The sequence below is a fragment of the Novosphingobium sp. BL-S-33 genome (assembly GCF_056857025.1).
This window is the reverse complement of the sequence record NZ_CM166474.1, coordinates 760,001-815,403: the sequence shown is the minus strand read 5'-3', so window position 1 is coordinate 815,403 and position 55,403 is coordinate 760,001. Positions and strand designations below refer to the sequence as shown.

Genomic DNA, 55,403 nt, shown 5'->3' with positions numbered 1-55,403 from the left:
GGCGCGGGCCTGAAGCAGGGCGGGCAAGTGCCGCTCGGCAGCCGCCAGCAGCAGCTTGCGGTCGGTCAGGCGCGCACCGGGATCGACCTGGAAGCCGAAACCGCGCAGCGAGCCGATGTGCTCGCCCTCCACCAGCACTTCCTCGTCTTCGAGACGGACCGAGAGCAGTCCGGCGTCGGGACCGAGTTTCTTCATGAGCACGGCAGTCCTGCGATTGATGAAACGTTCGGTAAGCTTGCCATGAAGCGCGTCGGAAAGCCGCGCTTCGACCGCCCGTGCGCGCGCCGCCATTTCATCGCGGGCGAGCACCCAGTCGGGGCGCTGGGCGATATAGGCCCATGAACGGATTGCGGCAATCCGGCCTTGCAGGGTGTCGATATCACCGCCGGTGCGGTCCAGCTGGGCGATCTGCTGCGCCATGTAGTCCGCACCCAGTTCGCCCTGCTTCAGGTCCTGCCAGAGCCGGGCAATGAAGCGTGCATGGGTTTCCGAGCCTTGCTGGCGGAAGTCCGGCAGGCGGCAGACTTCCCAGAATCGGGCGATCTGCGCGCGTCCGTTCACGGTGCCGGCGATGTCCGGGTCTTCGGCAAGCCGCTTCAGCACCGCAAGGTCGATGGCCTCGGGCGCGGGGGCCAGTTCGGGGCGTTCTGGCGGGGCCTCCAGATCGGCAATCAGTGTGGCGATACTGTCGAAGCGGGGTTCGGGATCGCGCCAGAACAGCTTGGTCAGCGGCGGGAAGCGATGCTCCTCGATCGCATAGACTTCTTCCGGCTCGAATTCGGAATCGTGCCCGCCCGATCCGGTCAGGGTGCCGAAAGTGCCGTCCCGCTGGTGGCGGCCCGCGCGTCCCGCGATCTGCGCCATCTCTGCGGTGGTGAGGCGGCGATGGCGGCGGCCGTCGAACTTGGAGAGTCCGGCGAAGGCGACATGCTCGATATCGAGATTGAGGCCCATGCCGATGGCATCGGTGGCGACGAGGTAATCGACTTCGCCCGACTGGTAGAGCGCGACCTGGGCATTGCGCGTCTGCGGGCTCAGCGCCCCCATGACCACGGCGGCGCCCCCACGGAAACGGCGCAGCATTTCGGCAATCGCGTAGACCTGCTCGGCCGAAAAGGCGACGATGGCGCTGCGCGGGGGAATCCGGCTGAGCTTCTTCGCGCCCGAATGGCTGAGCGTGGAAAAGCGCGGGCGGGAGACCACCTCGACGCCCGGCACCAGCGCTTTCACCAGCGGTTCGATCGTTGCAGAGCCGAGGATCATCGTCTCCTCGCGGCCGCGTGCGTGGAGCAGGCGGTCGGTGAAGACATGGCCGCGCTCGCGGTCGGCGGCGAGTTGCGCCTCGTCAATGGCGACGAAAGCGAGGCTGCGGTCGGTGACCGGCATGGCCTCCGCCGTGCACAGCAGGTAGCGGGCGTTTTTCGGCTCGATCCGCTCTTCGCCGGTGATCAGGGCGACGTTGTTCTCGCCCTTGATCTTGCAGACGCGGTCATAGACCTCGCGCGCAAGCAGGCGCAGCGGGAAACCGATGGCGCCGCTGGAATGGGCACAAAGCCGCTCGATGGCGAGGTGGGTTTTGCCGGTGTTCGTCGGGCCGAGCACCGCCTTTACCCCGCTGGGAGCGTCGTATCGCGACGAGGCATGCGGCGCGTAAGGCATTACTCTTCCGATTTGGCATCCCGGCCACGCACCCGCAAGGGCCGGTCCGCTGAAAATCGCGGCAGTAATCCACAACGTTAGGTAGCAATTAACCTTGAACGGGCAGGACTCGTGCGCACGGCCCCCGTTCGGGCCACGACTGGAGACTCGGGTCTGCCGCCGTTCGGAGCACTTCCGATGGCCGGCGGGGGTGGAAGAGGGACGGGCATCTGTTCAAGGATCTTGGACAAGGCGGGGGCATCGAAGCCGGCAACAGCGCGCAAGCCGCGGCGCTGTCGCATGCGCAAATGCTTGCCCCCGAGTCCGCGCCCGCACCGGTCGAGCCGTCCCTTCCCCACAGGCCGCGCCTGTCCGACCGGCTCTCCCGCTGGAAATGCGGAATCGAGCACTGGTGCGAGCGTGTGGAGATCGCCCCTGACCTTGCCTGCGATATCGGCAGCCGGCGGTGGCTGCGGGGTATGGCGACCATGCTTGGCCTGTCGGTGGCGGCTTTCGCCTTCTGGCCTGATTTTTCCGAGGTGGAGGCTGCCACGTCGATGCCGCTCGCCGCGCGTGAGCGAGACGAATTTCGCAGCCAGTCGATTGCCCCTCTGGCATTGGGCGCCGACTCCGGTCGCCATATGGGCGCGAGTCGGTTGGTTCGCCCGCTTGCCAGCGTGCCCGAGCGCCCGAGCGTGGATCTTGTGGCGACACTGGGGCAGGGCGACAGCTTCGCGCGGATGCTCGAACGGATCGGCGTGGGCGACGATGACGCCGCGCGGATCGGCGCGTTGGTCGGGCAGGCGGTGCCGCTTGGCGAGATCGCGCCCGGAACCCAGTTCGACGTGACGCTGGGTAACCGGCCTGCGCCGGGAGCGCCGCGCGCGCTGACCGCCATGGATTTTCGCGCGCGATTCGACCTCGATCTTGCGATTCAGCGCGGCGGCGGCGGGCTTTCGCTGGTGCGCCGCCCGATTCATGTCGACGAGACTCCGCTGCGCATTCGCGGCACCGTGGGGTCCAGCCTCTATCGCTCGGCACGCAATGCCGGGGCGCCGGTGGCCGCGATTCAGGCCTATCTTCAGGCGGTCGACAAATATCTCAGCCTCGAGAGCGACATCCGCCCGAACGACGAGTTCGATATCGTTGTGGCCTACAAGCGCTCGGCCAAGGGCGAGCGGGAGATCGGCAATCTGCTCTACGCGGGGCTCGAACACGAGGGCAGGGCGCGCCTCCAGCTTCTGCGCTGGGGCCAGGACGGCGACATGGTTGCCGCCTCCGGCCTTGCCGATTCCAGCGGCAGCAGCACGCCTGCAGGCATGCCGGTGGCCGGGCACATGACTTCGCCCTACGGCATGCGCCGCCACCCGATCCTCGGCTATGTGCGGATGCACGCCGGTATCGACTTCGGCGCCGCCTATGGCTCGCCGATTTATGCCGTGGCTGACGGCACGGTGACATTCTCGGGCCGCCACGGCGGCCACGGCAATTACGTGCGCATCGAGCATGCGGGCGGCCTTGGCACCGGTTACGGCCACATGAGCCGGATCGCCATCTCCGCCGGCAGCCATGTTCGTGCCGGGCAGGTGATCGGCTATGTCGGGTCCTCGGGGCTCTCGACTGGTCCGCATCTTCACTTCGAAGCCTATCGCGGCGGACAGACGATCAACCCCGCCGGGCTGCGCTTCACGTCAAGGCCGCAGATCGACGGCCGGGAAAAGAACGCCTTCGATGCGCGGATGAAGGCGCTGCTCAATGTTCAGCCCGGCGACGCGCTGGGCGCGATCGCTCCGGCAACCAATTCGCCGATCGGCGCGCAGCGTGAAATCGATCGGCTGGAGCCGAAAAACACCGTGAACTGACGGCGCCGCTGCATCGGCTGCGCGGCGCGCAAGCGGGCTTGCTGTCTTGGACAGTCCGTCCGATTGAACAGGCACGGCTTTTCCGGCAATCACCGCTGCCATGACTGGATCCTATCCCCACACCCGCCTGCGCCGCACGCGCGCCACGGCTTGGAGCCGTGCCATGCACCGCGAGACGGTGCTGACTCCCGCCGATCTTATCTGGCCGGTCTTCGTGACCGAAGGCACGGGTGTCGAGCAGCCGATTTCCTCGCTGCCGGGCGTCTCGCGCTGGTCGGTGGACCTGCTTGTCCAGCGGGCCCGGGAAGCGGCCGATCTGGGCATTCCCTGCATCGCGCTGTTCCCCGATACCCAGCCCGAGCGCCGCAGCGCCGACGGCGCCGAGGCGCTTAATCCCGACAACCTGATGTGCCGCGCCTTGCGCGCAATCCGTGATGAACTCGGCGATTCCATCGGCCTGCTCACCGATGTCGCGCTCGATCCCTATACCAGCCACGGGCAGGACGGCCTGCTGGACGACAAGGGCTACGTGCTCAATGACGAGACGCTGGAAGTGCTGGTCGGCCAGTCGCTGAATCAGGCGGCGGCGGGCGCCGATATCATCGCGCCTTCGGACATGATGGACGGCCGTATCGGCGCGATCCGCGACGCGCTGGAGGACGAAGGCCACATCAACGTCCAAATCATGAGCTATGCCGCCAAGTATGCTTCGGCCTTCTACGGCCCGTTCCGCGATGCGGTGAACACGCGCGGCCTGCTCAAGGGGGACAAGAAGACCTACCAGATGGACCCGGCCAACGCCGAGGAAGCGCTGCGTGAGGTGGAGATGGACCTGGCCGAGGGCGCGGACAGCGTCATGGTCAAGCCGGGACTGCCATACCTCGACATCGTGCGCCGGGTGAAGGAGACCTTCGAGGTTCCGGTCTTCGCCTATCAGGTCTCGGGCGAATACGCGATGATCGAGGCGGCGGTGGCGGCCGGTGCTGCGGAGCGGGACGCGATGGTGCTGGAAACGCTGCTCGCCTTTAAGCGCGCGGGCTGCTCGGGCGTGTTGACCTACCATGCCGTCCACGCAGCGCGTCTCTTGCAGAAATGATGTGATGACGGACTTTCTGCTGGAGACCGACCGGCTGGTATTGCGCGGCTGGACAGATGAAGATGCCGCACCGTTCCTGGCCATGTGCAGCGATCCGGCCGTGATGGAATTCCTCGGCCCGCTCGCCAGCGCCGCCCAAGTGGAGGAGATCATCGCGCGGCAGCAGGGTTTTCAGCGCGACCATGGGCATTGCTTTTGGGCCATCGAACGCAAGTCCGATGGGCAATTCCTCGGCTTCTGCGGCCTGAAGCCGGGGCCGGTCGGCACTCCGCTGGAAGGCCGTGTGGAGATAGGTTGGCGACTGGCGCGCGAGGCCTGGGGGCAGGGCTATGCGCGTGAATCGGCCTTGGCCAGCCTCGACAGGGGCTTCACCGTGTTCGGGGCGGATGCGATCCTGGCGATGACGGTGTTGGGCAACAGCCGGTCATGGGGATTGATGGAGCGATTGGGCATGACTCGCCGCCACGATCAGGATTTCGATCATCCCGCGCTTGCGCCTGACGATCCCTTGCGCCGGCACATCGTCTATTCGATCACGCAGGCGGAATGGGCCGCGCAGCCGCGCTGACATCCGGGGGAGAGGAATGACCATGAATCGCACCGACATCACCGTGGCGGCCTTCAACGGCAAGGCGCCGCGAATTCACTCCAGCGCCTTCATCGCCCCCGGCTGCCGGATCATCGGCGATGTCGAGATCGGGCCGGATGTCAGCATCTGGTACAACTGCGTGATCCGCGCCGACGTGAACCGCGTCGTCATCGGCGCGCGCACCAATGTGCAGGACGGCACGGTGATTCACTGCGACAGTCCCAAGCCTTCGCGGCCCGAGGGCTATGCGACGCTGATCGGCGAGGACGTGCTGATCGGGCATATGGCGATGGTCCATGGCTCGACGCTGGAAGATCGCGCTTTCGTGGGCCTCGGCGCCATTGTCATGGATGGCAGCTATATCGAGTCCGACGGCATGCTGGCGGCCGGGGCTCAGCTTACCGGCAAGCGCATCGGTGCGCGGCAGCTGTGGATGGGCCGCCCGGCGAAATATCTGCGCGATCTCGATGATGAGACCATCGCGGCCAATCAGGCGGGCGTGAAAGGCTACGTCATCAATGGCCGTCTGCATGCCGAGGCGCTGGGCCTGAAAGGCTGATGGCGAAGCACAGGGCTGCGCTTCCGCATGTCGAAGCGATCCGCGCGCTGGTGGATAGCGAACATCGACTGGCGGTGCGGGTCACGCCGGGGGCGAAGGGGGAAGCGCTGGAGATTGCCGAAGGGCGTCTCCACGCGAAAGTGCGCGCCAAGCCCGAAGACGGCAAGGCTAACGAGGCTGTGCGCAGGCTTCTCGCCGCGGCGCTGGGTCTGGCGCCCTCACGAATCGAATTGTTGCGCGGCGCAACTTCGCGCGAGAAGCAGTTTCACGTGGATCTTTGATGTCCGCCCTGGAACGGGAGGCGAAGCGCTGACGGAGGGAGCTTGCGTCCTTAAGTGTGGCTTTGATCCTTCGACAAGCTCAGGATGAGCGGGGTTGCTCAAGATGAGCGGGATCACTCGGGAGAGTGGGGTGCTGGGGATGAGCAAGGTCACACAGGATAAGTGAGGCGGTTGCCGCCCGCTCCGGAGCGGGTATTCAGCCCGGCCTTGCCATACCGCGCGCCATGCGAGTCAGCGCGTCGGTCATGGCCTGCGCCACGTTGGCAGGTTCCGGTGCCACATCGGCCACCGCGCGGGCCATCGCCTCGGCCCATTGCATGGCGGTCGCGCGATCGATCGGGAAATCCTTGTGTAGGCTCATCATGCATTTGCCCGGATTGGCTTCGAACCAGTCGCGCGGCCCCCCGGCCCAACCGGCCAGAAAGCGCGGCAGACTCTCGCGCATCGGACCAAGATCCTCGGCATGCATTGCCCGCAGTTCGGCGTAAGCCGGATCCCGCTCCATCAGGTCATAGAAGCGATTGGCGATCGCCGCGAACACGGGCGCGCCGCCGAGCAGGTCGTGCGGTGTTGCGGCGGGGGAGGAATTGCCGGTGGTCACGAATAGAATCTCTCAGACACGCAGATGGGGATGCTGATGGAATAGCCCATCGGTTCCACGTGGAACTTGATTCCGATCAATCGCGGATCATGGCCTGCAGCGTTGCGATGCGGTCGGCCTCGTGCGCGGGCTTGTCGGCGCGGATGCGGTGGATGCGGGGGAAGCGCATGGCAAGGCCGGACTTGTGGCGCTTGCTTGCGTGGACGGAATCGAAAGCCACTTCGAGCACCAACGACTTGTCGGTTTCGCGCACCGGGCCGAAGCGGTTGACCGTGTGATTGCGGACATGGCGGTCCAGCCACTTCAGTTCCTCGTCGGTGAAGCCGAAATAGGCCTTTCCCACCGGCAAGAGTTCCGCGCCTGAATCCGGATCGCCGTCCCAGCACCCGAACGTATAGTCCGAATAGAACGAACTGCGCTTGCCGCTGCCGCGCTGGGCATACATCAGCACGCAGTCGATCAGCAGCGGATCGCGCTTCCACTTGTACCAGAGCCCGGTCTTGCGCCCGGCGACATAGGGGCTGTCACGCCGCTTCAGCATGACGCCTTCGATGGCATCCTCTCGCGCGCGTTCGCGGATCGCGGCGAGTTCCGCGAAATCGACTGCCGGAATCACTGCGCTGAGATCGAAACGCTCCGGATCGAGCCGGGCAATCAGTTCCTCCAGCCGTGCGCGGCGGTCGTTCCAGGGCTGGGGGCGCAGATCCTCGCCCTCCAGAATCAGAACGTCGTAGAGCCGGACGAAGGCGGGATAGTCCGCCAGCATCTTCTTCGACACCGTCTTGCGCCCGAGCCGCTGCTGCAAGGCATTGAAGCTTGCCGCTCCGCCTTCCTCACGTCCCTGATGGGCGCCGCGCACCAGCAATTCGCCATCGAGCACGGCATCAATGTGAAGCGCTTCGGCGATTTCGGGGAAGCTTCCGGAGATATCGTCGCCCGACCGCGAATAGACTCGCGTTTCGCCGTTTACGTGAACGACCTGGACGCGGATGCCGTCCCATTTCCATTCGGCGGCATAGCCCGCAAGGTCGATTTCCGCAGCCTCCAGCGGATGCGCGAGCATGAAGGGGCGAAACAGCGGCAGGTGCTCGGCCGAGGGCGGCGCGGCGCCGTGCGCGGCCCAGCCGAACAGCGCGGCATAGGGGGCGGACTGGCCGTGCCAGTGCTCCTCCACGTCCTCCACGGACACGTCGAACGCCAATGCGAAGGCAGTCTTGGCCAGTCTGGCGGAAATGCCGATCCGCATGGCGCCGGTCGCGAGCTTGAGTAGGGCGTAGCGCTCTTCGGCGTCGAGCCGGTCGAGCAGCCGGGGCAGTTCCGCCATGACATTGGCACGAGTCATGCGGGAAAGCGCGTCGACCGCCTCGCTCACGGTGGGTGGATCTTCGGCGATATCTGGCCCGGGCCAGAGCAGGCTCGCGGTCTCGGCCGTGTCGCCGACATAATCGCGGCTGAGCGCCCAGAGTACCGGATCGACGCGCTCGGTCATCAGATTGCGGATAGTGGCGCTTTTCACCGCCGGAAAGTCGAGGCCGTCGGTCAGCGCCGCCAGCGCCCAGCCGCGGTCGGGGTCTGGCGTCTCGCGCAAGTAGTCCGCCAGCAGCTTGAGCTTGGCATTGCGGCTGCGGGTATAGACCAGCGCATCGAGCAGGGCGGCGAAGCGTCTCATGGGCAGATCAGTTGGAGGCGATCTGCCGCATACGAACCTCTATATCGCCATAGCCTTCGTCGTCCCCGCGAAGGCGGGGACCCCGCTTTTCTTGCGGCGTGGCAAAGAGGCAGCGGGGCCCCCGCCTTCGCGGGGGCGACGGGATATTGTAGGAGAGGAAGTGTGGGATGGGAGTGCATCTGCGCCATCTCAATCATCCTCGTCCTCGTAACCCACCAGCGCGAGTGCCCGTGCCCGGCGTTGGTTCAACTCGCACCAGCGCATCATGGCATCCTCACGCCCGTGGGTGATCCATGTCTCCGACGGATTCACCTCGGTGATGGTCCGGGTGAGTTCGTCCCAATCTGCGTGATCCGAGATGACGAGTGGAAGCTCGACCATCCGCTGGCGCGCGCGCTGGCGGACGCGCATCCAGCCGGAGGCCATGGCGGTGATCGGGTCCGGCAGGCGGCGGCTCCAGCGGTCGTTGAGTGCAGAGGGCGGCGCGATCACGATCTGCCCGGCGAGTTCCGGCGTCTTGACGTCACTCACCAGCCGCAAGTCGCCAAGATCGATCCCGAAGCGGGCGTAGAGGCTGCACATCGCCTCCATCGCCCCATGGAGGTAGATCGGTGCGGCATGTCCGGCGCGGCGCAGTTCCGCGATCAGGCGCTGCGCCTTGCCCAGTGCATAGGCGCCGACAAGCACGCAGCGATCCGGATTGGCGGCAAGAGTAGAGAGCAGCTTGGCAATCTCGTGCTCGACGGGCGGATGGCGGAACACCGGAAGCGCAAAGGTCGCCTCGGTGACGAGCACGTCGCAAGGCACCACCTCGAATGGCGCGCAGGTGGGATCGGGGCGGCGCTTGAAATCGCCGGTGACGACGACGCGCTCGCCCGCGTGTTCGAGCAGGATCTGCGCCGATCCCAGCACGTGTCCGGCGGGAAAGAACGTAGCCGAGACATCGCCCGGCAGGCGCAGCGTCTCGCCATAAAGCACCGGCCGGGCGCCTTCGCTGGTGGCATAGCGTAGTTCCATGATCGCCAGCGTCTCCGGCGTCGCCACGGTCACGCCGTGACCACCGCGCGCGTGATCGGAATGGCCATGCGTCACTAGCGCATGGGCAACGGTGATCGAGGGATCGATCCAGCAATCGGCCGGAGCGATGTGGATGCCCTGGGGCTCCGGTCTGATCCAGGCGAAATCACGGGCCATGAATGGAAAAATGGGGCGGGAACCGCGTGGTTCCCACCCCATTTTCTCTTGAGTGCAGCAGCGCCGTCTCAGTCGTCGGTGTTGGGTTCCGGCTGAGTGCCGGGCTTCTTGACCGTCTTCTTCACGGCGGGCTTCTTCTTGGCCTTGACCACCTTGGGAGCGGCGGGGGCCAGTTCGAAGTTCAGCCCGTCTTCCTTGACCGAAACATGGACTTCGCCGCCGTAGGCCAGCTTGCCGAACAGCAGTTCTTCCGCCAGCGGCTGCTTGACCTTCTCCTGGATGACACGGGCCATCGGCCGCGCCCCGTAGAGCTTGTCATAGCCGCGATGGCCCAGCCATTCGCGCGCGTCGGAGTCGAACTGGATGTGGACGTTCTGGTCCGCCAGCTGGAGTTCCAACTGAAGGATGAACTTGTCCACCACCCGGCTGATCGTTTCCTTGGCGAGATAGGCGAAGGGCACGATGGCATCGAGACGGTTGCGGAACTCGGGGCTGAACATCTGCTTCACCGCCTCGTCCCCGGCATCCGCCTTGGACGTGTCACCGAAACCGATGCCCTGCTTGGCCATGTCCGACGCGCCCGCATTGGTGGTCATGATCAGGACCACGTTGCGGAAGTCCACGGTCTTGCCGTGGTGGTCGGTCAGCTTGCCGTTGTCCATCACCTGCAGGAGGATGTTGAACAGATCGGGGTGCGCCTTTTCGATTTCGTCGAGAAGGAGCACGCAATGCGGCTGCTGGTCCACCGCATCGGTAAGCAGACCGCCCTGATCGAAGCCGACGTAGCCCGGAGGGGCGCCGATCAGACGGCTGACCGAGTGACGCTCCATATATTCGGACATGTCGAAGCGCTGGATCGGGATGCCCATGATCGAGGCGAGTTGCTTGGCAACCTCGGTCTTGCCGACGCCGGTCGGGCCGGAGAACAGGAACGAGCCGATCGGCTTGTCTGGATCGCGCAGGCCCGCGCGGCTGAGCTTCATCGCGGTGGAGAGCACCTCGATGGCCTTGTCCTGACCGAAGACCACGCGCTTCAGATCGCGTTCGAGATTCTCGAGCGCCTTCTTGTCGTCCGAACTGACCGACTTGGGCGGGATGCGCGCCATCGTTGCGATCACCTGCTCGATTTCACGCGCGGTGATCGTCTTCTTGCGGCGGCTGGGGGGCACCAGCATCTGCATCGCGCCCACTTCGTCGATCACGTCGATCGCCTTGTCGGGCAGCTTGCGGTCATTGATGTAGCGCGCCGAAAGCTCGACCGCGGTCTTGATCGCATCCGGCGTGTACTTGACCTTGTGGTGTTCCTCGAAGGCCGTGCGCAGCCCGCGCAGGATCTTGATCGTGTCTTCCACCGTGGGTTCGTTCACGTCGATCTTCTGGAACCGGCGCAGCAGGGCGCGGTCCTTCTCGAAGTGGTTGCGGAACTCCTTGTAGGTGGTCGAACCGATGCAACGGATCGTGCCGCCCGACAGTGCGGGTTTCAGCAGGTTCGAAGCGTCCATCGCGCCGCCGCTGGTGGCGCCGGCGCCGATCACCGTGTGGATCTCGTCGATGAACAGGATCGCGTGCGGCATCTTCTCCAGTTCGGAGACGACCTGCTTCAGGCGTTCCTCGAAGTCGCCGCGATAGCGCGTGCCCGCCAGCAACGAGCCCATGTCGAGCGAGTAGATCACCGCTTCGGAAAGCACCTCGGGCACTTCGCCTTCGACGATCTTGCGCGCCAGACCTTCGGCGATGGCGGTCTTGCCGACGCCGGGGTCGCCCACATAGAGCGGGTTGTTCTTCGAACGGCGGCAGAGGATCTGGATCGTGCGGTCCACTTCGGGGCCGCGACCGATCAGCGGGTCGACCTTGCCCAGCAGCGCCTTCTCATTGAGATTGACGGTGAACTGGTCGAGCGCGGAATCCTTCTTGTTCGCGCTCTTGGTTTCGGCCTTCTCTTCGGGAGTCGGCGCCTGGTCTTCGCTGCCCTTGGGCGCGCGATCCTCGACGCGCTTGCCGCCCTTGCCGATGCCGTGGCTGATGTAGCTGACGGCGTCGAGGCGGCTCATGTCCTGCTGTTGCAGGAAGTAGACCGCGTAGGAATCGCGCTCGGAGAACAGGGCAACCAGCACGTTGGCACCGGTTACGGTGTCCTTGCCGGAGGACTGGACATGCAGGATCGCTCGCTGGATCACGCGCTGGAAGCCGGCGGTGGGGGCGGGATCGCCCTTTTCCTCGGTCTTCAGCGACTGGTATTCCTGGTCGAGGTATTGGCGCACGACGTCACCGAGGTCGCCAAGGTCCACTCCGCATGCCTGCATGACCTGTGCCGCGTCCGGATCATCGATCAGGGCGAGCAGCAGGTGCTCGAGCGTTGCGTACTCATGGCTGCGCTCTGAAGCGTGCGAGAGCGCGGCGTGAAGGGTCTTTTCTAGGCTTTGCGCGAAGCTGGGCATCTAGGAAACTTTCATGTGGGAGTGGGACTCTCCTTGGGGGAAAGCTTGGGGCGGGGGAGCTTGAGGCAAGATATGGAATGTTCGGTTTCGGGTTTCCTGCTCCATATAGGCATGCTCGCGACGGTTGCGAGATGTTCGCCGGGGCGAGGGGTGAAGCTCGCGCCGGTCATGGCGTCTTGGGCCTGAACAGGGCATCGGCCGCGAGCATGTGTGCCTGGGTCGCGCGGCGATGCGCGCGGATCCGTTCGATTTCTGCTTCGAGGAGGGCGATGCGTGCGCCGAGTTCGTCCAGCGAATAGCGCTCCAGGCTTTCGCTGGCGAGAAGGCTGGCGGCTCCGAGTTCTACCTCGGGCGACCGCCGCCGCGGTCGATCATCATCGTCCATTGCATTGCAGCATCGGACCGGAGATGCTTGCTGTCAATGGTCTCAAAACATGTTCCCTTGTATAGTGGGTCTGTGGCAACAGGATGCCTATGTTAGTTAACGCCATTAAAGATATGACTGCGATCGGCTTCGACGCGCCGGGTGGTCCTGATGTGCTCAAGCCCGTCACTTTACCGGTTCCCGTGCCGGGCCCGGGCGAAGTTCTGGTCAAGGTTGCCTATGCGGGCGTTAACCGCCCCGATGTGGTACAGCGTCAGGGCAAATACCCGCCGCCGCCCGGCGCCTCGCCGATTCCCGGCCTCGAAATCTCGGGGCAGGTCGCCGCTCTGGGGCAGGGGGTGACCGAGTTTCTGCCCGGCCAGTCGGTCTGCGCGCTCGTCAGTGGCGGCGGCTATGCCGAATATTGCCTGGCCAAGGCGGTGCACTGCCTGCCGGTGCCCGAAGGCCTTGGGCTGGATGAAGCGGCGGCGCTTCCCGAGACGCTTTTCACCGTCTGGCACAACGTGTTCGAGCGCGGCTATGCCCGCGATGGCGAGACGATGCTGGTCCACGGCGGCACCAGCGGCATCGGCACGATGGCGGCCATGCTCGGTCGGCATTTCGGGCTGACCGTGATCGTGACCTGTGGATCGCCCGAGAAGTGCGCCCGCGCGCTGGAGATCGGCGCGGCCCATGCGATCGACTACAAGGCCAGCGATTTCGTCGAGGAAGTGGCGCGAATCACCAATGGCAAGGGTGTCGACCTCGTTCTGGACATGGTGGGGGGCGATTATGTCGCGCGCAATCTGAAGTGCCTCGCTGTAGACGGCCGGCATGTAACGATCGCGGTACAGGGCGGCACCCGGGCCGAGATCAACATGGCCGTGGTCATGACCCGTCGCTACACCCTCACCGGATCGACCCTGCGCCCGCGCTCGGATGCGTTCAAGGGACTGTTGGCGCAGGAAATTCTCGCCAATGCCTGGCCTCTGGTCGAGGACGGCGAACTGCGGCCGGTGATGGATGCGTGCTTCCCGCTGGCAGAGGCCGCCGCGGCCCATGCGCGGATGGAGGCGGGCGATCATGTCGGCAAGATCGTGCTGGAGATCTGACCTGGGCTCCCGTCTGCAAGAAGGGTTCGGAAGATGCGCTGCCACGTAGTTTCGTGACGCGGTTGAGCAAATCCAGACTCGTCCCCCTGATGGTTTTGCCAAGTCGTTTCAAAATCACGCAGGATGGAATTGCCAAAATCAAGGCTTGTGCTTGCCGAAGCCGCAAAGTTTCCCTAAATCGGAGCCGTACGGCCGCTCCGCGAAGGGGCGGCCCTTATTGTTTCCGCCGGAGATAGAGACATGAGCCAGCCCACTCCGCTGATGCCGCACGCGACCGCCTCGTGGCTGGTCGACACGACAGCGTTGACCTTTGAGCAGATTGCCGAGTTCTGCGGCCTGCACATGCTCGAAGTGCAGGCGATGGCCGACGATCTGGCATCCGCCAAGTATACCGGCCGCGATCCGGTCCGCTCGGGAGAGCTGACCATGGAAGAGATCGAGAAGGGTCAGGCAAATCCCGAGTACAAGCTCAGGATGCACCGTGCCCCTGTTACCGTGAGCCGTACCAAGGGCCCGCGTTACACCCCGGTTTCGAAGCGTCAGGACAAGCCCGACGGCATTGCGTGGATTCTGCGCAATCACCCCGAGGTTTCGGACGCGCAGATCGGCAAGCTGATCGGCACCACGCGCAACACCATCGCCGCGATCCGCGATCGTTCGCACTGGAACATCGCCAACATCACGCCGAAGGATCCGGTCACGCTGGGCCTGTGCTCGCAGCGTGAACTCGATTTCATCGTCTTCAAGGCCGCCAAGAAGGCCGGCATCGAGGACGACGGCCTCAGCGATGAACGTCTGGTCGACGATCGCGAAGCGCTGATCGAGGAACTGCGCGCCGAACGCGAAGCCGCCTCGCGCGCTGCTTCGGAAGCCGCGCAGGAAGCCGAAGTGGCCGCCTGGCTCCAGGCCAAGCGTGCTGCCGAGGCTGCGGGGGATCAGGGCGAGTAATCGTCCTTCCGCCTTCCAAGCGAAGAAATAAAAAAAGCCCCGTGACGATGCGTTCGTCACGGGGCTTTTGTTTGTGCGGTTTATAAGCGGCGGGGGCGGATCTGCCTCTGGATTGCCTCGCCAGGTGCGTGGTGACGAACGAATGCTTTGGGGAATACCGGGGCTTTTCGTAGAGAAAGGGCGCTAAACGGGTCTGAACCCACGCTCCCACTCCACCCCGGTCAAACCCCGCAAGTTACTCCGCCGGTACCAGTTCGCTCTCGTCAGTGAGCTGGGCGATGGCAGGCGGAATCTGCCCGCCGTTCGGGTTGAGCCGGCCTTCGAGGCGGGCGCCCTGTTCGATGGTGAGCGCGTCGTAGGAAACGTCGCCCTCGATGCGCGCGGTGCGCAGGATCACGACTTCGCGTGCGGAGATGCTGCCTCGCACGAAACCGGCAATGCGCACGGTCTCGGCGCTGATCGCGCCCGCGATTTCGCTGGCATCGCCCTGGACGAGCGATTTGCAGGAAATGTCACCGGTAACGCGGCCGTCGATATGGAGATCGACAGAAGCCACGATGTTGCCGGTAATGGCAGTATCGGTGCCAAGCACCGAAAAGCTCGTGGAGCCGGTGCGGGCAGTTGTGCTGGAAAAGGTCTTGGCCATAGCGTTATCGGGCTTCTTGCTGAACATTTCGGGCGGCCTCTAGGAAGGTGCGCGGATTGACGGGCCGGTTGTTGATTCGCACCTCGAAGTGGAGGTGGGGGCCCGTGGAGCGGCCGGTCGAGCCCATTGCGGCGATGCGGGTACCGCCGTCGACGAGTTGGCCGGGATGGACGCTAAAGCCCGAAAGATGGCCGTAACGAGTCATCAAACCATTGCCGTGGCTGATCTCTACACAGTTGCCGTAACCCTGGCGCTGACCGACGAAAGTCACGCGGCCTTTGGCGGCGGCGTAGATCGACGAGCCCATCGGGCCGGGAAAGTCGAGCCCGGCGTGGAACGCAGCGCCGCCGGTGAAGGGGTCTGCGCGGTAGCCGAAGCTGGAGGAAACGTAGGCGACGTGCGCGGGGCTCACCTGCGGGATCGAGGCGAGGCCGTTTTCCAGCGCGTCCATGCGGGCAAGGCTCTGGCCAAGACGCTGGAAGCGCGGGTCGATCGAACCATCGGCCGCCGTGGAGAGCTTTTCGAGCGGACCACCCTCGCCGCCGCGATTGCCGGCAGCGATAGAATTAGGATTGAGTCCGAGCTTGCGGATCGTGTCTGCGGTAGAGGCGGCACGGCGGTCGGCATAGCGGGTCAGGCGTTCAACGAAGGCGAGCTGTTCGGCTTCCACTCCGGCGAGCTTGCCGGCCTCGGGCACCGCGACGCTGACTTTCTTGACGGTCTTGGCGGCTTCGGCGCTGCTGTCGGCCCCGGTTTCGCCGGGCTTGGCGTCTTCCGGCAGATCGCCGATGTGCGCTTCGACCATGGTCTCGATGAACTTCTGGCGGCGCGCAAGATCGGCCACGGTGCCGTCGAGATTATTGCGATACTGCTGTACGCGGCTCTCGGCAGTGGCGACATTGGCTTCGCGCATGCGCAGCATGGCATGCTCGCTGGTCGAGCTGAACTGCGAGACGGCGACCGCGCCCATCGACACGCACCAAGCGCCCAGCAGCGTGGCGCAGGCGCCAGCGGCCACTTTCTGCATTCGCGACGAAATGCGGATGAAGCGGACCTGTCCCTGCGAGCGCATGATGAATTCGCGTTCGGGAAAAGCCGCCTGGAGACGCGATTTGAGCGTCTCGGCAGAGATGAACTTCAAAACGACCCCGCTTGGAAAACTTGTTCTTGACCCCGGGCGGCGGGCTAGCAGGGGAGGGGGGCAAAGGCGAATCGACTCGCCCCGAATGGTTGCAAAAACGGGATGAGACGGACCCCGGTTGCGATGAATTGAGGGAACGGTTGCGCATTTGCGGCAAACCGTTTTCCAGAATTAACCTCGATTCGCGGCTCTATCCTGTTGAATTCGTGCAAAATTACCAGAGATTCGCAAAAATTCCCTGTGGATGACTGACAGGCGACGATTGCATGACATGCATCGGTCGGCCGCATCGGTGACAGGTTCGCGCAACGGTGCTAGGCCGCCTCTATGACCGAGCAGACCACGCTTGCCGCCCAAGAGGTTGTCGAGGCTCCCGAGGCGCTTGTCGCCCGGTTGGCCCACGCAGGCCGCGCCGCCCAGCGCGACCTTGCGAAGATGAGCGATGCGCAGAAGGCAGACGCCCTGCGCGCCGCCGCTGCCGCGCTGCGCGGCGCCGCGCCAGCGATTCTCGCCGCCAATGCGATCGATGTGGCGGCCGGGGAGGCCAAGGGCCTGACTGGCGCGATGCTCGACCGCCTGCGCCTCGATTCTGCAAGGCTCGCCGGTATCGCCGATGCCGTGGAGCAAGTGGCGGGGCTCGCCGATCCGGTTGGCGAAGTGATCTCGACGAGCGAGCGGCCCAACGGCCTCCAGCTTTCGCGCGTGCGCATTCCGATCGGGCTGATCGGCATCATTTACGAAAGCCGTCCCAACGTCACTGCCGATGCGGCCGCGCTCTGCCTGCGTTCGGGCAATGCGGCGCTGCTGCGCGGCGGCACCGAAGCGCTGCATTCGAACCGGGCGATCCTTGACGCCATGACGTCAGGCCTTGTCGCGGCGGGTATGCCCGAGGCGGCGATCCAACTCATACCCACGCAGGACCGCGCGGCGGTCGGCGCCATGCTGACGGCAGCCGGGCTGATCGACATGATCGTGCCCCGCGGCGGCAAGAGCCTTGTCGCGCGCGTTCAGGCCGATGCGCGGGTGCCGGTGCTCGCGCACCTCGACGGCATCTGCCACACTTATATCCACGCCGCCGCCGATCCGGAGATGGCGGTGGGCCTTGCGCTCAATGCCAAGATGCGCCGCAGCGGCATTTGCGGCGCGATGGAGACGCTGCTGCTCGATACGCAGTTCTCTGCCTCGGGCGAAGTCGTGCGCACGCTGCTAGATGCCGGCTGCGAATTGCGCGGCGATGCCCGTGCGCAGGCACTCGATCCGCGCATTCTCCCCGCGAGCGACGAGGATTGGGATACCGAGTACCTCGATGCCGTGCTGTCGGTCGCGGTAGTGGACGGCCTCGATGCCGCGCTCGATCATATTGCCGCGCATTCGTCGCACCATACCGACGTGATCGTCACCGAGGATGCTGCGGCAGCGGAGCGCTTCCTGGCCGAAGTGGACAGCGCCATCGTCATGGTCAATGCATCGAGCCAGTTTGCCGATGGCGGCGAATTCGGGCTCGGCGCCGAGATCGGCATTGCCACCGGCCGTCTTCACGCACGCGGGCCGGTCGCGCTTGAAGGGCTGACGACATACAAGTGGGTCGTGCGCGGCACCGGGCAGGCCCGGCCCTGAGCAGCATTTTCTCGACCGAGGCGTCTGATCGGCGCGTCGGCCCCGTTACCGGGCTGCTGGGCGGCAGCTTCAATCCGGCGCATGGCGGGCACCGGCGGATCAGCCTTTTTGCAGCCGAAGCGCTGGGGCTCGACGAGGTCTGGTGGCTGGTCTCTCCCGGCAATCCGCTCAAGCCCAAGGCCGGCATGGCACCTCTTGCCGCCCGCGTCGCCTCGGCAGCGAAGCAGGCGCGCCGGACGCGAATCCGGGCGACCGCGATCGAGCGCGAACTGGGCACCCGCTACACGGTCGACAGCCTGCGCGGGCTCCTGCGGAAGTACCCCCGGCGGCGCTTCGTGTGGCTGATGGGGGCCGATAATCTGGCCCAGTTCCACCAGTGGAAAGACTGGCGCGCCATCGCGAGACTCATGCCGATTGCGGTAATTGCCCGTCCGGGGTATGATGGCTCTGCCTTCGCGAGCCCCGCGATGGCCTGGTTGGGGAGATTCCGGAGGCCCCAGCACAGTCTTCGCAGTCCGGAAAGGTGGAGCGCACCCGCGCTGGTGACATTGCGATTCGACCCCGATGAGCGGTCGGCCACGGCGATCCGCCAGGCCGATCCGGAGTGGGACCGAAAGTCCATGGAAAGACTTTCGCGCGCCGGCTTCCTTCGGGATGGTGTCACGCACCACCGTATCCCCGGACATGCAGCGTGAGTGGGGCATTTTGCCTTTCTTTCGCACGTCCGCATATCGAAAGTGAGATCGAAGGTGGCAGGATCCCCGGATCCTGCCCTGACGGTCGTGAGAAAGGAGCAGTACCCCACTAGATGCCACAGGCACAGATACAGCCGGCCGAAACCGGCGCCAAGCCCCCGGCCATTGTCGAGTCCGACGACCCGCAATTGGCCCTCGTCCTGCAAAGCCTTGACGACGATCAGGCGCAGGACCTTGTCACCATCGACCTCGAAGGCAAGTCGAGCATCGCCGATTTCATGGTGATCGCTTCGGGCCGTTCGACCCGCCAGGTGGCGGCGATGGCACAGAAACTCGGCGAACGACTCAAACAGGGCGGCTTCGGTCATGCCCGCATCGAAGGTCTGCCCGCGGCGGACTGGGTGCTGGTGGACGCCGGCAGCGTTGTCATTCACCTGTTCCGGCCGGAAGTGCGCAGCTTCTATAACCTCGAACGCATGTGGGGCTTTGACGGTCCTTCCGGCGCCGCCTGAGGTTTAGACAGGGTCTGATGGGGGTAAGCCCGGCCGCGACGCGTGGCCGGGCCCTGAAACGGCAAGATGGCGCATCTCCATGCGCCACCGGGGGTTGCGCGCTCCGCACCGGGGGACGATGCTGGAGGAATGCTTCTCCACATCATCGCCCGCGGCAAGATCGCCCGCTCGCCTGAGGCCGAGCTGCTTGACCGCTATGCCAAGCGCCTCACATGGCCTTTCAGGCACACCGAACTGCCCGATACCGGCGGCAAAGTGCCGCCGCCCTCGCTTACGCCTTTCCGCGAAGTCCTGCTGGACGAACGCGGCAAGGTGATGAGTTCCGAGGAATTCGCCGAACTTCTGGGCCGCTGGCGCGATGAGGGCGTGCGCGAGTGCCGCTTCCTGATCGGCGCGGCGGACGGCCACGGCGACGAGGCCCGCGCCCGGGCCGACCATCTTCTCTGCTTCGGCCGGATGACCTGGCCGCATCTGCTGGCCCGCGCGATGCTGGCCGAGCAGTTGTGGCGGGCGACCGCCATTCTGGCGGGGCATCCATACCATCGGTCCGGGTGAGGGGGTTGTCTCCAGCGGTGACACCCCTCCGTCAGCGCTTCGCGCTGCCACCTCCCCTTGTAGGGGAGGAGCTTCGGTTGCGTGCTGGCCACGATCGATCTGACAGCGCATAAGCCCATGATGCCTGCGATTTCCGGTCCCGGCCTTTGGGCGCTCTGCATGTCCGCCGTCAGCATGACGACGATCGTCGGCCTGCGCTATCTCGGCACTTCGGGACTCTTCGCGTGGATCACCGCGCGGGTGCGGCCCGGACTCTACTCGGGCATGCAGGGGCAGGTTCGCGCCGAGATCCGCTGGTCGCTGCTGTCGAGCGCGATCTACGGAATCCCGGCGGGCGTGGCCGCCTGGGGCTGGCAGGCACACGGCTGGACCCGGATCTACACCGATCCGCGCGCCTTTCCGCTTTGGTGGATGCCGCTTTCACTGCTCGTCTACCTCTTCCTCCACGACACCTGGTTTTACTGGACTCACCGCTGGATGCACCGCCCGCGCGTGTTTCGGCTGATGCATGCCGTCCACCATGCAAGCCGCCCGCCGACGGCATGGGCGGCGATGAGCTTCCATCCGCTGGAAGCGGTGACCGGTGCGGTAGTCATCCCGGCACTGGTCTTCGTGGTGCCGATTCACGTCGGCATGCTGGGGCTGGTGCTGACGATCATGACGGTGATGGGAATCGCCAATCACATGGGCTGGGAAATGTTCCCGCGCCGGCTGGTTACCTCGCGGCTGGGGCACTGGCTGATCACCGCGAGCCACCATCATCGCCACCACGAGCATTATCGCTGCAACTACGGACTCTATTTCCGCTTCTGGGATCACCTCTGCGGCACGGATCGCGGCATCGCCACGCCGTGAAAGCAGGCCGGGCGGTTGCCGATCAGGCGCTTGCGGCTTAACGCGGTAGGGTGACCAAGCAGCAGGATATCGTCGAGGAGCTGATCGAAGACGTCGTCGACGCGGCGACCTCGGGGCTGGTCCCGCGCCCCGCGCACGGGACATTCTCGCCGTTCCGCTATCCGGTATTCCGCGCGATCTGGATCGCCAACTTGTTCTCGAACCTCGGCTCGACCCTTCAGAGCGTGGGGGCGGCCTGGCTGATGACCGAGCTGACCACGTCGCACAAGCTCGTCGCGCTGGTGCAGGCCTCGGCAACTGTGCCCATCATGTTTCTGGGCGTCTTCGCCGGTGCTATCGCCGACAATTACGACCGCCGCATGGTCATGCTCATCTCGCAAGTGGGCATGCTGGTGGTCTCGGCGCTGCTGGCGGTGCTGACTTATGCCGGGTGGATGACGCCATACCTGCTGCTGAGCTTCACGTTCGGCGTGGGGACCGGCACAGCGCTCAATTCGCCCGCGTGGCAGGCCTCGGTGCGGCAGCAGGTCGATCCCGAGCAATTGCCGCAGGCGATCGCGCTCAATTCGATCTCGTTCAACATCGCGCGCTCGGTCGGCCCGGCGCTGGGCGGGCTACTGATCTCGATCTGGAATCCGGCTTTCGCATTCGCGATCAATGCGGTGAGCTACATCGGCCTGATCATCGTGTTGCTCTGGTGGCGGCCCGAGGCGCGAACCATCAATGCCCGCCCGATCCTGCCCGCCGTCGGCGCCGGGATAGCCTTCTGCGCACGGTCGGTGCCGCTGCGACGGATCCTGATTCGCGGCTTCGGGTTGGGCTTTTGCCTTGCGACTTTCCAGTCGCTGCTTCCGGGGGTTGTGAACACCTCGATCCACGGTAGCGAGGTCGATTATGGAATCATGCTCGGCCTGTTCGGCATCGGCTCGATACTGGCGGCGCCGTCGATCGGCCCGATTCGCCGCCGGCTGGGGCTGGAGGGCATTCTCGCACTGGGGGCGTCGCTCTATATCGTGGCGCTGCTGATTGCTGCGGCGGGGCATACGCTGGTGGCGGTCATGCCCAGCGCTTTCCTGGCAGGGGTGAGCTGGGTGCTGATTCTCACCACGATCAACACCGCCGTGCAGATGCGCTCGCCCGACGAAGTGCTGGGCCGCTGCCTGTCGATCTATCAGGCGGTGACGTTCGGCGGCATGGCGATGGGGGCCGGAACATGGGGCACGCTGGCGGACTGGAAGGGGCTGCCGTTCGCGCTGCACGGCGGGGCGGTGCTGCTTTTCGTATCCTTCATCGTGCTGCGATTCATCGCGCCGATGCCGCGCCCGGGAGAGGGCGTGCTGCGCCCGCGCTGACGGGGTTCGCGAGACAGGGCATTGCTACGCGGCATTTCCTGCCGCGCTTTAAAGAATGATTCACCACGATGGATCACAATCGGAGCCACTGAAATGGGGTTTTCCGACGATGGATACGTTGCGCGGCGAGTTCACCACCCGGGATGGGCCGGATAGTGGCTATGATTCGGACGACAGCATCGGCGGGCATGAGATCCGCTCGTCTTTCGCCATGGGCGACGAACGGCGCATGCAGGTGCGCGCCTATAACTTCTGGGCCAGCCTGCTGGGGGACCGCCAGTTCCCCGACATTGCCGACCTGAGGCCGGACGAACATCCCGATTTCGGCCCCCACGGCGTCCTGCTCGACTTTTCCGGCGGGATCGACGATCCCCGGATCGCATGGCTCGGCGCCGCGCTGGCCGAAGAATGCGGCGCACAGCGTGAAATCGGCAGTCTGGGGCAAGTGCCCAGTCGCTCGCTGCTCTCGCGCATTACCGACCATTACATGCAGATTCTCGCCAACGAGGCGCCGATCGGATTCGAGGCGGAATTCGTCAATCTGCGCGGGGCGACAGTGCTCTATCGCGGCATCCTGCTGCCTTTCGCGCGGGATCCTTCGCGGATCGAGTGGATCTACGGAGTCATCAACTGGAAGGAGATCGCCGATCAGGCGAGCACCGACGCGCTGATGCGGCAGGTGGACGATATGCTCGTCGCACGTTCGCCGCTCCCGCGCGAGCCGCTGCCGCTCGGCGGCTGGGCCGATGGCCCGGCCGAAATCGCGGGTGCGGGCGGGGCCCTGCCCGATGTGGCTTTCGGCGAGGGTGAGGCTTTCGGCGGCTCGGGCGATGGCGAGTTCGTGCTCGATGACACGTTTATGCTCGGCGAACCGGGCATGCTCGATGAAACCGGCGAACTGGATATCCTCGAACTCACCGCCGACATGGAACTGGCCGATTGGCTGGCCTCCGCGCGCGAACTGGCGCAGGCGGCGGTGGGGGCCGAGGATCGCTCTCGTCAGGCGCTCTATGCGGCGATCGGCCGCGCCTACGACTTCGTGCTGGCGGCCTCTGACGCGCCCGATGAACTTGCCGAATTGCTGGAAGATGCGGGCCTCAAGGTGCAGGACCGTGCGCCGCTGGTGCCGCTCATGAAGCTCGTGTTCGGCGCCGACTATGACAAGACGCGCCTGACCGAATTTGCCGGAGTCATTGCCCATGCGCAGCGGCTGGGGCTCGGACGGGGCGATCTGACGCCGTTCCTGGCCGCGCAACCGGGCGGCATCAAGGCCGTCGTCCGAGACGAACGCCGCCTGCGCCGCGAGGAGAGCGACCGTGCTGCAAAGGGCGAGACGCGCCATGATCGCATGGTGCGCGGCCTGCGCGCGCTATCGCCCAAGGCGCTGAGCGAAGTGGGCAAGGACAGCGAATTCACCATCCTCATTGCTCGCCGCGACGAACGTGGCGAGGTGGTGCTCCTGGGCGAAGTCAGCGACGATGAGACGTTGCTGGACCGCGCCGCGCGCCGTCTGCTGGAATGAACATGCAAAAAGAGCGGCAACTGCGAGGTTGCCGCCCTTTTGCATGTGGAGAGTTTTAATAGGTGGAAGGCGGATCGCTGGCGGGGAAGCTCTCGTCGATCGCTTCGTCGGTCTTCGACCACTTCTTCGGCTTGGTTGTCATGTTTTCAGGGCCCGCATCGCGTACCGGCGGGCACGCGGTTCCGTTGCCGGCGGTGGCCGCCAGCGGTTCTTCCTGGTCCCGGGTTGCGTACTTATAGAGCGCGTAGCCGGCGGCACCGGCGACGGCCAACTTGATCAGTCCCATCGGTCCTGCTCCTCTTTGGGGGACGTGTCCCCACCAGGCCCCCGGTGTCAGCATGGAATTGCCATTCCGGGGGTGTTCCACGTGAAGCAACGCAGGACGCTGGGCGCGGTTGCCTCAGTCGCCGCCGATCCGTTCGATCTGCGCGCCGACCAGAGCGAGCTTTTCCTCAAGCCGCTCATAACCGCGATCGAGGTGATAGAGCCGGTGGACTTGCGTCTCGCCCTCGGCCGCGAGGCCGGCGATCACCAGGCTCATCGAAGCGCGCAAGTCGGTCGCCATGACTTCGGCACCCGTCAGCTTCGGCACGCCGTGGACGATCGCGGTGCGGCCCTTGGTCTCGATATGTGCGCTCATGCGATTCAGTTCGGGAACGTGCATGTAGCGGTTCTCGAAGATCGTTTCGGTCAGCACGCTGGAGCCCTCGGCGCGGCACAGCAGGGCCATGAGCTGGGCCTGCATGTCGGTGGCGAAACCGGGGTAGGGCGCGGTCGAGAGGGTGACGGGCTTCAACGGACCATCGGCGGCGACGTGGAGGCCTCCTGCAGTCTGCTCGACATGGACGCCGGCGTCGCGCAGGGCCTGCACGGTCGCTTCCATGTCCTCGATCTTGGCGCCCTTGAGCGTGACTTCACCGCCGGTGATCGCGGCCGCGCAGGCATAGGAGCCCGCTTCGATACGATCGGGCATGACCATGTAGGTCGCGCCGTGGAGGCGCTTCACGCCGTGGATGGTGAGGTCGGAAGTGCCGATGCCCTCGATCTGCGCGCCCATCGCGACGAGCAGGTTGCACAAGTCGACGATTTCCGGCTCGCGCGCGGCATTATGGAGCGTCGAGGTGCCGGTGCAGAGCACGGCGGCCATCAGCGCGTTCTCGGTCGCGCCGACCGAGACCACCGGGAAGGAATAGCGCCCGCCGGGCAAGCCACCATCGGGTGCAACGGCGCGGACGTAGCCCGCCGCCATCTCGATCTGGGCGCCAAGCGCTTCGAGCGCTTTCAGGTGCAGGTCGATCGGGCGATTGCCGATGGCGCAGCCGCCGGGCAGCGAGACGGTGGCCTCACCCATGCGCGCCAGCATCGGGCCGAGCACGAGGATCGAGGCGCGCATCTTGCGCACGAGGTCGTAAGGCGCGACCGAGCTGGTGATGCGCGTCGCCTGAAGCGTCATCACGCGGCCGAAATCTTCCGGGCGGTTGCCGGCGATCATCGTCGAGATGCCGAATTGGTTCATCAGGTGCTGGAACCCGTCGATGTCCGCCAGACGCGGCAGATTGCGCAGCGTCAGCGGTTCTTCGGTCAGCAGGGCGCAGGGCAGCAGGGTCAGCGCCGCGTTCTTCGCGCCCGAAACAGGAATCGTGCCGGAAAGGCGCTTGCCGCCTTCGATGATGATCTTGTCCATTTCCCGTCCTTTAGCGGGATTTGGGCCCGCAGCAAGCACACCTCGGCAGTTCCGGAGCAGATCGGCGATGGACAGTTGCGCTGCGTCTGCGAAGTGTCTTTAATCGCATCGAAACATCAAGGAGCCAGACTTTCGGCTATGTCGGCAGAACAGTTCAAAAAGCCCGTTCGCAAGGCCGTCTTTCCCGTTGCCGGCCTGGGCACTCGATTTCTCCCCGCAACCAAAGCCATCCCCAAGGAACTTCTGCCGGTCGTCGACCGGCCGCTGATCCAGTACGCGGTGGACGAAGCGCGGGAGGCGGGGATCGAGGAATTCATCTTCGTCACTGGCCGCGGCAAGACCGCGATCGTCGAGCATTTCGACACGGCCTACGAACTGGAAGCGACGATGAGCGCGCGGGGCAAGTCGCTCGACGCGCTTGATCCCACCCGTATCCAGCCGGGCAATCTCGTGACCGTGCGCCAGCAGGTGCCGCTCGGGCTCGGCCATGCGGTGTGGTGCGCGCGTGCCGTGACGGGCGACGAACCTTTCGCGATCTTCCTGCCGGACGAGCTGATGTATGGTTCGCCGGGCTGCATGGCGCAGATGGTGGAGGCCTACAATGAAGTGGGCGGCAACCTCGTCTCGGTGCTGGAAGTGCCGCGCGAGGAAGTCTCCAGCTACGGCGTGATCGCGCCGGGCGAATCGCGAGGCAATCTTACCGAAGTGAAGGGCCTGGTCGAAAAGCCGAAGGTCGAGGACGCGCCGTCGAACAAGATCGTTTCGGGGCGCTATATCCTACAGCCCGAAGTGATGGATCTGCTCGCCAACCAGGGCAAGGGCGCGGGGGGCGAGATTCAGCTCACCGATTCGATGGCCAAGCTTATCGGCCAGCAGCCGTTCCACGCGGTGACTTTTGCAGGCCAGCGCTTCGATTGCGGTTCGAAAGTGGGCTTCGTCGAGGCGACACTCGCCATCGCGCTCGACCGTGCCGACATGGGCGAGGAAGTGCGCCGAATCGCAAAGCGCCTGCTGGATTGACGTCAAAGCGCTTCAGGAATCGTGTCCGGGACCAACAGGTCCCCGGATGCGGCTCGTTTATTGGCGCACCGGATCCGTGAGGCGCGCCATGATCGCTGCGACATACGCGCGGGTTTCGCGAATATTGGGGACTCCGCCAGCCTTGGCGACGCGGCCGGGGCCGGCATTGTAGGCGGCCAGCGCCTTTTCGATATCGCCGCCAAAGGCGTCTAGCTGCATGCGCAAATAGCGCGCGCCGCCTTCGAGGTTGGCCATGGGGTCGCCCGCATTCACGCCCATCTGTGCGGCCGTGCCGGGCATCAGCTGGGTAAGGCCGCGCGCGCCTACGGGCGAGACGGCAAGTTCATTCCACCGGCTTTCCTGCCAGACCACCGCTTCCAGCAGAGTCGGGCTGATGTCGTACTTGGCGGCGAGCTGGGCGATGCGGGCACGCCAGCGCGTGGGACCGGCGGCATCGAGCGCATCGGTGATCGATTGCGGCGCAAGCGCGGCGGCTTCGACTTCGGGAGGAGGCGCGGCACTGTCGGTGAATTCGGCCGTGCCCGTGCCATCGGAATTCGGAGTCAGGGGATCAATGGCGGCCCGCGCGGGCCCTCCGGCAACCCATTGATAGGTGCCGCCCTTGCCGATTTCGAGCACATCGGCCTTGGCCATCCCCGGCACGGCGGCGAGAATCAGCGCCGCCAGCATACCGGCCGCCGAAGCAGGGGCCGGAGCCCGGTCCATCCGATTCGATTCCCTCACCATCGCGGCGTCTTTACCCCGGACTATGGGCAAGGCTCAAGCATCGCCGCGCCCGGTGAAGTGCCGACGCAGCGCGAATCGCCCACCGCGTGGCGGACACCGATTCCAAAAATGTAAAAGGGAAGGAATGGTGCTGCTGGGGAGGATTGAACTCCCGACCTCGTCATTACCAATGACGCGCTCTACCACTGAGCTACAGCAGCGCCTGATCCGAAGGCCTTTCGGCCAGCGCTTCAGCGCCTGCCGCCGGCGACCCGGGGCAGGGGCGCGCTAATGTCTGGGGGCGGGACAATTGTCAAGCGGTGCTTGCGCATTCTTTTTCGCAAGGCCATTGAAAACGGCATGAACGGCCGGCCCAAAGACGCACAATCGGCGAAAACCCGCGAGGAAAGGCTTGCGGCAAAGCTGCGTGAAAATCTGCATCGCCGCAAGGCGCAGGCGCGGGCCCTGACTGTCGATAGCGAAGATGCCGAGACTCACCTGCGCGCCGACCGCGCGATCGGCGACGATTGCGAATCGGACAGGCTTTCCAAATCGTCCCCGGAAAGCTAGGGGCTGCGCGCGGAGATAACGTCCGCCTGCCTTCCGGCGTTCCCCCGGGCGCCGACCAGACCTCGGAGTGATGCCTTGCCTCGCCTGATTCTCGTCCGCCACGGCCAGAGCCAATGGAACCTCGAAAACCGTTTCACCGGCTGGTGGGACGTGGACCTTACCGAAAAGGGTGAGGAAGAGGCCCGCGCCGCCGGTGCGCTTCTCAAGGAAAAGGGCATCGCGCCCACCGTCGCCTTCACCTCGCTGCAAACGCGCGCGATCCGCACGCTGCACTTCGCGCTGGAAGCTGCCGGCCTGCTGTGGATCCCGGAAACCAAGGACTGGCGCCTCAACGAGCGTCACTATGGCGGGCTCACCGGCCTCAACAAGGCGGAGACCGCTGCCAAGCATGGCGAGGATCAGGTGAAGATCTGGCGCCGCAGCTTCGACACGCCGCCGCCGGTGCTGGAGAAGGGCAGCGAGTTCGATCTCTCCACCGATCCGCGCTACGCCGGGATCGACGTGCCGCAGACCGAAAGCCTCAAGGACACCATCGCGCGCGTCCTGCCCTACTATCAGGGATCGATCGTGCCGCACCTGAAGGCGGGCGCCGACGTGCTCGTCTCAGCACATGGTAATTCGCTGCGCGCGCTGGTGAAGCACCTCTCGAACATCTCGGACGACGAGATCACCGGTCTGGAGATCCCGACCGGCCAGCCAATCGTTTACGAACTGGCTGACGATCTGACGGTGCTCGACCGCTACTATCTCTCGGAGCGCTGAGATGGCCGCTTCGGAAACGGGCACTCCGCCGGTCGCGATCATCATGGGCAGCCAGTCCGACTGGCCGACCATGGGCAAGGCCGCCGAGATGCTCGACAAGCTCGGCATTGCCTATGACGCGCGCATTGTTTCGGCGCACCGTACGCCTGAGCGCATGGTGGACTTCGCCAAGGGCGCGGCCGATGAAGGCTTCAAGGTCGTGATCGCCGGTGCCGGCGGTGCTGCGCATCTGCCGGGCATGGTTGCCGCGCTCACGCACCTGCCGGTGCTGGGCGTGCCAGTGCAGTCGAAGGCGCTTTCGGGGCAGGACAGCCTGCTCTCGATCGTCCAGATGCCGGCCGGTATCCCGGTCGGCACGCTGGCCATCGGTGAGGCGGGCGCGGCCAATGCGGGCCTGCTCGCCGCCGCGATTCTGGCTATCACCGATGCGGCGCTGGCCGAACGGCTCAAGGCTTTCCGCGACGCGCAGACCGAAAGCGTGGCTGTCCGCCCGTCCTGACCCTTTCCCTCCTGACATATCGAGTAACGGCGTAATGATACCCCCCGGCGAAACCATCGGCATTCTCGGCGGCGGCCAGCTCGGCCGAATGATCGCGATGGCCGCCGCGCAGCTCGGCTACCGCTGCCACATCTACGCGCCGGAGTCCGATTCGATCGCCGCCGAAGTGAGCGCCGCCTTCACCTGCGCCGCCTGGGACGATGCCGAGGCGATGGCGAAGTTCGGGGCGGACTGCGCCGTCGTGACCTACGAGTTCGAAAACGTGCCTGTCGCCCCGCTGGCGGCGCTGGGCGATGTGCCGCTGCTGGCCCATGCCCGCGCGCTCGAAACTGCGCAGGACAGGCTGAACGAAAAGCGCTTCGTCACCGAACTGGGCGGCACCCCTGCGCCGTTTTTCCCGGTCGATTCGGCCGAGGATCTGGCAGCAGCCATCGCGGAGATCGGTACGCCCGGCATCCTCAAGACCCGGCGCGACGGCTATGACGGCAAGGGCCAGTGGCGGATCATGACGCCGGCGGACGCCGAAGGGCTCGACCTTCCGGCCCAGCCGCTGATCTACGAAGGCTTCGTCACTTTCTTCGCCGAATTCTCGGTGATCCTGTGCCGGGGCGCCGACGGCGATATCCGCTACTTCGATTCGGCCGAGAACGTCCACGAGAGCGGGATTCTCGCGCTCAGCACGGTTCCGGCATCGTCCGGGATTCTCGAACAGCTTTCCGCTGCCCGCGCGCTTGCCGCGAAAGTGGCCGAAGCGCTCGATTATGTCGGCGTGCTCACGCTCGAATTCTTCGCGACCGAAAACGGACCCGTGTTCAACGAGATGGCGCCGCGCGTGCACAATTCCGGGCACTGGACCATCGAAGGCGCGGTCACCTCGCAGTTCGAGAACCATGTGCGCGCAATCTGCGGGCTGCCGCTGGGTGGAACCGGGCTCGCCGCGAACAAGGTGGAAATGCGCAACCTGATCGGTGACGAGGCGCATGACTGGCCGATGATCCTTGCCGATCCCGCCAACCACCTGCACCTCTACGGCAAGGCGGCGGCCCGCCCCGGCCGCAAGATGGGGCACGTGACGCGCCTCGTCTTCGGGCAGGACTGACCGGCAGCCGGGTGCAGGATCTTTTCCTCATCTATGCCCGCGCCGCCAACGGCGTGATCGGCCGCGACGGGGCTTTGCCCTGGCGGCTTCCGGCCGATCTCAAGCGGTTCAAGGCGCTCACCATGGGAAAGCCCATGATCATGGGGCGCAAGACGTTCGAAAGCTTTCCCGCGCCGCTTCCCGGCCGCCGGCACATCGTGCTCACCCGCGACGAATCGTGGCAGGCGGAAGGTGCCGAAGTGGCGCATAGTGTCGAGCAGGCCCGCAAGCTGGCGGGCGACGGCGAGGTTGCGATCATTGGCGGAGCCGAAATCTACGGGCTCTTCACCGGGCTCGCCGCGCGTATCGAACTGACCGAGATTCACGGGACTTATGAAGGCGATACCTTCATGCCCGAGACCGGTCCCGAATGGCATGAGATCGCCCGCGAGGACCATGCGGCGGAAGGCGAGCGCCCCGCATATGCTTTCGTGACGCTCGTGCGCGACTTATAGGCCCGAAACGACATGATTCGCCTCGACAACCGTGAACCCGTTCCCGATGCCATGCGCGGCGCCATACTGGCGCTGGGCAACTTCGATGGATTCCACCTCGGCCATCAGGCCGTCGTCGGCGAGGCGATTCGCTGGGCGCGGACGACCGGGCGCAAGGCGATCGTCGCCACGTTCGATCCGCATCCCGTCCGCCATTTCCAGCCCGACGCCGAACCGTTCCGCCTGACCACGCTGGACCAGCGGCAGGAACTCTTCGCCAAGGCCGGGGCGGATGCCATGCTGGTGTTCCACTTCGACGGCGCGATGGCCGGCATGCCCGCCACCGAGTGGATCGAGAAGATCCTGTCGGCTCAGCTTGGCGTAGCGGGCGTCGTCACCGGCGATGATTTCACTTTCGGCAAGGCGCGCAGCGGCAATCCCGGCGTTCTGCGGGACGTGGGCGGCGAATTCGGCATCGAATCGCGCGCGGTCGGTGCCGTGCTCGATCAGGGTGAGCCGGTCAGTTCCAGCCGCATCCGCGACGCGCTGACCTCGGGCGATTGCGAGACGGCTGCGCGTCTGCTCACGCGGCCTTTCGCGATCCGTGGGCACGTCCAGCACGGCGACAAGCGCGGCCGCGTGATCGGCTTCCCCACCGCTAATCTCGACATGGCGAACTATCTGCGCCCGCGCTACGGCATCTATGCGGTGACCGGCCATCTTCCCGGCGGCCGCGTGGTCATGGGCGCGGCCAACATGGGCATTCGCCCGACGTTCGACCCGCCCAAGGAATTGCTGGAGCCGCATTTCTTCGATTTTTCCGGCGATCTCTACGATCAGGAAATCGAGGTGGCCTTCCACCACTATCTGCGGGGCGAGGCGAAGTTCGATTCGATCGACGCCCTGAAGGCCCAGATGGCGCTCGATTGCGACCGCGCGCGCGAATTGCTCGCCAATCTGGTGTAAATCTCGCCGGTTAAATGATGTTCAAATCCTTACCGGATTTGAACAACTCGCTCACAATGCCTATGTCGGCCCGGTGCAGGTCGATCCGCCGAACGAGCCCCCGATCACGCCTGAGGCGCGGCGGCGGGCAGCCTTGCTCTGGCATGAGGGGCGTGGGCCGCGCATTCCGCGTCCCAACCTGACCACGCGCCCGTTCGTCATTATCCGCCGCGTCATCGAGGGAACCTGGGAAGACGGGTTCATTCACGCGGGCAATCTGGCCTACATGACGATCGTTGCCCTCTTCCCGTTCTGCATCGCGGTGGCGGCGATCTATTCGGCCTTCGGCGAACAGGGCCAGCTCGACCAGTCGATCTCGGCCCTGCTTGCGGCCTTGCCGCCGCGCGTGGAAGAAGCGCTGGCCCCGGTCGCGCGCGATGCAGTGCGGGCGCGGCACGGCTGGCTGCTCTGGGTCGGCGGCGCGCTGGGGGTGTGGACGGCGACCAGCCTGATCGAAACGATCCGCGATATTCTCCATCGTGCCTATGGAATCACCAAGCGCCGGGCGTTCTGGCGCAACCGGCTGATATCGGGTGGGCTGATTTTTGGCGCGGTGCTGTTGATGCTGCTGTCGCTGTCTTCGCAGGTCTTCATCTCGCTGATCGAGGAAGTGCTGCTTGATCTGTTCCCGCGTCTCGCCCGTTTCGACTACCAGTTGGCGATGTCGCGCCTGATCACCACGGGCACGCTGTTCGGCTCGCTTTACGTGCTTTTTTACATGCTTGCGCCGACGCGCTATCAGGGCCGAGGGTTCCCCCGGTGGCCTGGCGCGGTACTGGTGACGACATGGTGGCTCACCACCGCATGGGCACTCCCCAGAGTGTTGCGCAATTTCATCGCTTACGATCTGACTTACGGAAGCCTTGCCGGAGTGATGATCGCGCTTTTCTTTTTCTGGTTTGTCGGACTAGGGATGGTTGCGGGTGCCGAACTCAACGCGGCCCTCACCGTCAGCCCCGAGGAGCAGGAAATGCTTGCCGGGGGCGGGAACGGTAATGGCGGTTCTGCCGTCAAGAACAACGAAGCACAGGAAGAACACGAATGACCGGTCTGATGCAGGGTAAACGCGGCCTGATCATGGGCCTTGCCAATGATAAGTCCCTGGCCTGGGGCATCGCGAAGAAGCTGCACGAACAGGGCGCCGAACTGGCCTTCTCCTATCAGGGCGAAGCCCTAGCCAAGCGCGTCAAGCCGCTGGCGGAAAGCCTTGGCAGCGATTTCCTCATCGATTGCGACGTTTCCGACATGGACGCGCTCGACGCGGCATTCGGCCAGCTCAAGGCGCGGTGGGAGACGATCGACTTCATCGTCCACGCCATCGGCTATTCGGACAAGACCCAGCTGCGCGGCCATTATTACGACACCACGCTCGATAACTTCCTGATGACGATGAACATCTCGGCCTACAGCCTGGTCGCCGTCACCAAGCGCGCGATCGAGATGATGTCGGATGGCGGCTCGATCCTGACGCTGACCTATTACGGCGCCGAGAAGGTCGTGCCGCATTACAACGTCATGGGTGTGGCGAAGGCCGCGCTGGAAACCTCGGTGCAGTACCTCGCCAACGATCTTGGCCCGCGCAACATCCGCGTCAACGCGATCTCGGCAGGCCCGATCAAGACTCTGGCGGCCAGCGGGATCGGCGATTTCCGCTACATTTTGAAGTGGAACGAGCTGAACTCGCCGCTGCGCCGCAATGTCACGATCGAAGACGTCGGCGGCTCGGGCCTCTATTTCCTCTCGGACCTTTCGGCGGGCGTCACCGGCGAAGTCCACCATGTCGACGCGGGCTACCATGTCGTCGGCATGAAGCAGGAAGATGCGCCGGATATCGCGCTGAGCTGAGCGCGCGTCCCGAAGATACGAAAAAGGGCCGGGGGAGCGATCCTCCGGCCCTTTTTTCATGGGCGCTCCCGAGAGAAGCAGCCTTACTTCGGCTTGGGCAGCGGCGTGTCGGTCTTGTTCGAGGCGGCGTCTGCCGCATCGGTCTGGGCCTGCTGGCGTGCCTGCTGGTCGAAGTAGGCCTTTTCCGCTTCCTCGACGCGCTTCTGGTCGGCTGCGGCCTGTGCGTCGATCGTCGAGAGGCGCTTCTGGCGCTCGGCAGAGATCAGTTCGCCGAAGCGGACGTCGGAAGCATTCGCGCGTTCGGAGTAAGCCTGGTTGATCAGCTTCTGGGTACACCCCGACGCGCCGCCGGGACCGACCGGCGAACAGCTCATGTTACCGAAAGCGCCGACGGTCTCATAGTCCTGGACGCGGTTCGACCAGGCTTCCGAGGCGTGGGAATCGAGACCGCGCAGCGGTTCGGGAATGCGGTAGCGCTCCGATTCGGACTTGCGCGCGCAGACCGTGATCTCGTTGGCGCTCGACTTCGGGCAAGTGTCGTTGCCGTAGATGATGAGCTGGTTGACCCGCTCGCCGCCCGTGTCTTCGGACTGTTCCTGTGCGGCGGGTGCCTGCGCTGCTGCGAGTGGCGCGCCCATGGTCAGCCCCAACCCGAGGCCGAAAGTGGCAATGGCTGAGGCGGTGGTCAGGAGGCGCGTCATCGGAATTGCTCCAGTCGAGAGTATGTCGCAGTCAATGATATAGGGTATGTGGCCTTTGAAAGGTAGCGCAAGCGTGCGCCCATCCGACAGGCTGCGTCAACATCTCTCCGAAAAATCAGATTCTTTCGGATAGTTTGATGGCCACGCGGCATCCCAGTCGGATGGCATTGAACAGCAGCGGATAGGCAGGTGCCCGCTCGGCCCCGGCGGCCAGAGCCGCGTCGCGGTGCTCGCGCTCGTCATCGCGGAACTTGCGGATCACCTCGCCCAGTTCGGGATCCTCGTCGCCCAGATCCTCAAGCTGCTCGGTATAGTGGCGGTCGATCTCGGTCTCGATCGCGGCAGTGCAGGCCATCGCCGCCTCGGGCCCGATCAGCGCGGTTGCCGCGCCCAGCGCATAACCCGCGACCGACCATACCGGCTGAAGCAGGGTGGGGCGCACGCCGCGTTCGGCAATCATCTTGTCGAAACGGGCCTGATGCTCGGCCTCCTGCTCGGCCATGCCGGCAATCTCGGTCGAAAGCGGGGCGCGGGCGCCCATGACCGCCATCTGCCCGGAATAGATGCACACTGCGCCATATTCGCCGGCCTGATCGACGCGCAGCATGCGCGCGGCTTTGGGGGACGTCATGACGGTCAGTCCTTGCTGCGGGCGACAAGGGCGAAGACCGCCAGCGCGCCGAAAGTGGAAAGCAGGAAGTTGAAACCGGCGAGCGAAACACCGCCCAGAGTCCAGGGGGCGACATCGCAGCGGATCAGCGGGGCGGCCATGATCGCGGCCATCGGATCGCCGCCGGCCGCGAAGGGGCTGGCTGTGCAGGCAGTGAAGCCTTCCCACCAGCCATATTCGACGCCGGCGTGGAAGCCGCCGATCAGGCCCGAAGTCAGGATGCCCAGCGCCGCCACCGCCACCAGCGGGCGCACCGGCCGCCAGAAGAAGGCGAGCGCGGCGAAGGGCAGCGCGAACATCTGGCCGTAGCGCTGCCACCAGCACATCTCGCACGGGTGGAGGCCAAAGCCGTATTGGCTGAGGTAGGCCCCGCCCAGCGCGATGACGGGGATCGCCAGCGCAAGCAGGCGGGCGGCGCGCAGGGGAGCGGCAACGGCAACGGTCATTGCGGGCGCTTTCAGTCCTTACCCGGCTTGGCGCTCGGGATGGAGCCCGGCGTGGCGGGCGTTGCGGCGGTGGCCAACGCGGGCTTGCCGGCGGTGCGGCGCAGCGTGTCGATCGCGTAAGTAAGCTGGAAGTCGGTAATGCCGCGCTTCTTCAGCTCATCCGCGCTGATCTTGAAGCGCGGATCGTCGGCCTTGTCGGTTTCCAGTTCCTTGTCGTTGATCGCCGCCTCGTTGATCAGGTGACTGCGCAAGTCGGATTCGCGCACAGCCCGCTCCGCGCGCGAGCGCGCGTCCGGATCGGAAAGCTGCGGCACCTTGATGTCGGGCACGATGCCGCCTTCCTGCACCGAATGGCCCGACGGCGTGTAGTACCGGGCGGTCGTGAGCTTGACCGCGCTGTCCTTGTCGAGCGGGATGTAGGACTGGACCGAGCCCTTGCCGAACGTGCGGTCGCCCATGATCACCGCGCGGTGCAGGTCCTGCAAGGCGCCGGCCACGATCTCGGAGGCCGAGGCCGACCCCGCGTCCACCAGAACGACCAGCGGCATGCCCTTGACGACATCGCCCTTGAACACCGTTTCGGCGCGGTAATACTGGTTTTCGCTGGCGATGCGGCCGCGCTGCGAGACGATCGTGCCGTGATCGAGGAACAAGTCGGACAGCGCCACCGCCTCATCCAGCGAACCGCCGGGGTTGGAGCGCAGGTCGAGCACCAGACCGTCCAGCTTGGTGCCCTTTTTGGCAGCCTGAAGCTTCAGGTCGGCAATGCCCTTGTTCACGAAGTTGCCGACATCGCGCGAGAACTCGTTGACCGAGATGACGCCGACATCGTCCTTCAGTTCCCAGGTGACCGGCTCAAGCTCGATCACGCCGCGCGTGACGGTCACGTCGAAAGGCTGGTCGCGGCCGGGGCGGAAGATCGTCAGCCGGATCGAGGTGCCGGCGGTGCCGCGCATCTTCTCCACCGCCTCGTCAAGGTCGCGCTCGTAATAGAGCACGCCGTCGAGGTGGGTGATGTAGTCGCCCGCCTTGATGCCCGCCTTCTCGGCCGGGCTGCCCTTGAACGGCGAAACCACCTTCACGGCGCCGTCATCTTCGACAACCGAGAGGCCGAGGCCGGTGTAATTGCCGTCGATCATCGTTTCCAGTCGCTGCTTGGCAGGACCGTCGAGATAGTTCGAATGGGGATCGAGACTGGCCAGCATGCCGTCGATCGCGCCCTTGAGCAGCTTGTCGTCGTCAACCGGGTCTACGTAGTTCGCCTTGATCAGCTCGTAGATGGTGAAGAGCTTCTGGAATTCGCGGTCGGCATTGCCGTCCACCGCCGCCAGCCCGGATGTCGCCGCAGGAAGCACGGCAACCGCGGAAACCAGTAGGGTCGCACGGAGGAAGGAAACGAACTTGGTAGAGCCAAATTTCATCGGGCTTGATCGCCTCTCGTGAATCGCGTCCGGCAACGACCGGGATGGGGGCCATGATGAGGGCCGGGGACATTCTTGACTGTCATGCTGCACGTGTCAGTCAACGCAGCATTCTACCGATGCGCCGCAGCAATTGCCAGCGGCGTGATGAATGGGAGGATGAGACCGGGCGCGGGTGGATCGGCACCGCAATCTCAGAGCGAACGGACATATTGCAGCGGATTGACCGGCACGCCGCCGCGCCGCAGTTCGACCTGCACGCGCGGATCGCCCGGGCCGGTCGCGCCCAGCGGCGATCCGGCGACGATGCTGTCGCCCACCGCCACGTCCAGCTGGGCAAGGCCGGTGACTAGGGAGGTCCAGCCGCCCTCGTGTTCGATGATGACGATGCGTCCGAAGCCGCTGTAAGACCCGGCATAGGCCACGCGGCCCGGCGCCGGTGCGACGACTTGCGCATTGGCCCGCGTCGCCAGCGAGAGCCCGCGCGACGGCGCCTGCCCGGGCAGGACTTCGCCGAAGCCCGTCACCACGCGGCCAGTCACCGGCAGGATATAGCTCGCCAGCCCTTCGGGCGGCGCATCGAACCGGGAGGCTTCGATGACGCGCGCATCCTCGGGCCGATCGGGCCGCATGACTGGACCGGGCAGGGCGGCCAGCTGTTCGCGCAGCGTGCCCTGACGGCCCACTTCGTCGACCAGATCGCCCAGATCGCGCGCGGTTTCGGCCAAGGCGAGCGCGTGTTCGGCCTCGCGCGCGGCAATGCCGCTGGCCTCGCGGCTGGCGAGCCGCTGGCGCGTTTCGAGTACGGCCAGCTTGCCGCGCCGCTCGCGCATCTGTGCTTCGGAGGCGGTGAGTTCCTCGCGGGCGGCCAACGCCTGACTCTCCAGCGCGTGGCCGCGCTCGATCTCGGCGCGCAGGCCGGCGGTACGGCGGCGGACTTGCGGCAGCATGGTGTCGAGCAGGGCGCGCAGATAGACCGCATCCTGCACCGAGCCGGGCCGGAACATGGCGAGGATCGGCGGGCGGCGGCTCAGCAATTGCAGCGAGCCGGTCAGCCGGGCAAGCGGGGCCTGCCGGACCGCAAGCCGTTCCCGCAAGGCGACGCGCTGAGAGGCGATCAGCCGCATCTTGGCTTGCTGCGCGGCGATTCCCGCTTCGGTTTCCTGAATGCGCGCGGCAAGGGCAGCGGCCTCGCGTCCGGTCTTTTCGGCCTGCGCGCTGACGCCGCGTGCCTTAGCCTCAAGCGCTTCGGCGCGGCGCCGTGCAGCCTCGCCATCGCGGCGGGCGGCGATCATGTCCTGCTGGGCGCGGGTCGCATCGACCGCCGGGTCCAGCACCGCAAGAGCGCCGACCCGGCTGAGGCCCTGTCCGGCAAGCACGACCGCGCCGATGGCGACGGCGGTCGAAGCTGCCAGAATTGTGCGGTTGCGTGGGCTCACGAGTGCTCGATTAGAGCACTCGGAGTCCGACGGAAAGAGGGGCGAAAGGCGGGAAGGGCAACAACCGGAGGAAACCCTCCGGCCTGCTGCTTACCCAGCGCGGCGAACGGCGTTCTTGTGCGCACCGACGCCATTGCCGCCGCGCGGACGGAAACGACGCTTGCGCTCGCCCTGCTCTTCGGTGCCGGCTTCGCGGCGTTCGCCACGCGGGGCGTCGCCGCGCGGGCGGTCGTCACGGCGACGGTCGTCACCACGCGGTTCGCTGCGCGGACGATCGTCACGGCGGCCTTCGCCACCGGGACGGCGATCGCCGCGCGGCTGCTGGCTGCGGTTGCCGCCGCCACCATTGCCGCCGTTGCGCTTGCCCTGGCCGTTGCCGCGTGCACCCTGCGGCGCGGCGGGTGCCTGACGCGAGGGAGCGGGAAGGCGCGAGGCTTCCTTCATGAAGTCCTCGGGCAGGCCGAGCGCGGTCAGCTTGACGCGGGTCAGCTTCTCAATGTCGCGGATATAGGGCTTCTCGTCCGGCGCGACGAAGCTCACGGCCACGCCGTCGGCACCTGCACGCGCGGTGCGGCCAATGCGGTGGACGTACTGTTCGGCCACGTTCGGGATTTCGAAGTTGTAGACGTGGCTGACGCCCGACACGTCGATGCCGCGCGCGGCAATGTCGGTGGCGACGAGCACGCGCACGGTGCCCTGGCGGAAGCCGCCCAGTGCGGCGGTGCGCTGGGCCTGGCTCTTGTTGCCGTGAATCGCGGCGGCGGGGATGCCGGCAGCGACCAGATGACGCACTACGCGGTCAGCGCCGTGCTTGGTGCGGGTGAAGACCAGTGCGCGGTCGATGGCGCCGTGCTCGGCCTTCTCGGCGGCGTCGGGCGCAAGGCCTTCACGCAGACGGATGGTCAGCAGGGCCTGCTTTTCGGCCTGGTTGATGAACGTGGCGTACTGTTCGACGCGCTCGGCGGTGGTCGACTGCGGAGCGACTTCGACCTTCACCGGGTTGTTGATGAACTGCTTGCCCAGCTCGGCGATCGCCTGCGGCATGGTGGCCGAGAAGAACAGGCTCTGGCGCTGCTTCGGCAGCAGCGCGGCGACGCGCTTCAGCGGAACGATGAAGCCAAGGTCCATCATCTGGTCGGCTTCGTCGAGCACGAAGATCTCGACATTGCGCAGCGTCAGCGCGCGGCTGTCGATCAGGTCGAGCAGGCGGCCGGGCGTGGCGACGAGGATGTCGGTGCCGCGCTCAAGCGCGCGGGCCTGTTTGCCGGCGGGAACGCCGCCGAAGATGCACTGGACCGAAAGGTTCAGGAACTTGGCATAGCCGCGCATGTTGTCGGCGATCTGCGCCGCGAGTTCACGGGTCGGCGAAAGCACCAGCATGCGGCAGCCGGCGTTGGTGCGCGGCTTGGGATCGTTTGCAAGGCGGTGCAGCGAGGGCAGCGAGAACGCGGCGGTCTTGCCGGTGCCGGTCTGCGCGATGCCAAGAATGTCGCGGCCCTCAAGCAGCGCGGGAATGGCCTGGCGCTGAATCGGCGAGGGATCGGTATAGCCCTTGGCCTCGAGCGCACGGAGAATCGGCTCGGCCAGACCAAGTTCGGAGAAATAGGACATAAGTCACTTTCACAAGCAGCCCGGGCGCGCGGATAGGAAATGGCGCGCGGAGCTAGGTGTCGTTTTGGCGACCCTGCGTGAAGAAGGAAGCTGGTTCAGGTGCAACCGCTCGTCCGGGCCGGATCTGGCGTCGAACGCCGGAAACCTCACGCTGCTCTCGGATTGCGGCGGGAAAACGGATCCCGCGCGCCGGTTGCTTGACGCGCATTTAGTGTGCGGCGCGGCAAAACGCAAGAAAATTGCGCGTTAGGGGAATGAGGGTCGCGCTGACGGGAATCATCGCGCTGGCGGGCCCGCTCGCTTCAGGCTTCGCTGCCCCATTGTAGGGTCTGCGGATCGCCCGATGTCACCAGCCGGCGCAGCGCCGCGCGGGCAAGGCGCTCGGTCTCTACCTTGCGGCGGGCGGCGGCAAGCTGGTGGAGCGGGGCCGGGCGCAGGATTTCGGCATCATAGCCATCGGCGACGATCACGCCGCAGCGCTCCGGCAGAAACAGCTCGGTTTCCAGCGGCGCGCGATCGAGCGAAGGGGGAAGCGCCCAGTAGAAGCGGTCGCAATAATCGAGATAGTCGGTCCACTTCCCGTCACCCAGCAGATCGGCGCGGCTGACCTTGATCTCGACGATGATGACATGGCCCTTGGCATCGACTCCCATGAGGTCTGCCCGGCGGCCGCAGCGCAGCGGCATTTCCGGCAAGCACCAGATGTCGTTGCGGGCAAACAGCCGTCCGACGCCGCGTGCGACGTCGACCGAGGTGTACGAGGAAAGGGGAGAATCGACGTCGGCCATGTCCCTATCATAAGAACATAGCAGGAACTTACAAGTCGGCCGATGGGGCCGGTGGCTTTACAGCTTGAGTGCGTCCGGCGGGGCGAGTGCAACCATGGCATCGCGCGCAGCGACGAATTCGGTCCACAGCGACCGCGCTGCCGCGCGGGGATCGGCACCGCGATCGAGCGCGGCGATTAGGGCGGAAAGGCCCGGTTCCATGATCGCGGTCAGGTCTTCGATGCCCTGCTCGGCAAGGCGGCAACGCCAGCCGCCGGTTTCGCGCATGATGGCGGGGAAGGCGCGGGCTTCCAGGCTGGGGCTCTCGCCCTCGATACCGGCAATTGCGGCCACCACTTGCCCGGCCTGATGCAGCGCCGCCCATTTGATGGCGATGGATCCCAAAGCGGCGGGTGCGGACTCCGCTTCTGCCGGTTGCGGCCAGGAGTCGACGAAATCGTGCTCGGACGCCTGAGTGTCCGACCAGTGTCCGTCCGAGATGATACCCGTTGCGTCCATGGCCGGATTCATAGCGCGAAGCCCCTTGCCAATTCCCTAACCCGGTGCGGCCTGAGAATTTTACGGCATTCTCGCGGTGGATGAAATCATTTGTGGCTGGAAACCCTGCGCATGCTCTGCTAGTCGCCCCCGCACTGCACCCGTAGCTCAGCTGGATAGAGCGCTGCCCTCCGAAGGCAGAGGCCACAGGTTCGAATCCTGTCGGGTGCACCAAAAATCAACAACTTAGCGTAAATCGGCGGCCTTTCTCGGCCTGCGCGTGTGAGTTATGTGTCAGTATCGCCCCGGTGGGTCGAAGCTGATGGTGACTCGCAACCCTTTCTCGGATGCGAATCACGGAGGTGCCGAGCGTCCTAAAGCTGACCTTGAGCAGCTTCGGGTAATGGCCACGCGTGCATATCAGGACCACTCCTCTGCCGACGTTGATGAGCACCTAGAGGACGCACGCGCGGCAGCCGAAGGGCGCAAGGTAATCCCCCTGAAGGTCGGCGGCGGTTTGCCCATTGTCGATTTCGGTCGGTGGAAAGGAGAGCCGCCGGAGCGTCAATTCCTTTGGGGAACGCTCCTCCCGCTTCAACAGACAACGATGCTGACCGGGATGGGCGGCGTCGGCAAGAGCCTCCTCGCTCAGCAACTGGCGACCTACGCGGCAGTTGGTGCCCCGCTCCTTGGGTTGGAGACGGTCAGAACCAAGACGCTGTACATTACCTGCGAGGACGACGCGGACGAACTGTGGCGCCGTCAGTCGGCAATCTGCGCCAGCCTCGGAGTGGAGATCGGCGAGCTGAGCGGGGCGCTTCATCTGGCCTCGCTCTGCGGCGAGCTCGATACGGCGCTGGCGACCTTCAAGGATACTGGCGAGATACAGCCCACGGGTCGATGGGAGCAGTTGCAAGCCGATGTGCTGAGCTTGGGCATAGGTTTGATCGTGTTCGACAACGTGACGGACGCGATGGCCGGCGACCTGAACGACATTCACCAGGTGGCAGAGTTCGTGAACCTCACGACTGGCCTTGCGATCCGGGCCGGCGCAGCGTTCTTGCTTCTGCATCACCCAAACAAGGCGGGCGAGGAATGGCTGGGCAGTGTGGCGTGGCACAACAAGGTGAGATCTCGCATCGTCATGCGCCGGGGCGAGACAGCAGGCGACGCTGACCTGCGGATGATCAGCAATCCGAAGGCGAATTACGGGCCGAGCGGCAGCGATATTCCCTTTCGGTGGTGTGCTGGTGCCTTCCTCACTGACGATCAGGTGCCCAGCGAATACTTCAAGCACCTCCGCGAGAGCGCTCAGGCGTCCAGCGATAACGACCTGTTCCTTGCCTGCTTGCGTCAGCGCTTCAAGGAACAGCGCGCGGTGTCTGCATCGCCGTCAGCGACCTTCGCCCCAAGCGAGTTCGCGGAGATGCGAGAGAGCAAGGGCGTCGGCCGCGAACGCATGAAGCTGGCGATGAACAGGCTGTTCGCAATGGGTGTGATCGGGACGGGCGAGCTGCCTTGGCTTCGCACCGATAGGCATCGCGCGAAGGGCATCCGAGAGGTCGCGGGCAACGCCTCTGCGCTTGCGGGTGACGCTGCGGGCGACGCGCGGCAGACACCTGCGGGCAACGCGGGCAACGCCACCAGAAAAGCGGCTCAATGCCTTGATATTGCTAGCGGGCGACGTGAGGTAAATTGGCGGCAGAGACACCCCTCCTCCTACGGAGGAGAGGGCGTGGCCCCCGATGGGTGGCCCGCGCCCTCCGATGACGACCTAGAGTGGGGAGGCGACGATGCCGCGTCGGACTGACCGGGGGGCGGTCGAAAGTTGGGAAGGCCACGCGCCTCTAGACCGCGTTTCCCTCATTCGCAGACTTTTTTCCCGACCAATCAACTTTCACCGCTGGCATCACCTCAAGGGTACTGTTCAGATAGCGCAGGAGCGAAGGCATCCGACGAGCCTCACTTTTGACATCGCGTTGAGATCATCGCCCAGAGCGGCCTGCCGTGCCGTCGCAGGTGTTGTGTTTGGCTGGGACTTTAGGTCGGCCCGAAGCGGCCTTTCCACCATCGACTTATTTCCCCAGCTCGTCCGAGGCGCATTATGTCTGACTTCGATTTATTCGGGCACCCGATTGACCCGCGCCATGGCCTGCGGGGGCGTCCACGGCATATGCCCTCGCCATCCCTTCGGGCCTTGGTTCGCAGCATGCATGCTGCGTTGGCCACCCAGCAGGAGATTGCGTCTGCAATCGGGATCACGATCCCAACACTTCTGCTCAACTACGCACGTGAGCTTAACTCGGCATCGCAGGCTTGGCGCAGGCGAGCTGCCCCTGCCGACCAAGACCAAGGCTCGAAGACTCCCCTTGATTCAGGCCGCCCGTGACTGCTGCTGGCCCTTGTCTTTTTGTTTCGGCGCACTTAAACCATGCTTGTGCGCCGGAGCCCCATTGGCTTCCCCGGCGCTTCGCATGGCAAGCGCACCGGCCTTTCCGAGCGCCCGACATGCCGACGACGCGAGCAGCAATTCAGCTGTCCGCATTCACGTCGGCGCGTCGGGCGCTTGACGTTTCGGAGCACATACCCATGAAATCAAAATTGAATATGTCGTCGCTGCGCAACCAGGTCGCGGCAGCGCGCCCTCGAATGGAAAGCCACGACCGAAAGTTTCTTGAGGAAGTAGAGTCGTCTCTAGAGACTGCACGGCACCCGGCCGATTATCGACGAGTTCGTAACCGGATCGTGGCGCACGCGAAGGGTATCGTGGAATCCACGAACACTAACTCCTGGAACGGCGATTCGAATGCCATCCTCGATGGCTGGTATGCCGTGATCGACATGATCGATGCGAAAATCCAGGCTTCGGTGGATGGCGACCGGGCCACTGGTGTGGCCTCTACGTCTAGCGGATGGGTACATGCGGAAACTGGTTCGCCCGTCCACATCTTCGCCAGTTCTGAAAAGCTAACAGACACCATCCAGACATCGCCGCGTAACGATGAAACCCCGAATATGGGGGTAGGTGCGTACGTGCAGGCATTGCTGAATGGGCCGAAGACGCCCGAAATTAGGGCTGCTCTTTCGGAGGGCAGCGATAGCGCTGGCGGGTACAGTATCCCCCTCACCGTCTTACCTCAATTCATCGATCGCCTTCGCAATGCCACGCAGTTTATTCGGGCAGGTGGAAAGACGATCGTGCTTGAGGGCATGAAAACGCGCATTCTACGGATCGACAGTGATCCAGTTGCGGGATGGCGTGCTGAAAATGCCCCGATTTCTGCCAGCGACATGACCTTCAGCGCCTTGGATTTCGTTCCTAAGATGGTTCATGCCTTGGTGAAAGTTTCGGTCGAACTCTTGCAGGACACGGTGAATGCGCGCGATGCTCTAGAGCTGGCAATCGTGCAAGCATTGGCCCAAGAACTGGATCGAGCCGCTTTCTTCGGCACGGGCGAAACTGACAACATGCCTCTTGGCATCGCCAACGTTTCAGGAATCGGGAGCGTGTCGATGGGCGCCGACGGCGGTTCTCCGACGTGGGATGCTTTTATTGATGCGATGTATTCGACCGAGTCGAAGAACGTCCCGATCACGACAGCGGCCGTTATGAATCCACGGACAATGCAGTCACTTCGTAAGCTGAAAGACAGTGAGGGGCGTTATTTGGAGCCCCCGGCCGATGTTGCCAAGATCCCGAAACTTACTACGAACTCGTTCCCGATCAACGAGACGCAGGGCACTGCGTCAGACGCATCCAGCGTAATTCAAGGTGATTTTGGCCAAGCAATCCTTGGTATGCGCCAGGAGCTTGTTATCCAGCGGCTCGACCAGGCCTACATGAGCAACATGCAGGTTGGGTTCCTGGCGTGGATGCGGGCTGACATTGGCATCACGCATCCAGCGGCCTTCACCCGCATTGCAGGCATCCGGCCTTAACAGATCCGGCGGTCGGGGACCGGCCGCTGGTAATCCGCTCCTCTCCAATGAGGCCCATGCGGCGGGGCCAAAAGCGAAAAGCGAGATGCCCGGGGCGGGCCCTAGATCGGGTATTGATGGGTTCAATCTCGCAGCGCCGCACATATCCACGGCCTGTTCTGCGGCTCTTAATACGTTAGGTGACGACCGATTTGGAACCGTCTGCGATTTCCCACTCTTAATGGTTAGGATATCCACAAGTTGTGGATAACCAGTTGACAGGAGGTACCCCAGTAGATTCAAGCGATCTAGTGGAAAGCCGAGCATGACAGACAAGCCCCTTCAGAGGCCTCATTTCAGGCGCCCCCCCATCTTTGAGCAAGCGATTTCCGTCGGTTTCGAGCGGGTTCGCGAGCTTTCCATTGTAGACCCTGGACTCTTTTGGCCGCTGATTCGTGATCAATTCCCCGAGGTGGAGACCGGAATCCGCTTGCCGATCACCACGGAATGGTTTGATGGCATAGAGCAGCAACCTGAATTCACGATCAGCGCCGCGTCACAGCTGCCAAAGACTGTGTTTAAAGCTACAGAGAATGGCGAATTGGTCCAGCTGCAGGACGACAAGTTCGTTTTCAACTGGTTTCGTAATTCAGACGAGGCGGCATATCCCCGGTTCGAACGGACTTCCGAGCGTGCATGGGAGCTCTACGAGCTGTGGGCGAGCTTCTTGTTGTCGCGCTATGGCCACGCGCCGCAGCTCAGACAGGGTGAGCTGACGAATGTTAACGTCATTCCTGTCGAAGACTTCGGCGCCGATTTCGATGACATGGCCGAGGCCTTTAGGGTCGATCCATTCGAATGGAACGTATCTGGACTGGTAGCCGAAACCTATGTTCGCCAGCGCGTGCATAGGATGGTTGGTGAAAGTGGAGAGCCAATTGGGCGCCTGCACAGCGTGATCTCGCCAGTTTTTGGCGTGAATGGCTCTAAGGCATTCCAATTCGAACTTACCGCTCGTAGCGCGTCCACAATTCGCACCGCGAACGAAGCTAAAAAATTTTTCGATCATGCCCACATTATGATCAACAACGCATTCCTTGCGAGCGTGACTGATCGTATGCGGAATTTCTGGGGAGAGCAGAAGCATGGCGAGTAACGCAGTTTTGTCGGACCAGCGCCTTCACGCGCCGGCACCCATCTCGCGAGCTCAACTCGCGATTGATGGAGCCATGAACACGCGGCCTCGCGTCGCGACGAAAGCGGAGCAGCGCGAAATGGTTTTTGACCTCGGCCTTCGCGCTGGGGTGCAGGCGAACTACAAAAATATGCGGTCGAACGAAGAGCCTGCTGGTCTCTTTGCTATCGCAGACGCGATCCGTGAAATTGAAGCGTTGCCGTTCGACTGGGATTCGTACGGTGGTTTGCCTCTTAACGATGGCGCTGTGGAACCCGCGCTCGAATTGGCTATCGCTGGGCTACAGCGTTGCCAGCAGCCTAAGGTGATATTGCGGTCAAATGGCGGGCTCGGTTTGCGTTGGCATAAAGCCAATTGCGAGTTGGAGATTGATGTTGATCCAAACGGAGCTTGCGTGGGCTTGTTCGAGGATCTCGATACCGGAGAAGTTATCGAAGTTCAGGAGCCCGGTACTTCAGACCGGGTGCTCCCGCTTCTTCATAAAATCTGCAAGGTCGTGTGAAGCTCTGATCGATGGGGGAGGCGGGTGAGGGTATCGAAGACGACGCTTCGATAATGGATAGCGCCCGTCTTCTGCGCCGCATCCCTCCGACGTGGGTCGCGAATCCGCCTCGTCCCGACAGTTCGAACTTCGTAGAGAGAAGTCCGGATGGCGGCCTTTCGGTAACTCTTTGGGAAACTGCTGCGGATTTAACAAACACCGTAGCGGAGCGGCCGCCATTTGGGGTCGTGCGAATAACTGCAGCTGAAATTCGAGCAGCGGGATGCAAAATCATCAGAGTTCCGCTCCCAGACAACCCCAACCATTGCGAATGTTATGGTAAACCAAGCCCGCGTCAGCGCAAAGTTCTCGCGCGATCTGCGCGTTGGGTAAAAATTCCGGATGGCGCGGACTCAATAATTTTCGGGACGCTCGATACGCTCTGAAACCCCCGGCTAGTGAAAAAACAAAGTTCGCGAGGCTTGTTGGTCGTCGAACAAAACCGCCGCACGTGATCGTGCCCAGAGAGGTGGTGTAGCTTATCTGGACCACGTTGGTTTGCGGCATCAGCTTGAGCCGGTCATGCTCCTGACACTGCCGAGAGCATGGGGCCGTGTAATCACGAGCATAGGAAAGAGCCGCCTCAGCGCAAATGGACGTTGGTCGCAGAGCTAAAACTGTCCCGCTTCGGTGACATAGTGGCGCCCGCACGATAGCGCGCTTAGCCCTCCCTTTTGGTGAGAGAGGGTTGCGTTGTTTTTGTTGTATGGGCATGATGCCTAGTGGGTGTGGAAGCCCGGACTAGTGAAGCAGGTGGTCCCATTGGCGTGGGTATCATCTGCCGGGACAGCTTGGCGGCTGTCTGAAAAGCGTGGATTGGCGTCCGCCGCTTGCCGACCCCTTATGTCGGGAGCGGAGCGCACATACAATACCCTTTTTGGGGAAAACGCTCCACCTGTCTCACTAGCAGGCTTCCACCCTCCCGGCACCAGGTCCGCTACCTGGGATCACGGCTGTGGAAGGCCGTTCTAGTGAGAACGATCATGATGCATATGCAAATGTCTCCGGGCATCCCAGACGAAGTTCGCTCCGAAATTCTGGAGCTGCGAAACGTCCTCGACGAGCTTTCGGTGCGGATCGAAGATGCATCCGATCTGATGTGGATGCTGGCCGGCAATGACGATCTGTCTCCTTCTCAGAGCAGGACGTTTCGTGCGTTGGAGCATATGACCAAGCACTTCTCTGAACAGGTCGAAGACATTTCGGACAAGCTGGGCGTTCTCTCGACCGGCAAGGCTGCCTGATAAAATAGGACCATCGATCCTATTTACAAAAAGGATCGATGGTCCTATTTGAAGCTTATGGCAGACGAAACCGTATTCAGCCGCGCTGACCTTTGCGCGCTCTCGAACGCTCCCGAGGACGCTGTTGTGTTTTGGGACCGGCAGAGTTTGATCGTTGGCAATCAGTCGCAGCCTCGCGCGCACAAACGCTACGGGCGGCGCGAGGTCATGATTGCTGCCTTGCTCAACGAGTACCGCGCGGTTGGCTTAAACGTGGCGGCGATGCGGTCAATCGTGAGCGAACTCAGGCACGCGTTTGCCATTTATGACAGCGTGCTTAAGCCCAAGTTTTGGCTTGAGATGCTCGGCTTGCCGGACTGGCCCGCAGTTGAGGAAGAGCTTGCTTACCTTCGCGACGCCCACGCGCTTACAGATGCGCAGGTTAGCGAAATTCGCGCTTGCCGGGCAGCGATCCCATTCGACCAAAGTACCAAGGTTTGGGTCGCTGTCGATTTCGGTGATCCTGGCGGGGACTTCGTAGCATGGCCGGATCGCGCGGGTACTTGGCATATCGCAGCCAGTCTTTCGCATGCGTTTGCGCATGAGGCTACGAGCGCCGTGGTCATCAACTGGGGGCAGGTATCGCAGCTGCGCTGGCCCTGGCTCGAACAGGGGGGCGCTTGATGCCCCGCTATGTGACGGCAGAGGAACTGGCTCGTGAAGTCGGTGGCATTTCTGCCCGGACCGTTCGCTCCTTGGCTGCGCGAGGCATGCCGAGAAACAAGCTGGGTAAGGCGTACCTGTACCCATTGGATAAAGCGCTCGCCTGGATCGAGGCGCAGGAGGAAACATGCCCCGACCAAACCTCGGACCCCGGCTTGAGCACATCGCCGGGCGTCCATCCATCTACATCGTCTGGTACGAAGGCGGCCGTAAGCGGAGCCGCAGCACTGGCACGACAGACCGCCGAGAGGCTGAAGTCCAGCTCGCCGGCTTCCTGCGGGAACGTGAGTTATCTCAACGGCCGATAGGTCCGGCTGAACCAGCACAATACCCCATTGCGAGCGCGCTCGACCTTTACGGCACGCTCCACGCGCCTCAAACGGCCGACCCCAAACGAATTGCGCACGCGATGTTTCCGCTCCTCGAATACTGGGGTGAGTTGAACGTCGATGCGATAACCAAGCAAACTTGTCGGGCATATTCCACCTGGCGTGACAAAGCGCCGGCAACGATGCGACGCGAACTCAGCACTCTGAGGGCGGCGCTCAATTTCGCATTCGAGGAAGGGCGGCTAACCCGCGTGCCGTTCGTCGAACTGCCGGAAAAGCCTGATGGACGCGACCGTTGGCTGACGCATGCCGAGGCAGCTGCATTGCTCAATGCTGCCCGCACTGGATACTCGAACGTGAGGCTTTATCTCCCGCTCTTCATTCTCATCGGCCTTTACATGGGCGCTCGCCCTGGTGCGATCTTGGCGCTTCGCTGGCCACAGGTCGATCTGGAAGGGGGCTACATCAACTTCGCAGCGATCGGTACCCGAAGGACCAACAAGCGGAAGGTTAGGGGTCAACCAATCCCGTCTCGGCTGCTTCCATTCCTGAGGTACGCCCGGCAGCGCGGAACGGCGCTTGGTTTCGTCGTTCACGACAATGGCCAGCGTATCAAAGATATCGGCGGGGCTTGGAACGGGGATCTGGAGATGCGCGGCAATGGCAGCTTTGGCAGTGCGTGCAAGCGGGTCGGGCTGTTCGACGTGTCTCCGCACACGCTGAGGCACACCTGCGGCACTTGGATGGCTCAACGCGGCGTCCCGTTGCACCTGATCGCTGGTTGGCTGGGACATACCGATGCCCGAACCACCGAACTCTATGCGCATCACCACCCTGATTACATGGACGTCGCCAAGCGCGCGGCCAACCGTCGCTAGGATTGTGCAAGTTATGTTGCAGTTTCAAACGCCGTTTCCCGGTATGTTCCCGGCGACAAAGCGAGAACACGCCAGCAAAAACGGCGGAAGTCCGCGCGCGGCAAGTTCTCCGAAGGCAGAGGCCACAGGTTCGAATCCTGTCGGGTGCACCATTTCCCATATTTCGGCCTCAGCGCGCACTTCTGCCCGCTCGGCCTTGCCTCACCCCATTAAGACAGGGCCTGTTTCACGCCGCGACCGCGAGGTCGGCGCCGCTGTGGAAGCGTGCGCGATAGTCGCCCGGCGTCAGGCCGAGGATGCGGTGGAAGGTGCGGCGGAACGCGGTGGCGTCCTCGTATCCCACGGTCCAGGCAACCTGATCGATGGGGCGGCGGGTGAATTCCAGCAGCTCGCGCGCCTTGCCGATTCTCAGGTGCTGGACGTACTCGATCGGCTTCATGCCGGTGGCGGCCTTGAAGCGGCGTTGGAGGGTACGTTCCTCCAGGCCTGCCTGCTGCGCCATTTCGGCAAGATTCGTTGCGCGGCCGCCGCGCGATTGCAGCCAGTGCTGGACTTTGAGAATCGCTTCGTCGCCATGGGTGAGGCGGGGGGCGAAGCTGGAATAGTGGCGCTGCTCGCGCCCGGCGGGATCGATCAGCAGGAACTTGGCGGTCTCGATCGTCACGGTGGGGGCCAAAAGGCGGTCGACCAGCCGCAAGCCCAGATCGGTCCAGGCCATCAGGCCGCCGGCGGTGATCAGGTCACCATCCTCGATAACGATTCGGTCGGCATCGACCCGCACTTCGGGGAAGCGGTCCCGCAACTCACTCGCGAAGAGCCAGTGCGTCGTCGCTGGGCGACCATCGAGCAGTCCGGTGGCGGCAAGGATGAAGGCGCCGCCGCAGTTCGAGGCAAGCGTGGTACCACGGGCGTGGCGGTCCCGCAGCCAATCGGCATAGGGCGCGGCTTCGTCGCGGTCGGCCGGACCGGTCAGGCGGCCCGGCACGATCAGTACGGCCGGTTCGCCGGTTTCCTCGGGTGCGGTGTCATGACAGCGCGCGAAAGTGCCGTCGTTGCCGCGTTGCCAGTGGCTGATCCGCAGGGCCGGTCCGCCGTTGCGCGTGGAGAAGAGCGAGGCGATCGCGAAAAGGTCGGTGATGCCGTGGACCATGGCCGCCTGACAGTCCCGGTAAAGCACCAGTCCTATTTCGCGGGTATGCGGGCCCAAATTCGCGGAGGCCGATGTCATCGTCGCCATGCTCCTGTGTCGTAATCGGCCTGTTCAATGTCGCATGCGACAATTCCGGGCGGAACCGGCCGAGCGTACCTTCAATCCCATGGAGCGCAAAGGTGGTCCCGGATGACAAGGACCATTGGATCGTTGCCTCCGCGCTCGAAACGGCAGGAATCGTCAAGCAGGCCATACTCAAGGTATACAAGCGGAGCTGTCATGGCCTGACGCAGGTCGCGGCCGACCGCTTCAATGCCCATCTTCTCGATTCCATCCGTACCCCGAACCCTGGAGACCCGGTGGCAGCGATGATCGCCGGGCTCCTCCCGAAAAGGAGTAATGGCATGACCAGCAAGACTTATCTCGTCACCGGGGCATCCGACGGTATCGGTGCGCTCTATGCAGACCGGCTGGCCCGCCGGGGCCACGACCTGATTCTCGTGGCGCGCCGCAAGGACAAGCTGGCCGATCTTGCCGCCCGGCTGGAAGCGGAGACGAGAGTCTCGGTGGAGGTGATCGGCGCGGACCTCGCCAATGCCGGCGACCTGTTGCACGTGGAACAGCGGCTGCGCGAAGATGCGGCCATCGTCGGCCTCATCAACAATGCCGGGATCGCCAACGAGGGCACGATCCTGGAGGCGGACCCCGATTACCTCTCGGCCATGATCGACCTCAATATCCGCGCCGTCACGCGCCTTTCGGCGGCCATCGCGCCCCGGCTGGCGGCGGCGGGTGAGGGGACCATCGTCAACGTCACTTCGGTTACCGCGTTGATGCCGGAGGCATTCACGGCGGTCTATCCCGCGACCAAGGCCTATGTCCTGGCCTTGTCCGAGGCGCTGGCCGCCGAACTGGGGCCCAAGGGCGTGCGCGTGCAGGCCGTGCTGCCCGGGATCACCCGAACTCCGATCTGGACCGAGGAGAAGATGGCCGCGCTGCCCGCGCACATGGTCATGGAGGCCGAAGATATGGTCGATGCCGCGCTTACGGGGCTCGACATGGGGGAGGCGGTGACGATCCCGGCTCTGCCAGACATGGCGCAGTACGAGGCCTATATCGCCGCCCGCACGGCGCTGCGCCCCGGTCTTTCGCTGGCAAAACCCGCCGCGCGCTACGGCGCGGTCTTCGCTAACTGAGGGAGGGCGCGCCATGATCCTCGGTCTCACGCTGGGCCAGTTCACTGCGCTCCATGTCGCGATCAGCCTTGTGGGAATCGCCAGCGGCCTGGTGGTCCTCCTCGCCTTCGCTGGCGGACGGCGGCGCATCGCCGGGCTCTCCGGCCTGTTCCTGATTACCACGGCGGCGACAACGCTGACGGGGTTCCTGTTCCCCTTCAACGGACCGACCCCGGCCTTCGTCACCGGCGTCATCTCCATCCCGGTGCTCGCCGTGGCATTCGCCGCCTACTTCGGATGCAAGCTGCGGGGCAGGGCGGCGGCCGTCTACGCGGTGAGCGCCAGCATCGCGCTCTACTTCAATCTGCTGGCCTTCGTGACTCAGGCATTCCTCAAGGTACCGCCGCTCCACGCGCTGGCACCTTCGGGAACCGAGCCGCCTTTCCTGGTGGCGCAAGTGGTGATGCTGGCGGCGATGATCGGGCTGGGAACGCTCTCGTTTCGCGCCGCGCGCCGGGCCTGACCGGGGCTGAAAGAACCGGCCTTGCAGCGCGCGCAGGAACCTTCGGATCCTGCGCGCGCAAGCTATCCACCGAATTCCCAACCGCAATGGCTGACAAAGTGCGAATCGGGCTTGCGCGCGCTTGCATGGGCCTTGCGGCTTGGGGCATGAGGGCTTCGTGCTTTCGCAGAAGACCCGCTACGCCATCCGCGCCATGCAGCACCTCGCCGACCACTACGGTCAGGGGCCGATACAACTGGCGCCGATCGCAGAGGCGCAGAACATCCCCGCCAAGTTCCTGACGACGATCCTTTCCGAGCTGACCCGCTTCGGCATTGTCGATTCGCAGCGTGGCAAGGATGGCGGATACTGGCTGGCGGTGGCGCCGGTCGACATCACCTATGGCGACCTTATCCGGATCATGCGCGGATCGCTGGCGCTGGTGCCCTGCGCCAGCCGTTTTGCGCATGAAAAATGCAAGAACTGCCTTGAAGAAGGCGAGTGCCGCACACGCGCGCTGATGCTCGAAGTGCGAGATCGCACCGCCGATCTCCTTGACGGAATCCGCCTGTCCGACCGTATCGATCTGGTCCCCGCGCAGGAAGAAGACGAAGCCGCCTGATCCCGGATTTCTTCGGCTTTTTGGCGGTTTCCTGCCCTTTCTGGCAGCCTCTACCCCTTTCGGAATCAAGCCCGCGCCGGAGCATCGCTTCGGCGCAAATAGTTTTTGCTCTGGCGCGAAAACCAGAAACTTTCGGGTAGGGGTATTGTCAACTTTTTAGGTTGAGAATACCAATGCGAATGCGACGCTCAAACGCCGCGCTCAGAGGAAGATTCGCAATGGCTCAACCGTCAACGGACACCCAGCGATCGGGACTGCACCTTTCCAGGGATTCCGAGAGCGCCATTCCCAAGCCGGCACCGCTCCAGGTGGTTGCCGATGCTCTCGGCACGATGCGCTACGGCGTCATCCAGCTGACAGTCCACGATGGCAAGCTGGTCCAGCTCGACATCACCGAACGCAAGCGCTTCGCCTCCTAAAGGCGCGCGCCACACAGAACACCGATAATCTGCCGAGCAGACCGGACCGCCGGATGTGAGGCCCCTAACCATACAACAAATCCAAGGGGGACTTCATGAGAAGACACGTCCGCGGGCCGCTGCCGGCCCCGCTTCCGCTCGCCTGCCTTTCGTTTACGCTGCTACTGGCCGCTACGCCGGCGCTGGCATCCGAAGCGCCGGCTGCCGCGACTTCTGCCGCCGCCGCGACGACTTCGGCGGATGCCGAACAGGAATCGCCCACGTCGGTCGGCACCGGTGCCCATGACCGTGGCGGCGAGATTCTCGTCACCGCGCGGCGCCGTCAGGAATCGAGTCAGGAAGTGCCGCTGGCGATCTCGGTCGTGGGCGGCGAACACCTTGATTCAACGGGCGCCTTCAACGTTGGCCGCCTGCAACAGCTGACACCGACCTTGCAGTTCTATTCGTCGAACCCGCGCAACACGGCGGTGAACATCCGCGGCCTCGGCGCGCCGTTCGGTCTCACCAACGACGGCATCGAGCAGGGCGTCGGCATCTATATCGACGACGTCTACAATTCGCGCGTCGCCTCCGCCACGTTCGACTTCCTCGACGTTGCCCAGATCGAAGTGCTGCGCGGCCCGCAGGGTACGCTCTACGGCAAGAACACCACGGCCGGCGCGATCAACATCACGACCAACCAGCCGACCTTCGATTTCCAGGGCAAGGCAGAGGTCTCGGTCGGCAATTACAACTTCAAGCAGGCCAAGGTCGCCGTCTCCGGCCCGCTGACCGACAATGTGGCGATCCGTATCGCGGCCTCGACCACCGATCGTCGCGGCACGATCTACAATGTGACGACCAACCAGTGGATCCAGAGCCAGGACAATATCGGTTTGCGCGGGCAGGTGCTCTGGAAGCCCACCGAAGATCTGGCGATCACGTTCGCCGGTGACTATTCTACCCAGGATGCGAATTGCTGCGGCTCGGTCTTCGTCGGCTATGGCCCCACCCAGCGCGCCAGCAACCGCCAGTACCCGGCGCTGGCCGCCGCGCTCGGCTATACGCCGCCCAGCACCAATCCATACGATCGCCTGACCGACCTCGACACGCCGCTGAGGGCGAAGAACAAGATCGGCGGCGCTTCGGTGCGCGTGAAGTGGGATGTCGGTCCCGGTACGCTGACCTCCGTTTCTGCCTGGCGCTTCTGGGACTGGGATCCGTCGAACGACCGTGACTTCACTGCTTTGCCGATCGTCACGCTCTCACAGAACCCGTCGCAGCAGAACCAGTACACGCAGGAACTGCGCTACAACTACAGCGGCAAGCACTTCGATTTCGTGGTCGGCGCCTTCGGCTTTTATCAGCGGATCGATACGCAGGGCACCGAATCGCAAGGCTCGGCCGCCAGCCGCTGGAATATCAATCCCGGCACCAATGCCCAGGTCCCGCCGGGATCGTCGGGCTGCGGCCCCAGCGCATCGAACAAGCTGGCCTGCGATCCCACGGTGCTCAATGGGCTGACCGCCTACAACACGCAGTACCTGAAGAACACCAGCGCGGCGCTGTATGGCCAGCTCAGCTGGCACGTCACGCCCGAACTGACCGTGCAGCCCGGTGTGCGCCTGAACTACGACAAGAAGGAGGGCTACTACCAGCGCCGCGTGTTCGACGGGCAGGGTAACGAACTGCTGCTGGGACTGCCGTCCTATACCGCGCGCCAGACCGCCCAGTTGGCGATCTACACCCCGCAGGAAATTTCGCCCGAGTTCAGCGACTGGAACTTCAGCTACGATTTCAACGTCAGCTACAAGGTCACGCCCGACATCCTCGTCTATGCGACCTATGCAAAGAGCTTCAAGTCGGGCGGCATCAACCTGAACGGCGTGCCGGTCGATTCGCAGAATAACCCGATCCTCGCCGCGCAGACGGTGAAGCCGGAATCGGTCCACAACTACGAAGTCGGCATCAAGACCCAGTTCTGGGATCGCCGTGCGACCTTCAACCTGGCGATCTTCCGCTCCGACATTGGCAATTACCAGGCCAACGTCACCAACGGCCAGTATGGCGTGCTGCGCGGTTACCTCGCCAATGCGCAGGAAGTGCGCTCGCAGGGCGTCGAGTGGGACTTCTCGGTCCGCCCGAGCGAACGCTTCAACGCCTACCTCAACGGCTCCTACACCGATGCAACCTATCGCAAGTTCACCGACGCGCCTTGCCCGCCGGAACTTTCAGGCGGCACCACCGTCACCGGCACGCAAACGCCG

Annotated in this window: 55 protein-coding genes and 2 tRNA genes (2 of these 57 running past the window's edge); 36 read left to right on the top strand and 21 right to left on the bottom strand. The window is 64.2% G+C overall.

Annotated elements, in window-relative coordinates; genetic code table 11:
* Positions 1-1,659, bottom strand: partial view of a helicase-related protein gene (locus AC1VVM_RS03735; protein ID WP_482955874.1) — the 5' portion only. It extends 909 nt beyond the left edge of the window; only the first 1,659 of its 2,568 coding nucleotides appear in the window; it begins with the start codon at positions 1,657-1,659; the stop codon falls past the left edge of the window.
* A gap of 287 nt (positions 1,660-1,946) precedes the next feature.
* Between AC1VVM_RS03735 and AC1VVM_RS03730 the strand changes: the two genes are divergently transcribed.
* The 5 genes from AC1VVM_RS03730 to AC1VVM_RS03710 all read left to right on the top strand — a co-directional run bounded on the left by AC1VVM_RS03730 (position 1,947) and on the right by AC1VVM_RS03710 (position 6,025).
* Entirely contained in the window at positions 1,947-3,500 is a 1,554-nt protein-coding gene (locus AC1VVM_RS03730; RefSeq protein ID WP_482955873.1) for a peptidoglycan DD-metalloendopeptidase family protein, read from the top strand.
* Between the two features lie 100 nt (positions 3,501-3,600).
* Positions 3,601-4,596 (top strand): porphobilinogen synthase, encoded by a 996-nt coding sequence (gene hemB, locus AC1VVM_RS03725; RefSeq protein WP_482955872.1) that lies wholly within the window; start codon positions 3,601-3,603, stop codon positions 4,594-4,596.
* 4 nt (positions 4,597-4,600) lie between these two features.
* Positions 4,601-5,164 carry a GNAT family N-acetyltransferase gene (locus AC1VVM_RS03720; RefSeq protein WP_482955871.1) on the top strand — a complete coding sequence of 188 codons (564 nt, stop codon included), beginning with the start codon at positions 4,601-4,603 and terminating at the stop codon, positions 5,162-5,164.
* A gap of 16 nt (positions 5,165-5,180) precedes the next feature.
* The gene (locus tag AC1VVM_RS03715) at positions 5,181-5,744 is read left to right on the top strand and encodes a gamma carbonic anhydrase family protein (protein ID WP_132387582.1); all 564 of its coding nucleotides are present in this window, start codon (positions 5,181-5,183) and stop codon (positions 5,742-5,744) included.
* A complete protein-coding gene (locus tag AC1VVM_RS03710; protein WP_482955870.1) occupies positions 5,744-6,025 on the top strand; it encodes a DUF167 domain-containing protein in 282 nt (93 codons plus the stop codon). The genes AC1VVM_RS03715 and AC1VVM_RS03710 overlap by 1 nt, the downstream gene beginning before the upstream one ends.
* A gap of 196 nt (positions 6,026-6,221) precedes the next feature.
* On the opposite strand, the gene AC1VVM_RS03705 is transcribed toward AC1VVM_RS03710, so the two are convergent.
* The 5 genes from AC1VVM_RS03705 to AC1VVM_RS03685 all read right to left on the bottom strand — a co-directional run bounded on the left by AC1VVM_RS03705 (position 6,222) and on the right by AC1VVM_RS03685 (position 12,312).
* The gene (locus tag AC1VVM_RS03705) at positions 6,222-6,626 is read right to left on the bottom strand and encodes a group II truncated hemoglobin (protein ID WP_482955869.1); all 405 of its coding nucleotides are present in this window, start codon (positions 6,624-6,626) and stop codon (positions 6,222-6,224) included.
* 76 nt (positions 6,627-6,702) lie between these two features.
* Positions 6,703-8,295 carry a cisplatin damage response ATP-dependent DNA ligase gene (locus AC1VVM_RS03700; RefSeq protein ID WP_482955868.1) on the bottom strand — a complete coding sequence of 531 codons (1,593 nt, stop codon included), beginning with the start codon at positions 8,293-8,295 and terminating at the stop codon, positions 6,703-6,705.
* A gap of 189 nt (positions 8,296-8,484) precedes the next feature.
* Positions 8,485-9,489, bottom strand: a complete 1,005-nt coding sequence (locus AC1VVM_RS03695; RefSeq protein WP_482955867.1) for a ligase-associated DNA damage response exonuclease — start codon at positions 9,487-9,489, stop codon at positions 8,485-8,487.
* 68 nt (positions 9,490-9,557) lie between these two features.
* Positions 9,558-11,927: an ATP-dependent Clp protease ATP-binding subunit ClpA gene (clpA, locus tag AC1VVM_RS03690; RefSeq protein ID WP_132387572.1), complete on the bottom strand. Its 2,370-nt coding sequence runs from the start codon at positions 11,925-11,927 to the stop codon at positions 9,558-9,560.
* Between the two features lie 166 nt (positions 11,928-12,093).
* Positions 12,094-12,312: a DUF1192 domain-containing protein gene (locus tag AC1VVM_RS03685; protein WP_482955866.1), complete on the bottom strand. Its 219-nt coding sequence runs from the start codon at positions 12,310-12,312 to the stop codon at positions 12,094-12,096.
* 113 nt (positions 12,313-12,425) lie between these two features.
* Between AC1VVM_RS03685 and AC1VVM_RS03680 the strand changes: the two genes are divergently transcribed.
* Together AC1VVM_RS03680 and AC1VVM_RS03675 are read left to right on the top strand one after the other, a co-directional pair.
* Positions 12,426-13,403: an NAD(P)H-quinone oxidoreductase gene (locus tag AC1VVM_RS03680; RefSeq protein WP_482955865.1), complete on the top strand. Its 978-nt coding sequence runs from the start codon at positions 12,426-12,428 to the stop codon at positions 13,401-13,403.
* Between the two features lie 240 nt (positions 13,404-13,643).
* Positions 13,644-14,351, top strand: a complete 708-nt coding sequence (locus AC1VVM_RS03675) for a DUF1013 domain-containing protein (protein ID WP_132387566.1) — start codon at positions 13,644-13,646, stop codon at positions 14,349-14,351.
* A gap of 235 nt (positions 14,352-14,586) precedes the next feature.
* Here AC1VVM_RS03675 and AC1VVM_RS03670 read toward each other — a convergent pair whose 3' ends face one another.
* Both AC1VVM_RS03670 and AC1VVM_RS03665 read right to left on the bottom strand, forming a co-directional pair.
* Positions 14,587-14,997 carry a bactofilin family protein gene (locus AC1VVM_RS03670; RefSeq protein WP_132388525.1) on the bottom strand — a complete coding sequence of 137 codons (411 nt, stop codon included), beginning with the start codon at positions 14,995-14,997 and terminating at the stop codon, positions 14,587-14,589.
* Positions 14,998-15,001: 4 nt separating this feature from the next.
* Positions 15,002-16,138: a M23 family metallopeptidase gene (locus AC1VVM_RS03665; RefSeq protein ID WP_482955864.1), complete on the bottom strand. Its 1,137-nt coding sequence runs from the start codon at positions 16,136-16,138 to the stop codon at positions 15,002-15,004.
* Positions 16,139-16,465: 327 nt separating this feature from the next.
* Between AC1VVM_RS03665 and AC1VVM_RS03660 the strand changes: the two genes are divergently transcribed.
* The 7 genes from AC1VVM_RS03660 to AC1VVM_RS03630 all read left to right on the top strand — a co-directional run bounded on the left by AC1VVM_RS03660 (position 16,466) and on the right by AC1VVM_RS03630 (position 23,246).
* Positions 16,466-17,755 carry a glutamate-5-semialdehyde dehydrogenase gene (locus AC1VVM_RS03660; RefSeq protein WP_482955863.1) on the top strand — a complete coding sequence of 430 codons (1,290 nt, stop codon included), beginning with the start codon at positions 16,466-16,468 and terminating at the stop codon, positions 17,753-17,755.
* The gene (locus tag AC1VVM_RS03655) at positions 17,719-18,450 is read left to right on the top strand and encodes a nicotinate-nucleotide adenylyltransferase (RefSeq protein WP_482955862.1); all 732 of its coding nucleotides are present in this window, start codon (positions 17,719-17,721) and stop codon (positions 18,448-18,450) included. The genes AC1VVM_RS03660 and AC1VVM_RS03655 overlap by 37 nt, the downstream gene beginning before the upstream one ends.
* Positions 18,451-18,563: 113 nt before the next feature.
* Complete coding sequence (rsfS, locus tag AC1VVM_RS03650; RefSeq protein ID WP_207904688.1) at positions 18,564-18,962, top strand: ribosome silencing factor; 399 nt, start codon at positions 18,564-18,566, stop codon at positions 18,960-18,962.
* Between the two features lie 129 nt (positions 18,963-19,091).
* Positions 19,092-19,517: a 23S rRNA (pseudouridine(1915)-N(3))-methyltransferase RlmH gene (locus AC1VVM_RS03645; protein ID WP_132387560.1), complete on the top strand. Its 426-nt coding sequence runs from the start codon at positions 19,092-19,094 to the stop codon at positions 19,515-19,517.
* Positions 19,518-19,637: 120 nt separating this feature from the next.
* A complete protein-coding gene (locus AC1VVM_RS03640; RefSeq protein ID WP_482956327.1) occupies positions 19,638-20,372 on the top strand; it encodes a sterol desaturase family protein in 735 nt (244 codons plus the stop codon).
* Between the two features lie 50 nt (positions 20,373-20,422).
* Positions 20,423-21,724 (top strand): MFS transporter, encoded by a 1,302-nt coding sequence (locus tag AC1VVM_RS03635; RefSeq protein WP_482955861.1) that lies wholly within the window; start codon positions 20,423-20,425, stop codon positions 21,722-21,724.
* 109 nt (positions 21,725-21,833) lie between these two features.
* Positions 21,834-23,246, top strand: a complete 1,413-nt coding sequence (locus tag AC1VVM_RS03630) for a PAS domain-containing protein (RefSeq protein WP_482955860.1) — start codon at positions 21,834-21,836, stop codon at positions 23,244-23,246.
* Between the two features lie 55 nt (positions 23,247-23,301).
* Here the strand turns inward: AC1VVM_RS03630 and AC1VVM_RS03625 are convergent, their stop codons facing one another.
* Together AC1VVM_RS03625 and murA are read right to left on the bottom strand one after the other, a co-directional pair.
* Positions 23,302-23,532 (bottom strand): hypothetical protein, encoded by a 231-nt coding sequence (locus AC1VVM_RS03625; RefSeq protein ID WP_132387554.1) that lies wholly within the window; start codon positions 23,530-23,532, stop codon positions 23,302-23,304.
* A gap of 114 nt (positions 23,533-23,646) precedes the next feature.
* A complete protein-coding gene (gene murA, locus AC1VVM_RS03620; protein WP_482902793.1) occupies positions 23,647-24,930 on the bottom strand; it encodes a UDP-N-acetylglucosamine 1-carboxyvinyltransferase in 1,284 nt (427 codons plus the stop codon).
* 138 nt (positions 24,931-25,068) lie between these two features.
* Between murA and AC1VVM_RS03615 the strand changes: the two genes are divergently transcribed.
* Positions 25,069-25,950: a UTP--glucose-1-phosphate uridylyltransferase gene (locus AC1VVM_RS03615; RefSeq protein WP_132387550.1), complete on the top strand. Its 882-nt coding sequence runs from the start codon at positions 25,069-25,071 to the stop codon at positions 25,948-25,950.
* Between the two features lie 57 nt (positions 25,951-26,007).
* Here the strand turns inward: AC1VVM_RS03615 and AC1VVM_RS03610 are convergent, their stop codons facing one another.
* Both AC1VVM_RS03610 and AC1VVM_RS03605 read right to left on the bottom strand, forming a co-directional pair.
* Entirely contained in the window at positions 26,008-26,676 is a 669-nt protein-coding gene (locus tag AC1VVM_RS03610; protein ID WP_482902792.1) for a lytic transglycosylase domain-containing protein, read from the bottom strand.
* A gap of 146 nt (positions 26,677-26,822) precedes the next feature.
* Positions 26,823-26,897: transfer RNA gene (locus AC1VVM_RS03605), tRNA-Thr, on the bottom strand.
* A gap of 70 nt (positions 26,898-26,967) precedes the next feature.
* On the opposite strand from AC1VVM_RS03605, the gene AC1VVM_RS03600 reads away from it, so the two are divergent.
* From AC1VVM_RS03600 to fabI, 8 genes are all read left to right on the top strand, one after another.
* Positions 26,968-27,246: a hypothetical protein gene (locus AC1VVM_RS03600; RefSeq protein WP_482955859.1), complete on the top strand. Its 279-nt coding sequence runs from the start codon at positions 26,968-26,970 to the stop codon at positions 27,244-27,246.
* Between the two features lie 75 nt (positions 27,247-27,321).
* Positions 27,322-28,008, top strand: a complete 687-nt coding sequence (gpmA, locus tag AC1VVM_RS03595; RefSeq protein WP_482902790.1) for a 2,3-diphosphoglycerate-dependent phosphoglycerate mutase — start codon at positions 27,322-27,324, stop codon at positions 28,006-28,008.
* A gap of 1 nt (position 28,009) precedes the next feature.
* The gene (gene purE / locus AC1VVM_RS03590) at positions 28,010-28,507 is read left to right on the top strand and encodes a 5-(carboxyamino)imidazole ribonucleotide mutase (RefSeq protein ID WP_482955858.1); all 498 of its coding nucleotides are present in this window, start codon (positions 28,010-28,012) and stop codon (positions 28,505-28,507) included.
* 34 nt (positions 28,508-28,541) lie between these two features.
* Positions 28,542-29,606, top strand: a complete 1,065-nt coding sequence (locus AC1VVM_RS03585) for a 5-(carboxyamino)imidazole ribonucleotide synthase (protein WP_482955857.1) — start codon at positions 28,542-28,544, stop codon at positions 29,604-29,606.
* A gap of 11 nt (positions 29,607-29,617) precedes the next feature.
* Entirely contained in the window at positions 29,618-30,100 is a 483-nt protein-coding gene (locus AC1VVM_RS03580; RefSeq protein WP_482955856.1) for a dihydrofolate reductase, read from the top strand.
* A gap of 12 nt (positions 30,101-30,112) precedes the next feature.
* A complete protein-coding gene (locus AC1VVM_RS03575; protein ID WP_482902787.1) occupies positions 30,113-31,045 on the top strand; it encodes a bifunctional riboflavin kinase/FAD synthetase in 933 nt (310 codons plus the stop codon).
* A 73-nt stretch (positions 31,046-31,118) separates the two neighbouring features.
* Positions 31,119-32,129, top strand: coding sequence for a YihY/virulence factor BrkB family protein (locus AC1VVM_RS03570; RefSeq protein WP_482902786.1), 1,011 nt, complete (start codon positions 31,119-31,121; stop codon positions 32,127-32,129).
* On the top strand, positions 32,126-32,929 hold the full coding sequence (gene fabI / locus AC1VVM_RS03565; RefSeq protein ID WP_482902785.1) for an enoyl-ACP reductase FabI: 804 nt from the start codon (positions 32,126-32,128) through the stop codon (positions 32,927-32,929). The genes AC1VVM_RS03570 and fabI overlap by 4 nt, the downstream gene beginning before the upstream one ends.
* An 83-nt stretch (positions 32,930-33,012) precedes the next feature.
* On the opposite strand, the gene AC1VVM_RS03560 is transcribed toward fabI, so the two are convergent.
* The 8 genes from AC1VVM_RS03560 to AC1VVM_RS03525 form a co-directional block, all read right to left on the bottom strand.
* Positions 33,013-33,630, bottom strand: a complete 618-nt coding sequence (locus tag AC1VVM_RS03560) for a hypothetical protein (protein ID WP_482955855.1) — start codon at positions 33,628-33,630, stop codon at positions 33,013-33,015.
* A 115-nt stretch (positions 33,631-33,745) separates the two neighbouring features.
* The gene (locus AC1VVM_RS03555) at positions 33,746-34,261 is read right to left on the bottom strand and encodes a demethoxyubiquinone hydroxylase family protein (protein ID WP_132387533.1); all 516 of its coding nucleotides are present in this window, start codon (positions 34,259-34,261) and stop codon (positions 33,746-33,748) included.
* 5 nt (positions 34,262-34,266) lie between these two features.
* Positions 34,267-34,746 carry a disulfide bond formation protein B gene (locus tag AC1VVM_RS03550; protein WP_132387531.1) on the bottom strand — a complete coding sequence of 160 codons (480 nt, stop codon included), beginning with the start codon at positions 34,744-34,746 and terminating at the stop codon, positions 34,267-34,269.
* Between the two features lie 11 nt (positions 34,747-34,757).
* Positions 34,758-36,167: a S41 family peptidase gene (locus AC1VVM_RS03545; RefSeq protein WP_482902783.1), complete on the bottom strand. Its 1,410-nt coding sequence runs from the start codon at positions 36,165-36,167 to the stop codon at positions 34,758-34,760.
* Positions 36,168-36,361: 194 nt separating this feature from the next.
* Positions 36,362-37,606, bottom strand: coding sequence for a murein hydrolase activator EnvC family protein (locus AC1VVM_RS03540; protein WP_132387527.1), 1,245 nt, complete (start codon positions 37,604-37,606; stop codon positions 36,362-36,364).
* Positions 37,607-37,696: 90 nt separating this feature from the next.
* Entirely contained in the window at positions 37,697-39,217 is a 1,521-nt protein-coding gene (locus tag AC1VVM_RS03535) for a DEAD/DEAH box helicase (RefSeq protein ID WP_132387525.1), read from the bottom strand.
* A 302-nt stretch (positions 39,218-39,519) separates the two neighbouring features.
* Positions 39,520-40,005 carry an MmcB family DNA repair protein gene (locus AC1VVM_RS03530; protein WP_482902781.1) on the bottom strand — a complete coding sequence of 162 codons (486 nt, stop codon included), beginning with the start codon at positions 40,003-40,005 and terminating at the stop codon, positions 39,520-39,522.
* 57 nt (positions 40,006-40,062) lie between these two features.
* Positions 40,063-40,503: a hypothetical protein gene (locus AC1VVM_RS03525; RefSeq protein WP_482955854.1), complete on the bottom strand. Its 441-nt coding sequence runs from the start codon at positions 40,501-40,503 to the stop codon at positions 40,063-40,065.
* A gap of 136 nt (positions 40,504-40,639) precedes the next feature.
* On the opposite strand from AC1VVM_RS03525, the gene AC1VVM_RS03520 reads away from it, so the two are divergent.
* The 8 genes from AC1VVM_RS03520 to AC1VVM_RS03485 all read left to right on the top strand — a co-directional run bounded on the left by AC1VVM_RS03520 (position 40,640) and on the right by AC1VVM_RS03485 (position 49,289).
* A tRNA-Arg gene (locus tag AC1VVM_RS03520) sits at positions 40,640-40,716 on the top strand.
* Positions 40,717-40,885: 169 nt separating this feature from the next.
* A complete protein-coding gene (locus tag AC1VVM_RS03515) occupies positions 40,886-42,292 on the top strand; it encodes an AAA family ATPase (RefSeq protein WP_482955853.1) in 1,407 nt (468 codons plus the stop codon).
* Positions 42,293-43,071: 779 nt separating this feature from the next.
* Positions 43,072-44,421, top strand: a complete 1,350-nt coding sequence (locus tag AC1VVM_RS03510; RefSeq protein WP_482955852.1) for a phage major capsid protein — start codon at positions 43,072-43,074, stop codon at positions 44,419-44,421.
* Positions 44,422-44,725: 304 nt separating this feature from the next.
* The gene (locus AC1VVM_RS03505; protein ID WP_482955851.1) at positions 44,726-45,556 is read left to right on the top strand and encodes a TIGR04255 family protein; all 831 of its coding nucleotides are present in this window, start codon (positions 44,726-44,728) and stop codon (positions 45,554-45,556) included.
* The gene (locus AC1VVM_RS03500; protein ID WP_482955850.1) at positions 45,546-46,097 is read left to right on the top strand and encodes a hypothetical protein; all 552 of its coding nucleotides are present in this window, start codon (positions 45,546-45,548) and stop codon (positions 46,095-46,097) included. The genes AC1VVM_RS03505 and AC1VVM_RS03500 overlap by 11 nt, the downstream gene beginning before the upstream one ends.
* A gap of 1,022 nt (positions 46,098-47,119) precedes the next feature.
* Positions 47,120-47,380: a hypothetical protein gene (locus AC1VVM_RS03495; RefSeq protein WP_482955849.1), complete on the top strand. Its 261-nt coding sequence runs from the start codon at positions 47,120-47,122 to the stop codon at positions 47,378-47,380.
* Between the two features lie 57 nt (positions 47,381-47,437).
* A complete protein-coding gene (locus AC1VVM_RS03490; protein ID WP_482955848.1) occupies positions 47,438-48,043 on the top strand; it encodes a hypothetical protein in 606 nt (201 codons plus the stop codon).
* Positions 48,044-48,209: 166 nt separating this feature from the next.
* The gene (locus AC1VVM_RS03485) at positions 48,210-49,289 is read left to right on the top strand and encodes a tyrosine-type recombinase/integrase (protein WP_482955847.1); all 1,080 of its coding nucleotides are present in this window, start codon (positions 48,210-48,212) and stop codon (positions 49,287-49,289) included.
* Positions 49,290-49,515: 226 nt separating this feature from the next.
* Here the strand turns inward: AC1VVM_RS03485 and AC1VVM_RS03480 are convergent, their stop codons facing one another.
* Positions 49,516-50,517, bottom strand: coding sequence for a GlxA family transcriptional regulator (locus AC1VVM_RS03480; protein WP_482955846.1), 1,002 nt, complete (start codon positions 50,515-50,517; stop codon positions 49,516-49,518).
* Positions 50,518-50,843: 326 nt separating this feature from the next.
* Here AC1VVM_RS03480 and AC1VVM_RS03475 point away from each other — a divergent pair, with 326 nt between their 5' ends.
* The 5 genes from AC1VVM_RS03475 to AC1VVM_RS03455 form a co-directional block, all read left to right on the top strand.
* A complete protein-coding gene (locus AC1VVM_RS03475) occupies positions 50,844-51,635 on the top strand; it encodes an SDR family NAD(P)-dependent oxidoreductase (protein WP_482902778.1) in 792 nt (263 codons plus the stop codon).
* 13 nt (positions 51,636-51,648) lie between these two features.
* Positions 51,649-52,137, top strand: coding sequence for a hypothetical protein (locus tag AC1VVM_RS03470; protein ID WP_482902777.1), 489 nt, complete (start codon positions 51,649-51,651; stop codon positions 52,135-52,137).
* Positions 52,138-52,294: 157 nt separating this feature from the next.
* Positions 52,295-52,738 carry an RrF2 family transcriptional regulator gene (locus AC1VVM_RS03465; protein ID WP_132387515.1) on the top strand — a complete coding sequence of 148 codons (444 nt, stop codon included), beginning with the start codon at positions 52,295-52,297 and terminating at the stop codon, positions 52,736-52,738.
* A 218-nt stretch (positions 52,739-52,956) separates the two neighbouring features.
* Positions 52,957-53,157 (top strand): YezD family protein, encoded by a 201-nt coding sequence (locus tag AC1VVM_RS03460; protein ID WP_132387513.1) that lies wholly within the window; start codon positions 52,957-52,959, stop codon positions 53,155-53,157.
* A gap of 95 nt (positions 53,158-53,252) precedes the next feature.
* Positions 53,253-55,403 carry the 5' portion of a TonB-dependent receptor gene (locus AC1VVM_RS03455; protein ID WP_482902776.1) on the top strand. It continues 411 nt past the right edge of the window, so the window shows 2,151 of its 2,562 coding nt (coding positions 1-2,151); the start codon lies at positions 53,253-53,255; its stop codon lies off the right edge, out of view.

Excerpts from the sequence above, each read along its gene's own strand:
- AC1VVM_RS03730 (WP_482955873.1), top strand. The coding sequence starts at position 1,947 with ATGCTTGCCCCCGAGTCCGCGCCCGCACCGGTCGAGCCGTCCCTTCCC.
- hemB (WP_482955872.1), top strand. The coding sequence starts at position 3,601 with ATGACTGGATCCTATCCCCACACCCGCCTGCGCCGCACGCGCGCCACG.
- AC1VVM_RS03720 (WP_482955871.1), top strand. The coding sequence starts at position 4,601 with ATGACGGACTTTCTGCTGGAGACCGACCGGCTGGTATTGCGCGGCTGG.
- AC1VVM_RS03715 (WP_132387582.1), top strand. The coding sequence starts at position 5,181 with ATGACCATGAATCGCACCGACATCACCGTGGCGGCCTTCAACGGCAAG.
- AC1VVM_RS03710 (WP_482955870.1), top strand. The coding sequence starts at position 5,744 with ATGGCGAAGCACAGGGCTGCGCTTCCGCATGTCGAAGCGATCCGCGCG.
- AC1VVM_RS03700 (WP_482955868.1), bottom strand. The coding sequence starts at position 8,295 with ATGAGACGCTTCGCCGCCCTGCTCGATGCGCTGGTCTATACCCGCAGC.
- AC1VVM_RS03695 (WP_482955867.1), bottom strand. The coding sequence starts at position 9,489 with ATGGCCCGTGATTTCGCCTGGATCAGACCGGAGCCCCAGGGCATCCAC.
- clpA (WP_132387572.1), bottom strand. The coding sequence starts at position 11,927 with ATGCCCAGCTTCGCGCAAAGCCTAGAAAAGACCCTTCACGCCGCGCTC.
- AC1VVM_RS03685 (WP_482955866.1), bottom strand. The coding sequence starts at position 12,312 with ATGGACGATGATGATCGACCGCGGCGGCGGTCGCCCGAGGTAGAACTC.
- AC1VVM_RS03680 (WP_482955865.1), top strand. The coding sequence starts at position 12,426 with ATGACTGCGATCGGCTTCGACGCGCCGGGTGGTCCTGATGTGCTCAAG.
- AC1VVM_RS03675 (WP_132387566.1), top strand. The coding sequence starts at position 13,644 with ATGAGCCAGCCCACTCCGCTGATGCCGCACGCGACCGCCTCGTGGCTG.
- AC1VVM_RS03670 (WP_132388525.1), bottom strand. The coding sequence starts at position 14,997 with ATGGCCAAGACCTTTTCCAGCACAACTGCCCGCACCGGCTCCACGAGC.
- AC1VVM_RS03660 (WP_482955863.1), top strand. The coding sequence starts at position 16,466 with ATGACCGAGCAGACCACGCTTGCCGCCCAAGAGGTTGTCGAGGCTCCC.
- rsfS (WP_207904688.1), top strand. The coding sequence starts at position 18,564 with ATGCCACAGGCACAGATACAGCCGGCCGAAACCGGCGCCAAGCCCCCG.
- AC1VVM_RS03645 (WP_132387560.1), top strand. The coding sequence starts at position 19,092 with ATGCTTCTCCACATCATCGCCCGCGGCAAGATCGCCCGCTCGCCTGAG.
- AC1VVM_RS03640 (WP_482956327.1), top strand. The coding sequence starts at position 19,638 with ATGCCTGCGATTTCCGGTCCCGGCCTTTGGGCGCTCTGCATGTCCGCC.
- AC1VVM_RS03630 (WP_482955860.1), top strand. The coding sequence starts at position 21,834 with ATGGATACGTTGCGCGGCGAGTTCACCACCCGGGATGGGCCGGATAGT.
- AC1VVM_RS03625 (WP_132387554.1), bottom strand. The coding sequence starts at position 23,532 with ATGGGACTGATCAAGTTGGCCGTCGCCGGTGCCGCCGGCTACGCGCTC.
- murA (WP_482902793.1), bottom strand. The coding sequence starts at position 24,930 with ATGGACAAGATCATCATCGAAGGCGGCAAGCGCCTTTCCGGCACGATT.
- AC1VVM_RS03615 (WP_132387550.1), top strand. The coding sequence starts at position 25,069 with ATGTCGGCAGAACAGTTCAAAAAGCCCGTTCGCAAGGCCGTCTTTCCC.
- AC1VVM_RS03610 (WP_482902792.1), bottom strand. The coding sequence starts at position 26,676 with ATGGACCGGGCTCCGGCCCCTGCTTCGGCGGCCGGTATGCTGGCGGCG.
- AC1VVM_RS03600 (WP_482955859.1), top strand. The coding sequence starts at position 26,968 with ATGTCTGGGGGCGGGACAATTGTCAAGCGGTGCTTGCGCATTCTTTTT.
- purE (WP_482955858.1), top strand. The coding sequence starts at position 28,010 with ATGGCCGCTTCGGAAACGGGCACTCCGCCGGTCGCGATCATCATGGGC.
- AC1VVM_RS03585 (WP_482955857.1), top strand. The coding sequence starts at position 28,542 with ATGATACCCCCCGGCGAAACCATCGGCATTCTCGGCGGCGGCCAGCTC.
- AC1VVM_RS03575 (WP_482902787.1), top strand. The coding sequence starts at position 30,113 with ATGATTCGCCTCGACAACCGTGAACCCGTTCCCGATGCCATGCGCGGC.
- fabI (WP_482902785.1), top strand. The coding sequence starts at position 32,126 with ATGACCGGTCTGATGCAGGGTAAACGCGGCCTGATCATGGGCCTTGCC.
- AC1VVM_RS03560 (WP_482955855.1), bottom strand. The coding sequence starts at position 33,630 with ATGACGCGCCTCCTGACCACCGCCTCAGCCATTGCCACTTTCGGCCTC.
- AC1VVM_RS03555 (WP_132387533.1), bottom strand. The coding sequence starts at position 34,261 with ATGACGTCCCCCAAAGCCGCGCGCATGCTGCGCGTCGATCAGGCCGGC.
- AC1VVM_RS03550 (WP_132387531.1), bottom strand. The coding sequence starts at position 34,746 with ATGACCGTTGCCGTTGCCGCTCCCCTGCGCGCCGCCCGCCTGCTTGCG.
- AC1VVM_RS03545 (WP_482902783.1), bottom strand. The coding sequence starts at position 36,167 with ATGAAATTTGGCTCTACCAAGTTCGTTTCCTTCCTCCGTGCGACCCTA.
- AC1VVM_RS03535 (WP_132387525.1), bottom strand. The coding sequence starts at position 39,217 with ATGTCCTATTTCTCCGAACTTGGTCTGGCCGAGCCGATTCTCCGTGCG.
- AC1VVM_RS03530 (WP_482902781.1), bottom strand. The coding sequence starts at position 40,005 with ATGGCCGACGTCGATTCTCCCCTTTCCTCGTACACCTCGGTCGACGTC.
- AC1VVM_RS03525 (WP_482955854.1), bottom strand. The coding sequence starts at position 40,503 with ATGGACGCAACGGGTATCATCTCGGACGGACACTGGTCGGACACTCAG.
- AC1VVM_RS03515 (WP_482955853.1), top strand. The coding sequence starts at position 40,886 with ATGGCCACGCGTGCATATCAGGACCACTCCTCTGCCGACGTTGATGAG.
- AC1VVM_RS03510 (WP_482955852.1), top strand. The coding sequence starts at position 43,072 with ATGAAATCAAAATTGAATATGTCGTCGCTGCGCAACCAGGTCGCGGCA.
- AC1VVM_RS03505 (WP_482955851.1), top strand. The coding sequence starts at position 44,726 with ATGACAGACAAGCCCCTTCAGAGGCCTCATTTCAGGCGCCCCCCCATC.
- AC1VVM_RS03500 (WP_482955850.1), top strand. The coding sequence starts at position 45,546 with ATGGCGAGTAACGCAGTTTTGTCGGACCAGCGCCTTCACGCGCCGGCA.
- AC1VVM_RS03495 (WP_482955849.1), top strand. The coding sequence starts at position 47,120 with ATGATGCATATGCAAATGTCTCCGGGCATCCCAGACGAAGTTCGCTCC.
- AC1VVM_RS03490 (WP_482955848.1), top strand. The coding sequence starts at position 47,438 with ATGGCAGACGAAACCGTATTCAGCCGCGCTGACCTTTGCGCGCTCTCG.
- AC1VVM_RS03485 (WP_482955847.1), top strand. The coding sequence starts at position 48,210 with ATGCCCCGACCAAACCTCGGACCCCGGCTTGAGCACATCGCCGGGCGT.
- AC1VVM_RS03480 (WP_482955846.1), bottom strand. The coding sequence starts at position 50,517 with ATGACATCGGCCTCCGCGAATTTGGGCCCGCATACCCGCGAAATAGGA.
- AC1VVM_RS03475 (WP_482902778.1), top strand. The coding sequence starts at position 50,844 with ATGACCAGCAAGACTTATCTCGTCACCGGGGCATCCGACGGTATCGGT.
- AC1VVM_RS03470 (WP_482902777.1), top strand. The coding sequence starts at position 51,649 with ATGATCCTCGGTCTCACGCTGGGCCAGTTCACTGCGCTCCATGTCGCG.
- AC1VVM_RS03460 (WP_132387513.1), top strand. The coding sequence starts at position 52,957 with ATGGCTCAACCGTCAACGGACACCCAGCGATCGGGACTGCACCTTTCC.